We start from the raw sequence: 57,671 nt of genomic DNA, 5'->3' as shown, positions 1-57,671 counted from the left end.
GACCACTCGACTTTCTGATTTACCTGATTCAAAAAAATGGCTTCGACTTATTACAAGTCGATATTGCCCCGATTGCATCCCAATATTTGTCTTATATGGATGCAATGAAATCGCTAGATATTGAATTAACCGCAGACTATATGGTGATGGCAGCCCTATTGGCCGATTTAAAATCGCGTCTATTATTGCCAAAACCTAAATCGACCGCGGCACATGAACAAGATCCTAAACAAGAATTGATTGACCGTTTAGAAACCTATTTGCGCATCAAACAAGCTGCAGAAAGATTAGGTCAAATGTCAGTGTTGGATCGAGATACTTTCGATACCAATGTCAGTTTAGGAACGATTGTCGAAACCAATGATGGCTATGACATTCAATTACTTCGTGATGCCATACTCTGTGTCTTTAATCGACCAGAACCGGTTACCCACCAAATTTTACAAGAGCCTGTCTTACTCGAAGAACGTATTGCTTATATTGAAACTAAGCTAGAGTCAGGTGAAGTATTAGACTTTGCGGACTTACTCAAACCAAGCCAAGGCCGCATGGGTGTTGTCGTGACATTTATGGCCGTGTTGGAACTGACACGCCAACAAAAAGTCCAAATTGTCGCTTCAGGTGTAGAAGCACCGCTTGCAATTCAGGGAGCACGTGCATGAACACTGAACTTAAACAAATGACTGCGGTGTCTTCAGAAGATAATCTGCATGAAATTTTGATGCAGCTTGAAGCCATTATTTTTGCCAGTGAAGCGGCAGTGAGTATTGCCCGTTTAAAAGAGGCTTTCCAAGACCGTTTCAGTAAAACTGAATTACGCCAATATTTGCAGCAGCTTTCAATGCTGCAACACGGCAGATCAATTGAACTTGTTGAAACCGCTCAAGGTTTCCGTTTTCAAGTACGTGCAAAATATCGTAATATTATTGCACAGACCTGGCCTGAACGACCAACTCGTTTATCGCCATCCTTGCTCGAAACTCTTTCTGTCATTGCTTACCATCAACCGGTAACCCGCGCAGATATTGAGCAAATCCGCGGGGTGACCAACAATAGTCAAATTTTACGTACGTTATTTGACTGGAACTGGATTAAAGAATCTGGTTTTCGTGAACTCCCAGGACGACCCGCGTTGTTAGTTACAACGCCTCAATTTTTAAATGCTTTTGGTCTAACCTCATTGGGCCAATTGCCTCCCCTGCAGGATGCCAAGGAAGCTTTTATGGCCCTCGATGCGAATGCACCGAAGTCATAAATAGGTGAACTGTTGATGATAATTTCTAAGGTTATGCTGTCATGAGTGAAAAATTGCAAAAGGTGCTCGCACGCGTTGGTTTGGGTTCTCGCCGTTATATGGAAGAAGTCATTGCCGCTGGTCGTGTGAGCGTAAATGGGCAAATTGCCCAAGTGGGTGAACGTATTGAACCAGGTGATGAGCTTCGCATCGATGGTCGTAAAGTTCAGTTCCAAATTGAAGACGAAATTCGTCGCCGTGTGTTGATTTACTATAAACCAGAAGGCGAAATTTGTTCACGCAATGACCCTGAAAACCGTCCAACGGTATTTGAACAATTACCTCAAATTACCGGCGATCGTTGGGTAATGGTAGGTCGTCTAGATATTAACTCTACAGGTCTATTGCTGTTCACGAATGACGGTGAACTGGCGAACCGTTTAATGCACCCTTCTAGCGAAATCGAACGTGAATATGCCGTTCGTGTCATGGGTGAAGTCACTCCTCAATTAAAAAACAACATGTTACAAGGTGTTGTTTTAGATGATGGCCCTGCAAAATTTGAGTCATTCTCTGAAATTGGTGGTGACGGTATTAACCGTTGGTATCAAGTGGTCGTAAAAGAAGGTCGTAACCGCGAAGTTCGTCGTATTTTCGAGTCTCAAGGCTTAAAAGTGAGCCGTCTTTTACGTACACGTTATGGTTCAGTAATTCTGCCACGCGAACTGCGTACTGGTCGCTGGATCGAGCTAGATAAACAAGATATCGACAATTTAACCAAGTCAGTTGAACTTAAACCACGTCAAGGTACTGGCCTATTTGGTATGGCAAAACGTCGTACTGAACGTATGCAAGACAAACCAATGGCAGCACGTCGTGGTGGTTACTTACGCCAACAACGTCGTGACAGTGACGAAAACCAGCTACAACAAAGCAATGGTTATCAAGACAATCGTGGCGAACGTCGTACTGGTCGTACTGAAGGTGGTTTCCAAGGCAATGGATTTAACCGTTCAGAGCGTCGCAACGAAGGGTTCAACAATAACCGTAATGATCGCAACAGTGAAAACTTCGGTAACCGTGAACGTCGTAACGACAATTTTGGCAATCGTGAGCGTCGTAATGACTCTGTGCCAAGTCGTGCATTTAGCGGAAACAACAAAGGCTTTAAGAAATTTTAATTTCTTAAGTATAAAAAAACCGCTCATTTGAGCGGTTTTTGTTTCTTTATACAGATGGAATTACAGGAACATCAATCCATAACGCCTCTGGAAAGTGTTTGGCTAAATATGCTTTTAAATATTCAGCAGTATCTTTGGAAATCAATGCATCTTGCGATTCATCATTTAAATTATAAGCCAGTGTATAAAGTGCCAAGCCACGACTTTTTAGTGCTTCCAAACTTAAAATCGTATGGTTAATGCTGCCCAAACGACCTGATGTCACCAAAATAACGGGATATTTTTTCTCTACAACATAGTCGATGGTTAAAAGATCCGTGGTTAATGGCACCATCAACCCACCTGCACCTTCGAGTAAAACGTTGTCATATTTTTCAGTTAAACGTTTTGTCGCGTATTCGATTTTAGCAAAATCAATGTCACGTCCATCGATTTTGGTGGCGAGATGTGGCGACGCAGGATAACTAAATATTTCAGGCATCGTGAGTTTGGTTTCATCTTCGACCAACAACCCCGTGCCCATAATTTGACGATGTTGTTCTATATCCTCAGAAATATCGACATTGCCTGTTTGGATCAACTTTTGCGTGATCGTTCGCGCCCCTTGTTCATTCCATATTTTAGCCAAATAGCCTGTGGTATATGTTTTACCGATGCCTGTATCGATCCCACTAATGAAATAAACTTGCCCTGTCATGGCATTCTCCGTGCAATACAAAAAATCGGATGATAGGTCAGTGCATAACGCATCTGCCCAGTTTCATCACGCAAAGAAAACTGTTGATATGCTGAATAAAAATCAAAGAGTGATTGTTTCGTCCAACGAAAATGTGAGGCTGTCGCAGTCACACCTGTCGCTTTTAAATGCTGCAAAACCTGCTTTGGATGATCAAAATATAAAGCCGCTGTCTGCTCTGAAAGATGCAGAATTTCAAAACCTTTTTGACTTAATATGACTTGAAGCATGTCAATATCGAGGTAATCCAAACCCTGCCCGGTCAAAGCTTTTATTTCCTGTAAATTCTGCTGCCCAAAGGTCGAAAAACAAAAATATGCCTCTGGATTTAAACCTTGAAAGGCTTTTTCTACAATGCCTGCAAAGTTTCCTACCCATTGCAAAGCCGAACTGGATGCGATCAAGTCTATATGCTGTGGAAATTCAAGTTGTTCGATATCTCCTAGCCAGTACTGAATCTGTGGACTTGACTGAAAATGTTGTTGAATTTCTGCATACAGATCATTTAAAACCAAATGATTGATTTGCATATTTTCCAGCATTAAATTGCTTAAATTCCCCGAGCCACATCCAATTTCAAAAACCGTTTCTACAGGGTGATTTTGCAACTTTGGACAATACTCCTGCATCAACTCAAATAAATGTTGAGCAATCTCTTTTTGTGCTACGGCATGTTCAGCATAGCTGTGCCCTGCCTGAGCAAAGCGTAACGCCACTTGGGATTTATCAATCTCAAAATTATTCACAAGTCACTCACAACAATTTAGTCAACTGATCCAAATCAGTTTGTGTAATCTGAGCAGTGAGTGAAATGCGTAAGCGCGAACTATGCTGCGGCACAGTGGGTGGACGTACAGGCATGATATAAAAACCTGCCGCTTGCAAAGCTTGAGCCTTGGCAACTGTTTTATTCGACTCGCCAATAATGACAGGCACAATATGTGATGTAGATGGACAATCAAAACCTTTGGCTTGCACAGCTTGTTGCAAATTTTGACTGATTTGCTGTAAATGGTGACGCTCTGCTTTTAAATTTAAAACATTCTTGAAAATAAAATCTGTCCACGCCATACAGATCGGGGGCTGTGCGGTACTAAAAATCAACGGTCGCATCGAGTTAATCAAATAGTCACGAATAATCGCATGACAGATGAGATACCCCCCTATTGAAGCCAGTGCTTTACCAAATGTCCCGACTAAAAGATCAATATCATCAATCACTTGATATTGTTCAGCACAGCCTAAACCACGCTCACCGCGTACACCGATTGCATGCGCCTCATCGACATACAACATCACTTTGGGAAATTGTTTTTTGATCCGTACCAGTTCAGCCAAATCGGTTTCATCACCATCCATACTGAAAATCGATTCAGTCACCACAATGATCCGCTCAAAAGCCTCATCTTCATGATATTTGCATAAAAGCTGAGAAAGATGCGCCAAATCATTATGGCGATAACGTACATATTTCGCACTCGATAATCGGATGCCATCAATCATACTGGCATGAATCAGCTTATCCGCCAATATCAAGGTTTTACTGTCTGCCAGTGCAGGTAAAATCCCGATATTCATGTGATAGCCGCTATTAAATAACAGTGCTGATCGGCCATGAAAGGCATCACTTAATGTTGATTCAAGTTGTTCATATTCAGGAAAGTTTCCCGTCAGTAACCGCGAAGAGGATGAACTCATCCAACGCTGTGCGTTCGGGGTTTCATCAAAAAACTGTTCACGTAGATGTAGGTTTGAAGCCAGACCTAAATAGTCATTTGACGCTAAATTCAACATATTGTGATCGTGAATACTGATGCAATGATCGTGCTGAAGATTAGAAGTGAACTGACGTAAGTTGCCTTGCTGTTTCAGTTGATCAAGTTGATCTGAAAAATGGCTAAGCAGATTCATACCGACTGCCCCATGTTTTTCACCACCTCAACCATGTGTTCTAGCAAAATTTTTAATTCATACTCAGAAATAATATAGGGTGGCATCACATAAACCAGTTTCCCAAATGGACGAATCCAAATACCACGACGAACAAACTCCTGTTGTAGCGTTTTCATATCTACATTGAAGGTCAATTCCACCACACCAATAGCACCAAGTATTCGCACATCTTTGACATGTTCAAGCGATGAAAGTGTTGGTAAATGAAACTTCAATTGAGTTTCGATACGTCGAATATTGGCTTGCCAATCTTGAGAAAGTAGCAGTTCGGTACTTTTTACAGCCACAGCGCAAGCCAAAGGATTTGCCATAAAGGTTGGGCCATGCATAAACACGCCGGCTTCGCCTTGGCTAATCGTATTCGCGACTTTCTGCGTAGTCAGGGTTGCAGACAAGGTCATATAACCGCCTGTCAGTCCTTTACCAATACACATAATATCTGGCTCAACTGCGACCCATTCCCAAGCAAAGAGTTTTCCTGTACGCCCGAAACCTGTCGCAATCTCATCGAAGATCAGCAAGATATTGTATTTTTCGCAGAGTAATTTAGCTTGACGCAAATATTCAGGATGGTAGAAACGCATGCCTCCTGCACCTTGCACAATCGGCTCCAAAATCAACGCTGCAATACTTTCATGCTGCGCAGCCAAAGTTTGTTCAAGCTCTAAAATGTCGCCAGGATTCCACACCTCATCAAAGGCCGTTTGCGGTGCGGCAACAAAAATTCGATTGGGTAAACTGGAACCAAATATTTGATGCATGCCAGTCACAGGGTCACAAACCGACATGGCATTCCATGTATCTCCGTGATAGCCAGAACGTGGAGTGACAAAATTGGTTTTATTCGGTTGATGCAAAGACGCCCAATACTGCACTGCCATTTTCAAGGCTACTTCGACAGCAACCGAACCTGAATCAGCAAAGAAGATTTTATCTAAACTGGGCGGTGTGATTTTTAACAGTAATTTAGCCAGTTGAATCGCGGGATCATGTGTCAATCCACCAAACATGATATGAGACATCTGTTGCAGTTGATCGGTCACTGCCTGATTTAGCTCGGGATGGTTATAACCATGAATTGCACACCACCATGAAGACATACCATCAATCAATTGACGACCATCTTCAAGCTCAATCATTACCCCTTGCGCACGTTTCACTTTAAACGTTGGAAGGGGCTGAGTCATCGATGTATAGGGATGCCAAATATGCTGCTGATCAAATTGTAGATCGGTTAAATTGGCCATCCCTCACTCCATGTATCAGGCTTAAACATCAATGAGGCAAGATGTTAAACCCACTGCAAGGAAAAATAAATTGCCATAAAGCCCAGCTAGTCAGAGATTTGTTCTATTTTCTTTAAATATTGGCAGATTTTGCAACTTATAACTTTAGATTGAAACAATGGAAAGCCATGTGAGCCAGAAACCAATTCTGTATCCAAAAACTTTACGGCTAAATTACTCAATAATCGCTCAACTTTGTAACTAACCAAATAATCTTGCTTAGCAAACAAATGGTATTGATGACCAGTGTAATTTTTCAAGATACTGACATTATTAAGCTTCCCCAAACAGTTCAATCCTGCTCGAAGCACATCTAAATTTTGCGCTTGAATCAAACTTTGCAAGGTGATGAAATCTTGCTTAGTGCTATCAGTACCCTGACAAACCATATAACCAAACTTCTTTAAGGTAGAAATCGCATCCTGCTCGAAAGATTGTTTGAAGCTTTGAAAACTCGCTTGATCCATCGCAGCAGGCCACTGTTCATCAGCTACAAAACTTGGATTTGAGCCTAATGTGATCAGCACTTTCTGTTGTTGATATTTTTTTTGAATTTCATCTACCAAAATCGTCGCCAATTGACCACCAAGGGACCAGCCAATAATCACATCAAATTGCTGCGCCAATTCAACTTTCTGTTCCAGCACTGCTGGATTTAAGGCATCAAAAATATTCCATAATTGGACCTGATAACCTTGGGTGATCAATGCCTGCTGTAAAGGAGCAAGTAATTTACGACCTCCGCCCCATCCAGTAATAAGTAAAATCTGTTGTTTCAATGCAAACTCTAAAATTAAACGATTCCAAATAGTATAAAAGTTCAGAGCACGTTTGATAGTGGCATTTCAGCACATCAACCGATTTGCCAAAAGACATTCGAAATCTACTTCAATAAATATAAAATCAGCTAGCCTACAGCGCTTTAAAATTTGCTAAGATCAGATAAAGAACAATATAAACTGATGCTCTATGAAAGTTTCTTCATTGCTAAAAATCTGTTTCATGACATGTGCTTTAATAGCAACTACCCAAATCACAGTTGCTGAAACATCCATACTCAGCACCAATCAAAACAAACAAAAACAATGGGTAGGCACACCCGCACCCAACTTTAAATTGCAAGATCAAAATGAAAAATGGCACGAACTGAAGCAATATCAAGGGAAATGGCTTGTTCTATATTTTTACCCCAAAGACAATTCACCGGGTTGCACAGAAGAAGCCAATCAATTTAAAACCCTATATCCACAATTTTTAAAAAGTAATGCGGTTGTTTTGGGCGCAAGCTTAGATGATGTTGCATCACATCAAAAGTTCTCTAAAGCACTTGGACTTCCCTTTCCAATTCTTGCCGACCAACAGCACAAACTGGCGACTCAGCTAGGTATTGTACGAAACTTAGGGATTTTGAAAGTTGCCAAACGTGAAACCTTTCTTATTGATCCGAAAGGCATTATTGTGTATCACTACACCAGCGTGAATGCACAGACACATGCGGCGAAGGTCTTGGCCGATATCAAAAAACTACAACAATAGTTTTCATGGTCCAATAAAAAACCCAGCAGAAGCTGGGTTTATTTTGATATTTTTTAAATTACATTTGAGACTGAATATAATTTGGTAGGCCAATCAGTTCGATCAAACGCATTTGCTTTTCAAGCCAGTAGGTATGATCTTCTTCAGTATCTGACATTTGCTGACGGAGCATATCACGGGTCACATAGTCACCCTTTTCTTCACACAATTTTACGCCTTGAGCAAGTTTCTCACGAACATGATATTCAAGCGCCAAATCCGCTTTTAAACAAGTCACAACGTCTGTACCGACTTCAATATCATCACGATTCATATTCGGCGTTCCTTCAAGGAACAATACGCGACGAATCAATGCATCTGCATGTGAGCCTTCTTCTTGGCTTTCATGATCGATACGTTCAAAGATTTTACTTAAGCCCCAATCTTCATACATACGGGAATGAATTAAGTATTGATCACGAGCAGCCAGTTCGCCACCGATCAGCATATTTAAGTAGTCTACGACTTCTGGATTGCCACGCATTTTCTTCACTCCATACCCTTTTCAAATATTATGGACAAGTTTCAAAATGAATGCAAAATATAATTTTTGTAAGCTTATGATTTATATAAAATTTAAATGATAAACATACGCATTTGCAGTTCAATTCCGCGCATTTTTCACATATAAAAGAAGCCCTTGCAGAATATTCAAGGCATTTAGAACACGTAATAATCAAAAATCGCTGTATGCTGTTTTTTGTAACAATTAACAATGCGTCTTGTTTAGCAAAAATATCTCCAGATTGATTCAATACACTGTGCTTATCGCTATGGGAAACTTTATATTGATGCTCTATGCATTGCTGTCAAAGACAAGGCGAAAATCTCCAAAGAAGACAGACTTAAGCTGAAGTCCAACGTGCATTCTTCCACGCTTGCTGGTGCCTTGAATCTAAAAAAGTCCAAGCGACAAAACGGCTTTCTTTTTGTCCCTGCGTCATTTTAATGGTTTTCACATCCACTGCACCGCTCTTCGCTAAGGCCTTTAAAAGCACTGGCAATGTTGTTTTCTTGGAAACCAGCGTACTAAACCAAAGACATTGTTCAGCAAACTGGATGCTCTCTTGTACCATTTGGCAGACAAATCGCTCTTCGCCGCCATCACACCAGAGTTCGTTCTTTTGACCGCCAAAGTTTAATACCACCTTGCTCCGATCAACTGGCTTGCCCAGTTTTCTTAATTTTTGCGTTGCTGTCGCGTTGGCTTCATCTTGCGAGGCATGAAATGGTGGATTACACATGGTCAAATCAAAACGATCTGAAGGTTTAATCACACCATTAAAAATATTGCTCACTTTTTTTTGCAATCGAATCTGAATGCCTTTACGCAGATTCGGATTTGCCTCCACAATAAATTGAGCACTTTTAACCGATGCAGCATGTATGTCTGAGCCGACAAATTTCCAGCCATAGCTGCGATGACCAATAATCGGATAAATACAGTTCGCACCCACCCCAATATCTAAGACTTGAACGGTGTGTCCTGTTAGAATCTGCCCTTTGTTGTTGGCACTTAACAAGTCAGCCAAATAGTGAATATAGTCCGCTCGCCCCGGAATAGGCGGGCAAAGAAAATCTTTGGGAATATCCCAATATTGAATGCCATAAAAATGCTTGAGCAATGCTTTATTCAGCATTTTCACAGCGTGTGGATCAGAAAAATCTACCGATAAATCATTATATTTATTTGGGCTGACAAAAGGTGCAAGTTCCGGACAACTCTTAATGAGTTGAGGAAAATCGTAACGACTGCGATGCAGATTTCGTGCATGTAATTCCGATTTTTGCTGCGGAAAAGATTTCTTTGCTTGCGCCATGTGTATGCCAATATTCAACGGGAGAACAGAATCAACTGATAAGGCAGGATCTATACCTGCAAATTAATCGATATTGTACGTGAATTTGACCATCAATGACGCCCCAATCCTTTTATTTGTCTATCTGCAAAATTAATAACAACTAAGATATTTATGCTTATTTTATCTAGACATTTTTGTTTGCTATATCATTAAACAAAACCGCGGAACATTGATTGAATAATAGTCGCGAAACATGAAGAATCAACAAAAAAAACCAATCAGTGTTGATTGGGCTTTTTATATAAGTATAAGATATTGATTTATATGAAATAAAAAATAGAATTTCGTATAAGGTGTATTATGTTAATTTTAAGATGCAGAGGGTTTAGGGCGTAATTGTTTAACCCACTCATTCGGTACACCATTAAAATGATCTCTTAAACGATCTTCTACATGCTCAGGATCCCATACAGCAGCACGTTCCAAATCTTTTACTTCTTCATATGTTGCTGGAATATCGATACCTTCAGTTCCATCTTCATAATAAATAGAAATTGAATGATCAAACATATCTTGCTTAAAGAAGTAAACCTTCTGTTTTAAATCGTCATTTAATTCTACATTCCCAATAATATGCCATTTCTCGGATTTAAATGCGTAATTCATGACAGGTACTTTAAACAAAATCGAATGTGATGTTATGAAATTAACATTCAATTCTAAATTTTTCGTCTGTAAATTGTAGAACCCTGCCAATGGAGATTTTAAAACTATGCCATAGCCATAGCTTAGATTCCCCAAATTAATTGCAATCACATCACCTTCTTTAATTCTCTTACGTTTTGTTCTTTGTTCCATAATTTCTGATCTACTTACCAAAATCTCAAATACATTCCTGCAAATAATAAGGTTCTGTCACATTAAGAAACTAGCTTAATTTACTATTGAGCTTTACAGAAGCTAATAGAAATAAACTATTTAACATAATGGCTGTTATACGAAATGAAGATGTAACTCCAAAATAGAAATGTCTGGTTTCTCCAAAGTAAAAATGTCCGCTTTTAGAATATGCACTTCTGCAATTTCCTTAGCGGACGGTTTGATATGTTGGTGTCTATGTCGGATAAAGAACTTAAACGATTGTCGGTCTTGCAGGAAATCTGCGATCAACGTATAACTCAATCCCAGGCTGCTCAGCTACTTCATATTTCAGAACGTCAGATCAGACGCTTACTGCAGAAATACAAAGCCCAAGGTCCAGTTGCATTAGCCCATGCCGGTCGTGGCCAAATCAGCAATTCTAAACTTCCTGAAGAACTCAGACTTAAGTGTCTCAATATTGTTTCAGATCAACTTTATGGTTTCGGACCCACTTTAGCGCATGAAAAGCTCACCACCGTGCATGGATTCGATCTTTCAGTAGAAACCCTGCGTTCCTGGATGATTGCAGCCGATTTATGGATCCCTCGCTGCAAGCGCCTGAAACGACCATATCAGCCTCGTTATAACCGAGATTGTTATGGTGAATTGATCCAAATTGATGGCTCACACCATGATTGGTTTGAAGGTCGAGCACCTAAATGCTGTCTGCTAGTATTCATCGATGATGCCACAGGAAAATTGCAGCATTTACGCTTCTGTGCGTCAGAGTCAGCCTTTGACTATATGATTTCGACACGTTTATATATCGAACAGCATGGTAAGCCATTGGCATTTTACAGTGACAAACATTCAGTTTTTAGGGTGAATCAAAGTAGCAAGAAAGACACCAAGATTACCCAGTTTGGACGTGTTCTGAGCACTCTCAATATCGATATCATTTTCGCTAACTCCCCTCAAGCCAAAGGTCGTGTAGAACGAGCGAATAGAACACTTCAGGATCGTCTGATTAAGGAGATGCGTTTAGAAGGCATCAGTTCAATTGCAGATGCCAATAAGTGGCTGCCGTGCTTTATTGAGCAATTTAATCGTAAATTCGCCAAGATGGCTTTTAATCCCAAGGATCTACATCGGCCTATCGCTGAAACAGCCGAAGAATTAGATGATGTTTTTACCTGGCGTGAACCCCGCAGGGTCACGAACAGCTTGACGATTACTTATGATAAATGCGTATATATCTTGGAAAACAGCGAAGAAAATCAAAGATTGGTCGGCAAGTATCTTGAGTTCCTGGAATATCCGGATGGTACTGTAGCCATTGAATATCAGGGAAGAAAAATCAATTACAGCATCTTTGATAAATTAAGTCAGCTCAACCAGAGAGAGATCGTTGAGAATAAACGTTTGGGTTCTGTGCTGGCACATATTCAACAACAGCATGAACAACTGGAACACCAAAACAAACGCAATCGTTCTCAAAAGATGCCACGTAGACAAGCACAGAAAACAGCGATTGAACAACGAAATCTGAATCCTGTGCTTGACTTGGAAATGTCCATATAGGACATTTCTATTTGGTTATTAGGTAGGACATTTCTACTTAGGAATAACAGAAGATGTTAGAACCCATTTAAAGTGTCTATATTCTCACCAATAAAAATGTCTAGTTTATGATGGTTTAACCATCATGGGCTGGATATAAAATATAGATGCTGATCACTATGTCTGATAAAGAAATTCAACGTCTTGCTGTACTGCAAGATGTTCGAGATCATCGTATTACCCAAGTCCGTGCTTCTGAAATCCTCAATCTTTCTACCCGCCAAATTACCCGATTATTACAGAAGCTAAAGCAAGACGGTGTTTCAGGCCTGATACATGCCAGTCGTGGTCAACCTGGCCATCGTCGCCATGATGAAGCCGTAAAGTCTGAATGCCTTTCCATTATTTCTGAACATCTGCTGGGCTTTGGCCCAACCTTGGCTCATGAGAAGCTGATGAGCATGTTTGGTCTGAATATTCCTGTGGAAACGGTTCGTCGCTGGATGACTGTCAATGAGCTCTGGATTCCGCGATCCAAGCGTCTGAAACGGCCATATCAGCCTCGATATAACCGGGATTGCTTCGGTGAGTTGATCCAGATTGATGGTTCATATCATGACTGGTTTGAAGGACGAGCCGCCAAATGCTGCTTGCTGGTTTATATCGATGATGCCACTGGAAAGCTGTTGCATCTGCGCTTTTGTGAGGCTGAAACAACCTTTGATTATATGCTTTCAACCCGAGCCTATATTGAACAATACGGCAAACCTCTAGCCTTTTATAGCGACAAGCATTCGGTATTCAGAGTTAATCAGAAATCCAGGCAAGACAGCCAGATTACGCAATTTGGGCGGATTCTGAATAATTTGAACATCGATATTATCTTTGCCAACTCACCCCAAGCCAAAGGTCGTGTGGAACGTGCCAACAGAACCCTTCAGGACCGTCTGATCAAAGAGATGCGCCTGGAAGGCATCGGGGTTCGATTGCAGAGGCCAATATATGGTTACCCTGCTTTATTGAGCAGTTCAATCAGAAGTTCGCCAAATGTGCGCGAAACTCAAAGAACCTGCATCGGCCATTAACCGAATCTGATCTTGAACTGGATGATATTTTTAACTGGCAGGAACCGCGTAAGGTCACCAAGAATCTGACCCTGACCTATGACAAGTGTATTTATATGCTTGAACCGACAGAGCTGAATCATAAGCTTGTTGGGCAATACATTTCATTTCTGGAGTACCCGGATGGTACTGTGGCAATCATGCATGAAGGACGGAAGATCAACTATAGCGTCTTCAATAAACTGGCTGGACTACAGCAGAATGATGGGGTTGAGAATAAAAGATTAGGTTCGGTCCTGGCCCATATCCAGCAGCAACATGAGGAATTGGAGAAACAGAATAAACGTTCCCGTCTCAAGAAAAGTATGCCGAGTCGTAAAGCTCAGAAAGTTGTTATTGAACAAAGAAATTTAAATCCTGTGCTTGACTCTTGTAGTTAAAAACAGGACATTTTAAATGGTTTATCGCATAGACATTTTAATTGGTGAATAACAGAAGAAGCCTAGACCTAATATCTAGGCTTTAAATTAAAGCGCACAAGTTAGATATGACTCTTTGTCCATTTTTCTGTGAGATTTTGCATCCATACTCATAAGAATATACATCTATCCAACATTCATCCCATATTTACGTTTTTAAGATCAATAAAAAAGTTCTTTTACAGCATTCTCTGCTGAATTTAGTGCGCATTAAACCCAATCATCAACATATATTTTTTCAAATCAATCAAAGACAAAACTAAATATTCTCAATATGATAAAAAAATGCGTCTATTAAAGTTGAAGAATATGAATAGCAAGACAACAAGACAGATACTCGTCACAGGCGCGACAGGCTATATTGCCAGTTGGGTCATTAAAAACTTACTTGAATTAGGGCACACGGTACATGCCACAGTTCGTGATCTGAATAAAACATCAGGATTTGTACATCTCGAAAAAATTGCAGCTGATACAACTGGCACTTTAAAACTGTTCCAAGCCAATTTATTAGATGAGGGTGCATTTGATTCAGCCATGCAAGGTTGTGACATTGTGATCCACATGGCATCCCCTTTTGTAGTGACCAACTATAAAGACGCAATAAAAGACATTATTGAGCCGGCTATTTTAGGCACTGAAAATGTACTCAACAGTGTCAATATAACAGAATCTGTACAACGTGTTGTCGTGACTTCAAGCATCGCATCAACCTATGGTGATGCCATTGATATTCTACAGACCGAGCATAATGAATTTGATGAATCGCATTGGAATACCTCCAGTACAGAAACCCATCAGCCTTATCCATATTCAAAAGTGATGGCAGAGCGCAAAGCGTGGGAAATGCAAAAAGCACAAAACCGTTGGGATCTGGTCTGTATTAATCCAGCACTGGTCATGGGGCCATCTTTAACAGCGTCAACACAGTCAGGAAGCGTTGAAGTACTACAACAGTTTGCCAATGGTATGACTTTGGCCGGTGTTCCACCAATGTGGAATGGAATTGTCGATGTTCGCGATGTTGCCGATGCGCACGTACAAGCCGCTCTCAATCCCGCAGCGAGCGGACGTTATATTATTAGTGGCGGCACACTAAGCCTATTAGACATGGGCAAATTATTACGCGCACATTTTGGGAATAAATTTCCATTTCCGCGCAATACCTTACCGAAGTTTGCCTTTAAGGCATTTGGCCCTCTTGCTGGCTTCCCACGTAAATTTGTTGAACTCAATATGGGCTACCCAATTTACTTTAATGCAGATAAGAGCAAGAAAGAATTAGGGATCGAATACCGCAATATTCAAAACAGTGTGGTTGAGCATTTCCAACAACTCCTCGATGACGGTGTGGTGAAGCAATATATTCCGTGAATAACTCATCAACAAAAAAGCCACCTTAAATAGGTGCTTTTTATATTAAAAAAATTAAACTAACTTAGAAATCAAAAGTCACGCCGACTTTATAGGTACGTGGACCACCCACTAAGGCATAACCTGAGTTGAATGTACCTTCCCAATATTTCTCATCAGTCACGTTAGCAATATTGGCTAAGAATGTAGTATTTACACCACCCAAATTGGTTTTATAACGCGCACCTAAATCTAAGATTGTATAGTCTGGTAGTTTAAGACTATTAGTTTCATTTAAATATTGTTCACTCACATAATTTGCACGCGCATTCACATTTAATCCATCTACATAAGGTACTGCATAATCTAAGCCAAGCGTTGCGGTAAAGTCAGGAATACCATATACCGAATTACCTTGATTAGTTACACCCTTTTTCACCGCTGCTTTGGTATATTCAGCATCGATATAAGCCAAACTACCCATCAGATTTAGACCTGTATAAATCTCTCCTGAAAATGCCCATTCCACGCCACGTGAACGTGTTTCTGCATCATCTGTGGTAATTTGATTGATTGTACTATTGGGTTGACCATCAGAATATGAAGATACCATGGTCGATGGTTTTTCAATTTGATAAAGGGCAAATGTATTCAACCAAGAACCTGCTTGATATTTTGCACCCAATTCATATTGTTTGGTTTGGAATGGCGCAAAGGTGACATTATTGTTGGCATCTGCAACGTTATTCACCGTTACACCTTCAGAAAGACCTTCAACATAGTTTGCATAAATAGAAAGATTCTCACCAAATGGTTTAACCACAACACCTAAGCTTGGCGAAATTTTATCATCTTGATAGCCAGTCTTTCTTTGTAAATTCTTGGTATCGATATCCTGATAGCGTGCACCAACAATCAGCTGCAATTTATCATTTAACATTGAAATCTGATCAGATACCGTATAGCTGGTATATTTATTATCTAAATTCGGTTTAACCATTGGGTACGCTGAAGGCATCCCTACAGTCGTGTTGGGATCATACAAATTAGTTGAATCAATATTCTCTTGCGTCGCTTTCACATGTTGATCTGTTTCTTTGGTCAAATAATCAGCTCGGACATTTATAGCATGTTTTATAGCACCCGTATTAAACTTATAATGAATACCTGTATTTGCTGATGTAATCGACTCAGATGACCCTGTACGATAGTACTGTGAAGTAGCATGACCATCAGCTTGCCCTACGATAAGACGCGTACCAAAAATGTGTCCGCTATAGGCCTTTTCAATATGCCCTACACCCGCATACACATTTAAATCAGGCGTGAATGCATATTCACCACTTAATCCTACAAACTCACTGTCAGTATGACCTTCTAAATTCCTAAAGTAATTGGTATCTCCTTTAGGTGCATCCAGCACACCATTATAGGTATGCTTATGCGCATCTGCCACGCCGAACGCCACCATCGCAGGTGATCCACCATTACGATCATCACGTACCGCAAAAGCATCAAAATTCAGTTTCAATTTATCCGTTATATAGTCTGCAGCAATTGCACCTGATGCATGTTTATCTTCCATGCCTTCAATAATGTGCTCACCTTGACCATAAGCACCATTCACACGTAAGCCAAACTCTTTTTCAACACCAAAACGACGAGATACATCAAAGCCCGATTGGTAAAACCCACCTTCTTCCATTGAAGCTGAAACTTGAGTTTTTTCTTTATCAGCACGCTTAGTTTTAGCAATGACCACACCACCGACCCCACCAGCAGGCGACATACCGGCAACCAGGGCATTCGGGCCTTTCAATACAGTAACCGAATCTAAAAATTCAGTTGGTACACGCCCATAAGGTGCCATACCATACATACCATTCAATGCAATATCATCATGATTGATGTCAAAGCCACGAATATTAAAGTTTTCGTTTAAATGGCCTTGGTTGGTTGTGATACGAACACTCGCATCATTTCTCAGCACTTCACCCACGGTGTTCGCTTGCTGTTCTTCAATTAACTTTTCACTATATGCAGCAACGCTAAATGGCGTATCAACAATTTTTTTATTTCCCAGTGCACCAAGGTCTGTCTGCGCTTTCAATTTTCCATTTGCAAGCTGCTTTTCAGCTGGTACCTCAACTTCAATCGTTTCAAGCACGGTTCGCTCTGCTGCATTTACTACTGCAGATGTGCCCACCCCTAAGATCGCGATTGAAATCGCACGGACTAAATGAGTTTTTGGAAAATTGATCATTGTTGAACGCTTAATTTGTTTGAATAAGAATCATTATTATATTTAGAATAATTCTTAACTGCATCATGAATCCCGATGAATATATTTTTTTAATGAAAAATATAAATATTCATTTTTTATAAATTGTAGATAAAATAAATGTAAATATTTGTTTTTAATTAATATTATAAAAAATTAAATCAAAAACTGTGTATGTTCAATTAAAGCTCTCAGGCAAATAAATGATTAATTAATATACAAATAGTTTGAATTTTTACATGGTTAATTGCCACATGAATAGATAAATCCTTTTACATCCAACGATTATTTAAAAGTAAATAACGCTTTTGCGTTAGTGCCTTTTAGCCAAATTTAAATCTCCTTTTTTAAATTTTTAACAAAAAAAAGCGACTCAAAAGAGCCGCTTTTTTCTAACCGAAGTTAAACTCAAATTATTGAGCTTGACCAGGTTGAGCCACTACAGTACGGCTACCAGAAATCGTAGCGAATACGCGACGGTTCATAGCACGGCCTTCTTTAGTGTTGTTGTCAGCGATCGGTTGATCCCACGCGAAACCTTGAGTAGATAAACGAGCTGGGTCAACGTTGTATTCGTTAACAAGTGAAGATTTAACAGAGTTAGCACGAGCTAGTGATAAACGTTCGTTTAGAGCACGTGGACCAGTGTTATCTGTGTGACCTTCGATGTTAGCTGTAGCATTAGGGTATTCACCTAATTTTTCAGCAACTTTAGCGATTTCAGGTTTGTATTGATCTTTGATGTTAGATTTGTTTGTATCAAAGAACACACGAAGTTCCATGTTAAGATCTTCAGTCAACTCTTGAGGAGCTGGAGCAACTGGAGCAACTGGAGTTACAGGAGCAACTTCAACTACAGGAGCAGCAGGTTTCAAGTGACCGCCAAGAACTACGTTAAGACCAGCCAAAGCTGTGTAGTTCCAGAAATCTTCATCGATGTTGTAAGTAGCACGAGCTTCAGTACGTAGAGATAAAGCATCGTTTAAGCGCCAGAAAGCACCAAGACCTGCATTACCTAAAGTACCTTCTTCAGTAGTACCACGGTCAGTGCCAGCACCACGAGCATTTACGTCGTCAAATTTGTATTTGTAGTGACCAGCACCTAACAATACATATGGCTTAACTTTGCTGTCATAGTTTTTAGTGATCAAATCAGAAGTAGCATAGAAGTTACCGTTGATTTGAGTTTGTTTGTATTCGCCGAAATCAACGTCTACATCACCTTTCACTTGGTTATATTCAGCTTCGAAACCTAACCATGGAGTTAATTCAACACCAAGTGCTGCACCAACAAACAAGTCGTCTTGTAGCTCAGGGCTATCAGTTAAGTTGCCACGGCTGTTGTTGTGTTGAGAATCTTGGAAAGTGTAACCAAGCATTAATGGAGTAACAGTTACGCCTGCGTTTGCAGCTGCTAAAGGAGCAGCTACGAGCATTGCTAATGCAATACGACTCATTTTCATGGATTTATCCTCCAGAGATAACAATTGTTGTTCAAGCTCAAGCCGAAAAATTGGCTATCCTGAGATAGGCTTTCTTATACCCCAGTTTTTTTTTTTAAGCTATTCACGCTGAATCATACAAACACTTTTTTCTTTTTCCAAGTGCTTGATTAATCTAATCAAGTAAATTATTGACAAAATTACTTACAATTTCCGTTGTAATTCGGTAAATTTTTACTCAATTTTGAGCAGTGAATCGCCTATTGTCACTTGCTATTTTCATTTTAACAGCTTTATCTAAAATTGAGTAATAAAATTCTATACTCAAAATTAATATCGCCATTAAAAACACATACAACACTAAATATATAAAAATAATATTAAATTTTGGATTAAATCAATGTCTTACAACAAAGAAACTGGCTTTACTTTATTTGAACTTTTAGTCTCAATCGCGATTATGGTCATTATCGTGACGATAGCTTTACCACATTTCAACAATTTAATGGCGCAGCGAGAAGCGAACAATATCAAATCGACTATTCAGAATCACAATGCATTCGCACGGGCTCAGGCCACAATTTATCACTCCAATATTGTGATTTGTCCTAGTCTTGACTTTAAACTTTGCCAACCTAACAACTGGAACAGTGGACTGATCATATTTATTGACAGTAATAAAAACCGTCAAGTCGATGCAAATGAAAAAATATTACGACAAGACAAACTCAACTTAAAATATGGCGATCTGTCTTGGCGTGGGACTTTACACATTCCGAGCCTAACCTTTCAGGCTAGCTCCGGTTTACCCAATGGTTCAAATGGCAGTTTCTACTACTGTTCGAAATCAACGCTTCAACCGATCCGAGCAGTCTTAAGTCGAATGGGACATTTACGATTTGAAAACCCAATCAGCTGCTAATTTGAGAACCGGTGAGTCCAAAGCAGCCTTTTAAATTTGCTTTATTCCTGTTCAATTTTACTTATACTGCTGACGTATTCAAAAATTAATGTATAAGAAAATGGAGACATGTAATGACTGATATCGTCATCGTGAATGGTGCCCGTACAGCAATGGGTGGTTTTCAAGGGAGTTTAGCCGCTGTCACTGCACCAGAATTAGGCGCAGTTACGATTAAAGCAGCCATCGAACGCGCGGGTATACAACCGACAGATGTTGAAGAAGTCATTATGGGCTGTGTGCTTCCGGCTGGTCTGAAACAAGGTCCTGCCCGTCAAGCGATGCGTAAAGCCGGTCTTCCAGATTCAACTGGTGCCGTAACCATCAATAAGCTGTGTGGTTCAGGTATGAAGGCCGTGATGCAAGCGGCAGATATGATTAAGGCAGGTTCGGCTCAAGTCGTGGTTGCAGGTGGTATGGAGTCAATGACCAATGCCCCTTATGTTTTAACCAAAGCACGAGCTGGCTACCGTATGGGCCACGGTGACGTTAAAGATCATATGTTCTTAGATGGTTTAGAAGATGCAGAAACGGGCCGACTCATGGGTTCTTTTGCGCAGGATATGGCAAACACAAAAGGCTATACACGTGAACAAATGGATGACTTCGCCATTCGCTCGCTTAAACGTGCTCAAACTGCAATTACTGAGGGTTATTTTGCTGACGAAATCGTGCCTGTCACTGTTTCGAGTCGTAAAGGCGATGTGATTATCGATAAAGATGAACAGCCTTTTAACGCTAATATCGAAAAAATTCCAACACTGCGCCCTGCTTTTGCTAAAGATGGAACCATTACCGCTGCCAATGCCAGTTCTATTTCTGATGGTGCGTCTGCTTTAGTATTAACATCAGCAGAACAAGCATCAGCAAAGGGCTTAAATCCGCTCGCGAAAATTGTGGCTTATGCATCAAATTCACAGCATCCTTCAGAATTTACTATTGCACCTGTAGGCGCAATTCAAAAAGTTCTAGATAAATCGGGTTGGAATGTTGCTGATGTCGATTTATGGGAAATTAATGAAGCTTTTGCCATGGTCACGATGTGCCCTATTGATGAATTTAAATTAGATGCTGAAAAAGTAAATATCAACGGGGGTGCTTGTGCGCTTGGACATCCTGTTGGTTCTACAGGTTCACGCATTATCTTAACGCTGATCCATGCATTAAAACGTACAGGCGGTAAACGTGGTATTGCAGCGCTGTGTATTGGCGGTGGTGAAGCGACTGCTGTGGCGATTGAATTGCTTTAATGCTCTGTAGACTCCCTTCGCAAAGGGCGATTTAGAGGGAATATTCTTTAATCCTCCCCTAACCCCTTCTTTATTAAAGGAGGGAGACTGAAAATCCCTCTGTAAGAGGGATTTTTTATGCTTACATTTTAGACATAAATTGTTCACATACAGCTCAGCCAAGGCTCTTAAAATAAATGTCGACATAATAAAAATGGATGACCACCATGCAGCTCAATCACTACTTGAATTTTCAAGGCAATACCGAGGCAGCCTTTAATTTTTATCGTTCTGTATTTGGTGGAGAGTTCCTCAATGTGATGCGTTATGGTGAAATGCCTGCTGAGGAAGGCATTTCACTATCCGATGCAGAACTGCAAAAGATTATGCATATTTCCCTACCGATCAATGAATTTACCGTGCTGATGGCCTCAGATGTCAACGAACAATTTTGTGCACAAACCAACCAAACCTTTACCGTAGGCAGCAATGATTATATTTCGATTAATTTAGACAGCAGTGAACAAGCTGAAGCCAAACGATTGTTTGATGCATTGTCCAAAGGAGGCTCTATAGAAATGCCTATCGAAAAGACCTTTTGGGGTGCACTCTATGGCGCATTTACCGATCAGTTCGGTATTAAATGGATGGTCAATTGCCAGCTTGAAAACGAATAATCACTCATTAAAAGTATTTCGATCAATAAAAAAAGCCTCCGAACGGAGGCTTTTTAATCAATCATGGCACTTAAGCACCAGTTTGATAATGCGCTTGCGGCACTGCAGTTGAAGCTTGATATGGATTGGTAAAATCATCTAAGCCAGCAGCAGCTTCAGCAATATCTTTACCTTCTTTCACCACAAAAGTATCGAAACCTGAACGCTTCATGTAGTTCAACACATCTTTGAATACATCACCTGTTGCACGTAGCTCGCCTTGAAAACCTTGGCGACGTAACAATGCAGCAAATGAGTAACCTCGACCATCGTTAAAACCGGCAAATTCGATGAAAATAGCATCTAACTGGTCAAGCGGGAATTCATTGGTTTCAGGTGAAGCATCAACCGTGACGAAAAGTGCTTTTTTACCAGACACATTCGCAAGTTGATCTAACTGCTCAACTGTTAAAACCACGTCACCTTGTGGCAACACACCATCTTCACCAATGACTTGGTAAGTATTGTCTGCAATCGAGCCATCTTTAGAGAGGACTTGTAGTGCTGTATTAAGCATATGCACGCTCCTTAAATGGTTGGATGCCAACACGGCGGTAAGTATCAATAAACTCTTCGCCTTCTGCACGAAGGTCTAGATAAGTATTTAAGATTTCTTCAATGATGTCTGGTACAACTTCGGCTGCAAATGATGGGCCTAAGATGTCACCAATTGATGCATCATGGTCGGCATTACCACCCAAAGTGATTTGATAGAACTCAGCACCCTTTTTATCTACACCTAAAATACCGATATTACCGACATGGTGGTGACCACACGCATTCATACAACCAGAGATGTTCAGATCCAATTTACCTAAATTGTAAATGGTATCTAAGTCATCAAAACGACGTGTAATGGCTTCAGAAATTGGAATCGATTTCGCATTTGCTAATGAACAGAAATCACCACCTGGGCAGCAAATGATATCGGTTAAGAACCCAATATGCGCACGTGCAAGATTGTGTTGATCAAGGATTTTCCATAGATCAAACAAATCTTTTTGCGGTACATCCACAAGCGCAATGTTTTGCTCATGTGTGGTACGGAACTCACCAAAGGTATATTTGTCAGCCAAGTCAGCAATCAGGTTCATTTCTTCAACAGTCATATCGCCCGGTGCAATACCCGCACGTTTCAAAGAAATCGTAACGATGCGGTAACCTTTGACTTTATGTGCATTGGTGTTGATGTTGAACCATTGTTTAAATTTCGGCTCTGCGGCAAATTGCTCTGTGAAATCTTCATCTGCATAATCTTGGTAATCAAATGGTGTGAAGTTTTCATCCATTTTCGCCAAGGTATCAGCATCAATTTTTAATGTTTTGATGGTATGTGCAAATTCAGCTTCCACTTTCTCTGCAAATACTTCTGGTGTTAATGCTTTCACCAAAATTTTGATACGCGCTTTATATTTGTTATCACGACGACCGTGTAAGTTGTATACACGAAGTACCGCTTCTAAATAAGCAATTAAATCTTCACGTGGCAAGAAGTCACGAATAAAGCTACCAATCACTGGGGTACGGCCTAAACCACCACCAACTTTGATTTTATAACCAATCTCGCCTGCTTCATTTTTCACGATATACACACCGATATCATGGAAAGACGTTGCCGCACGATCAGTTTCTTCCAGTGCTGAAACTGCAATCTTGAACTTACGTGGCAAGAAAGCGAATTCTGGGTGGAAAGTTGACCATTGACGAATCAATTCACACGTTGGACGTGGGTCAGCAATTTCACCTGCAACCACACCTGCATATTGGTCAGTAGTTGTGTTACGAATACAGTTACCCGAAGTTTGAATCGCATGCATTTGAACAGATGCGAGCTCTTGTAACATATCAGGCACATTTTCTAGTGCAGGCCAGTTAAACTGAATGTTTTGACGAGTAGATACGTGCGCATAACCACGGTCATAGTCCTGAGCCAATGACGCAATTTTACGTAATTGTTTAGAATTCATCAGGCCATAAGGTACTGCAATACGTAGCATCGGTGCATAACGCTGTACATAAAGGCCGTTTTGAAGACGCAGTGGACGGTATTCATCTTCCGTCAATTTACCTGCTAAATAACGTTCCGTTTGATCACGGAACTGTGCAACACGTTCATTAACCAGTTGCTGGTCAAAATCAGTATATAAATACATGGCGTACAGCTAGTAATTTCTATTATAACAATGCACAGCATAACGAGATTTTATCTATCAAGAAAATGCGTTTTTTACATATTTAATAGCGATTTTATTGATAAGACTGTCGCAATTTCACTGATATAGCGGATTCCGGTCATTTACTTTTTATTTATTAATATATTGAATTATTTCTCCATTACTTAGCATAAATTTACATAAAGAATTTAAGCCAATAAAAAGCCCGATAAATCGGGCTTTTTATTTAGCGATGTAAAATCACTTATTTTTTATCTGGTAAAGCATACGCAACAAGGTAATCACCTAGTTTCGTACCAAATGAACCATGACCACCAGCCATGATCACAACATATTGTTTACCATTTGCTTCATAAGTCATTGGAGTCGCTTGACCACCTGCGGGTAGACGACCTTCCCACAAAGTATCACCATTCGTTACATTGATTGCACGGATATAGTTATCTTGTGTTGCGCCTACAAACATGACATTACCAGCAGTCGAGATTGATCCACCAAGACCCGGTACACCAATTTTCACAGCAGGTAATTGGAACAATTTCGGTAAACTGTCACGAATTGTACCAATACGTTTTTTCCAGACCACTTCATGTGTATTTAAATCTACACCCGCAGTAAAGCCCCATGAAGGTTGTTTACAAGGTAAGCCAAGTGGTGACAAGAATGCTTTGATTTCCACCCCATAAGGTACGCCATACATCGGTTGCACGCCTTGTTCAGTACCCGCACCTTTCGCAGTTTGCTCACGGTTTGGATCTGTAGGAATCAACTTAGTCACAAATGGCAAGCCAATTGGGTTCATCACAGCAACTTGACGGTCTTGGTTCACCGACATACCACCCCATTCAAATACCCCAAGGTTACCTGGGAATACCAATGTGCCATTTTCAGAAGGTGGTGTATAAATACCGTCGTAGTTTAATGATTTGAAATACACACGACACATCAACTGGTCAAACATAGTGGCACCCCACATTTGTTTATCAGTCAATTTATCTTTTGGTGCTAAATCAAAATCAGAGAATGGTTGAGTTGCAGAATAATACTCACCTTTAGTTTGTGGACCACGTTTTACAGTTTGTGGAACCGCTTTTTCAGTGATTGGCACAATCGCTTTACCGGTACGACGGTCAAGGACGAATGCATTACCTGTTTTGGTTAAGACATAGATCGCAGGAACAGTATTACCTGATTTATCTTTGATATCTGCCAATGAAGGTTGAGATGGTACATCCATATCCCACAAATCATGATGCGTGGTTTGGAAGTTCCAGATCAATTTACCAGTCGAAGCATTAATCGCAAGCATTGAATTTGCATAGCGCTCATCTAATGGCGTACGGTGACCACCGAAGATATCCGGAGTACCCACACCTGTTGGAACATAGACGATATCTAATTTTTCATCATATGCTAAAGGTGCCCATGCATTTGGAGACGCAACAGAGAAGGTTTTTCCTTCGCCCGGCATAGCATTCGGGTCTTGCGCCCCTGTATCAAAGATCCACAATAATTCACCAGTATTAACATCATAACCACGGATGACACCAGATGGCTCTTTAGTCGAGAAGTTATCAGTTGTTGAACCGCCAATCACAATGGTTGTGCCAGTAACCACTGGAGGTGAAGTTGGGATATAACCGCCCGGATACGGATAAGGCATATCTTTTTGTAGATCGACTTCGCCATTATGACCAAAATCACTACATGCTTTACCTGTGTCAGCATTGACTGCAACCAATCGACCATCATTTACAGGCAAGATCACTTTGCGCGGACATTCAGTAGAAGTCGAGCGTTTGTTCTCTAAGCTTTTTGCAAACTGAGTGGTATTTGCAGCGTCAAAATAAGACACACCACGACATGTTAAATGTTGATAGGTATTGTCCGCTTTAAGTTTAGGATCGAATGCCCATTTTTGTTTACCTGTCGCAGGATCAAGTGCAATTAAACGTTGGTGAGTTGTACACATAAACATGTCATTGCCGACTTTAATCGGAGTGACTTGGTTTGTGGTTTCACCTGAGTCATTTTCTGTTGGTAACTCACCTGTACGGAAAGTCCACGCTACTTCTAAATCTTTAACGTTGTCGCTATTGATTTGGGTGAGTGGAGAATAACGTACACCACCTTGTGTACGACCATAGGCAGGCCAATCTTCAGGAGCAATACCCTCAATCGCTTTGGCTGTTTGAGGTTGTGCATTTTTAATTTCACCGTGAATTTCTTGCGGATCATTAAAAATTGAATAGATCATCACGATAATCGCAATCACCAGTGTGCCTGATAATGTAATTTTCGCAGTTTTGCCATTTTCCATACCGCGTGTCACGGCAGGAATCAGTAACCAAAGGCCCAATAAGCCTAAAATATCAAAACGCGGTGCAAGTGCCCAAAAGTCAGAACCTGCCTCCCAAAGTCCCCAAATCACTGTACCCAGCATCAACGCTGCATAAATGTATAAAGAACTGTTTTGAATTTTTCTTAAGTATATTGCTGAAGCCAGCATTAACAGGCCGGCGATAATGTAGTACCAAGAACCGCCAAGGACTGCCAGCCAGATACCACCAATCAATAGAACTAAGGCGAAAATTGCCATCACAACGACGGTAAATGTTCGCATCCCAGTTCCAGTAGATGGGTTGCTCATGTTGACCACCTCTATTGTCGAATGTTGTATTTGGTGCGTGAAACACATTCAACACACCACCGTTTTTATGTCGCAAAGAGAAGTTGTTACAAAAACAATTCAAGGGGATATATCGTAATTTTTCTCAGAATTACCGAATTGCTTTTATAAGAACTCTAATTTGACATCAATTAAAATGCTGTTTGAAATTTGATACCGCCGACCCACGCATTCTCACCATTTTTGTAAGCACCGACGTGACGGATATATTGAATATTAGGACGAATAGTTAGCCAGTTTGCCGCATGAATACCGTAGTAAATTTCTGCGTCATACTCTTCACTTTGTAGACCGCGTGCATCAACGCTGTTATTGGCAATATTAGCGTCATTCACATCATCATTCATGCTGATACGACCTAAGCCAATCGCGATTTCATCCTGAGGACGTGCATCGAATGCACCTTTGTAGACCAAGCCAATGTTTTGCATATCACTCACATTATTGGTGTCTGAGTCATGCACGGTGATATTCACAAAACCGCTTAAGCCACGTGAAGCATCGTCTTTGTGTGCTGTCAGTTGTTGTTTCGCCACAATCCAACCACCTTGATGGTGATCTTTTTCATTTACTGGGCTATCAATGACATCGGCATCAGCGGTACTGTAGTAGTAACCTGCACGGTATTCACCCGGTAGCTTTTGTGTCCCCACTTTTGGAGTCCACACCACTTCAGCAGGAATAATCGCACCTTTAGAACCATCAGTACTCAAGTTCCAACCTTTACCACGTTTTAGATTTTCAGGGTTGTATTCATAAACCCCGACTTGTGCGTAGAGTTCAGGCTGAATGTTATATTTCACGCGAGCAGCCCATTGGCTGACTGGCCAGTTGTACCATTGGTCACCGACCCAGTTACCCACTTGTGAACCACAAAGTGCTAAGTTTTGAAAGTCACAGTCAAAGCTGTTGAAATCTTCACCTTCACCAAAACGACCGACTTTAATATCTAATTTTTGGTCTAAGAATTTTTTCTTGATCCAAAAATCAGTCAAACGCCAAGTTTGACCACGACCCCACACTTCTTGTGTTGCACTTAAATGACCATTTAATGCATCTGAAGTTTGAGACAATGAACGACCATTACGTTCAGTGATATTGATTTGTGCTTCGGTATCTTTCCAACCCGCAATTTTTTCTAAATCGAGATGTGCCCCGATCGCGAATTGGTCCGCATATTCAGTGCCATGACTTGAAGCATGCTTTGCATCTAACAAAGTAGCTAATTCGCCACCATAACTAAAACTAAAATCGTAACCTTTCTGTTGAAGCGCTGTTCGTTGACCGTTCCAATCACCGAACATCCATGGGCTTTCAGAACTGAAAGCATCTGCAGTAGTTGCCGCTTGGGTTGCTGAACCCGCAAGCATTATTCCGAGGCTAAGATATAAAGATCCAAGTTTACTCACAGCTATTTTCATTTGGAGACCTATATACCAATTGTGTTAATAGTTCATATAATACTCTCACATTTGTATAATTTATTTATTTTTTTGTTAACAACTCTCAATATTTACATAGATGTTTATCTAATTAAGAGATTTTAAAGGTTTTATTGCTTAACTTATCACCTTTTTTTATACCATTCATAACCAATTATCCGCACCTAAAGTTTTACCCACATGGGTATAAATCAATGCTGATCTAGAAAATTTAATCGGACATGCCAGTTGAGTTTGTGTCATTGTGTCGCCTTCTTGTAGCGGAACTTCAACACACCAATGCCGCTCTTGGGCCAATTGTGAATTTAGAGCTTCGTCCAAACTTAAAACTGGTTCCACACAGACATCTTGAGAGGCAAAAATCTTTTTCCACTCAGCCCATGTTTTGGTTAGTATTTTTCGGGCAATTGCATGCTTAATTTCAGTCTGGTCTTGCGGATCAAATGACATGCCTTGCGTCGCTAAAGCGGGTAAATCGAGAATTTGCGCCAATCCATGTAAAAACTGTGGCTCCAAACCACCTATAGACAGATAACGACCATCTTGGGTTCGATAATAGTCATAGAAACTTCCGCCATTCAGATGTGCCGTCTCTGCCGCGGTTACCGCATTGGCAGCCAATACTCCTGCTGCAGCCATATTGTTCAATGCTACGGCACAATCGGTCATGGAAATATCAATATATTGTCCTAAACCGCTACGGTAACGCTCAATCACCGCAGCTAAGATGCCAGTAATCGCATGCATTGATCCGCCTGCGACATCGGCAATTTGAATCCCCATCGGTGGCGGGCCACTATCTTGGCGTCCGCTATGACCTGAAATGCCCGATAAAGCCAAGTAATTGATGTCATGCCCTGCACGGTCTTTGTAATGTCCGGTTTGACCATAACCCGTAATCGAGCAGTAAATAAGTCGCGGATTAATTTCGGCTAAAACTGCATAATCCAAACCCAAGCGTTGCATGACACCTGGACGAAATTGTTCCACCACAATATCAAAATCTGAAATTTTGGCTTTGATCAATTCAATACTTTTCGGATCTTTTAAATCTAATGCGATGGATTGTTTATTGCGATTTAAATAACTATGCGCTGTGGCTTGCCCATTGGCATAAGGTGGCATCAAACGAACCAGATCAGGACGCGTCGGTGACTCAATATGCACAACTTCCGCACCCATGTCAGCCAAATACAAGGTCGCAAATGGCCCTGGGAGTAATGTCGAAAAGTCGAGTACTTTCAATCCTTTTAAAGCAGCTTCCATGGATATTTTTCTCTAATTGTGTAGATTTTTTATCCATGGTAGAAATATAAAATGATTAAAACAATGTCATGTTCAGCCATTTACCTTGATAGTTTCGGCAATTTACCATGTAAAAATGGTAAAACCGCTGTTGTAAATTGCCATGATTTCTTTTTTTAGCGTCATTTAGGTCAAACATTTGTGAACATTAAAGAGACTGAAGGATTAAACATGAGTCGTGATACGATCAGTATCCATTTCGTCAACGCAGCCTTAACTGGTGTGAAACGTCTCGGCATGGATGTCGAAACTTTATTGTCTCATGTTGGCATTGAGGCTGAACTTCTACGCCAACCCAAAGCGCGTATTTCACCTGAACAATACACACGTTTTATTAAAATGTTGTGGATGGTGACCCAAGACGAACACGTCGGTTTTGATATTCAGCCGCGCCGCTTGGGTACTTTTGCCATTATGTGCCAATTGATTATTCATGCAAAAACCCTCGGTGATGCACTCGAATTGTCTTCGCAGTTCTACAAACTGTTTGGTGACGAATGGTCGGTGACACTAGAACGTGATAAGCACGAAGCACGTTTAGTTCCTCAAATTCCAAAATCTATGGACCCAGACCATTTCATTACAGAAAGTATGCTGATGATTTGGCATGGTCTCGCTTCTTGGTTGATTGAACGTCGTCTGCCTTTAGAGCGTGTTCACTTCGGTTATGAACGTCCTGAACATGCTGACGAATATGATGCCTTGTTTTTTGCACCTGTCATGCAGTTTGATACACCACGAACTGAAATTACATTTGCAGCGGATTATTTAGATTTACCCATTCGTCAAAACGAAGAAACGCTTGAAGAATTCTTAAAAGCGGCTCCTGCACAGTTATTGGTTAAATTTAAAAATACCAATTCATTAACATCTCGTATCCGAGATGTGCTGAAGAGTCAAATTGGCGAAGAAATGCCAACCTTGAACGATGTTGCTTCAATGCTGTATCTATCTCCGCAAACACTACGTCGTCGTTTAGCCGCTGAAGGTAAGAGCTACCAAGGTGTAAAAGATGCTTTACGTCGAGATGCTGCAATTCACTTATTGCTTAATCCAGACTTAACGCTTGAAGATGTTGCACAGCAAGTCGGCTTTAGTGAAACCAGTACTTTCCACCGTGCATTTAAAAAGTGGACCGGTGTAACACCAGGCCTATATCGCCAATTACATGGTTATCATTAAGCAATATTCAAAAATAGCATTCTCTAAAACCTGATCTCGATCAGGTTTTTTTATTTCGGAAAATCTGCACGTTGTTTTTGACAAAGCAATGGATCGACGGGCGTGATCACGCGTTTGCCATCCTGTATCCGATACATTTCTGCCTTGGTCACATGATCATTTCGATCATACTCACAGGCTAAACCGCCCGTCCCCTCATCTGAGGGATGAATGCGATAGATCATATAAATATAAAAACCGATCATGCATACAAAACCTAAGCAGCCTACTAGTACTAGCCAAGCTAGACCTTTCAACACTCGCTTCACATTTTTATGCATAAGCAGATCTTCAATATGTACTGAATCGATAGCAACTGATCTTAACCGATCCTCGCTTTCAATGTGCAGGTTGATTTTTATCTTATTCAGCAGCAAGCGTTGACCAAAAATATCAAACGACTCGCCCGTTCTCATCATTGCACTAGGTTGATTAATCCGTACACTCAAAAAACCAATAAAAATTTATAGATCATAGGGACAGGATTATGAGCGAGGCTTACATCATTGATGCCATTCGCACACCGCGCGGCAAAGGAAAAAAAGACGGTTCACTACATGCCGTTAAACCGATTAGCCTACTGACCGGTTTATTGAACGAATTACAAAACCGACATCAATTTGACACCGCTGCAGTTGACGACATTGTACTGGGCTGCGTGACCCCCATTGGTGACCAAGGTGCAGACATTGCAAAAACCGCAGCCATTGCAGCAGGTTGGGACAATGATGTGGCAGGCGTACAAATCAACCGTTTTTGTGCATCAGGTTTGGAAGCCGTAAATATGGCTGCACAAAAGGTGCGTTCTGGCTGGGAAGATCTGGTGGTTGCAGGCGGTGTAGAGTCGATGTCTCGTGTGCCGATGGGCAGTGACGGCGGCCCTTGGGCGCTCGATCCTGAAACCAATATGGCTTGTGATTTTATACCACAAGGCATTGGGGCAGATTTAATTGCCACCATTGACGGTTATAGCCGAGCAGATGTGGATGCCTTTGCAGCCAACTCTCAGCAAAAAGCCGCCGCAGCGCAAGCCAATGGTTACTTTGACCAATCTGTCGTTCCAGTTAAAGACAAAGCAGGCGTCACTGTTTTAGCCAAAGATGAATTTATTAAACCAACGACCACAGCAGAAGGCTTAGGCAAACTCAACCCAAGTTTTGCCATGATGGGTCAAATGGGCTTTGATGCCATCGCCTTACAAAAATATCCTGAAGTCGGCGCAGTCAACCATGTACACCATGCAGGGAACTCATCGGGCATCGTTGATGGTGCTGCCGTAGTATTGCTTGCCTCTGAAAAAGCGATCAAAGAACAAGGCCTAAAACCGCGTGCCAAAGTGCTTGCCACTGCATTGGTGGGTGCAGACCCAACCATTATGCTGACTGGCCCTGCACCTGCTGCACGTAAAGCCTTAGCTAAAGCTGGCTTAACCATTGATGATATTGACCTATTTGAAGTGAACGAAGCTTTTGCAGCAGTCGTGATGCGTTTTATTACCGAACTCAAGGTGGACCCTGCCAAAGTCAATGTGAATGGCGGTGCAATTGCATTAGGACATCCGCTGGGTGCAACAGGCGCCATGATTTTAGGCACCCTGATGGATGAACTGGAACGCCAAGGTAAAAAGCGCGGTTTAGCGACCTTGTGTGTGGGCGGTGGTATGGGCATCGCAACGATTATTGAGTTGGTATAAGGAGACTAAAATGAGTGCAATTCAATTTGAAAAAAATGCCGATAATATCGTCATTTTAACTTTAGATTCTCCAAACCAATCTGCCAACACCATGAATGCAGACTTCCGTACGGCACTGGCTGAAACGGTAGACAAACTGCAAGCAGATGAAAATATTGCAGGGATTATTTTCCGTTCCGCAAAAAAAACCTTCTTTGCAGGCGGTGATTTAGACGAACTGATTCAAGCTACACCTGAGCATGCAACTGAATTCTTCAATATGATTGAAGAAATGAAAGCCAAACTGCGTTATATCGAAACACGCGGCATTCCTGTTGTTGCAGCCTTAAATGGCACAGCGCTGGGCGGTGGTTGGGAGTTAGCACTCGGTTGTCATTATCGAATCGCACTGAATGATGCTAAGGCGAAATTTGGCTTACCAGAAGTAACTTTAGGCTTACTACCGGGCGGTGGCGGTATTGTACGTATGGTCCGTTTATTGGGTCTGCAAAATGTATTTCCACTCTTAATGGAAGGCAAACAAATTGGTGTCGAAAAAGCCAAATCATTAGGGCTGATTCAAGACACTGCAGATAGCCTTGAAGAATTGATGGACAAAGCCATTGCGTGGGTCAAAGCCAATCCAAAATCACAGCAGCCCTATGATGTAAAAGGCTATAAAATTCCGGGCGGCACACCATCGACTCCAGCGGTGGCGCAAATGCTCGCCATTGCCCCTGCTATGCTGCGTGACAAAACCAAGGGCTGTTACCCTGCGCCTGAAGCCATTATGTCAGCTGCGGTTGAAGGCGCTCAGGTCGATGTTGATACGGCGCTCACGATTGAATCACGTTACTTTACTTACCTTGCAACCGGTCAAATTTCTAAAAATATGATCGGCACCTTCTGGCATGGTCTAAATGCTATCAAATCAGGTGCAAGCCGTCCAAAAGACGTCGCGAAATGGCAAGCCACCAAAGTTGGTATTTTAGGCGCAGGCATGATGGGTGCAGGCATTGCTTATGCCACAGCATCAAAAGGCATTGCAGTTGTACTTAAAGATATCTCTATAGAAGCTGCTGAAAAAGGCAAAGCCTATAGCCAAAAACTGCTGGATAAAAAAGTATCTCAAGGTCGTTTAAGTGCAGAAAAACGTGATCAAGTTTTAGGACTGATTCATGCCACTGCAGATGCTGCCGAATTACAAGGCTGCGACTTGATCATTGAAGCGGTATTTGAAAATGTCGAATTGAAAGCCAAAGTGACTCAAGAAGCAGAAAGTTACTTGGCAGCCAATGGCGTAATGGCATCCAATACTTCAACCTTGCCAATTTCAGGCTTAGCCAATGCATCTCAAGATCAAGCTAAATTTATCGGTCTACATTTCTTTAGCCCTGTCGACAAAATGCAATTGGTCGAAATTATTAAAGGTAAAAACACATCAGCAGACACTTTGGCTAAAGCCTTTGACTTTGTGCAGCAAATTGGCAAAACGCCAATTGTGGTGAATGACAGCCGCGGCTTCTTTACCAGCCGTGTCTTTGGCACCTTTGTGCAAGAAGGTTTACGTCTATTGGCTGAAGGCGTACACCCTGCCCGCATTGAAATGGCAGCTCTGAAAGCTGGCATGCCTGTAGGCCCATTGGCGATTCAAGATGAAGTGTCTTTAACACTCTCTGAGCATGTTGCGGCCGAGACACGTAAAGCCTTGCAAGCCGAAGGCAAAGACCTACCACGTTCAGGTACGGATGAGGTGATTCAGACAATGATTCATGAGTTCGGACGTAAAGGTAAAGCTGCCGGCGCAGGTTTTTATGAATATCCTGAAGGCGGTAAAAAGCACCTCTGGGATGGCTTGAGCAAATGGCAGAATGATAATGCTATTTCTGAACAGGAAATGATAGACCGCTTCCTGTTTGTACAGTCACTTGATACCTTACGCTGCCTAGAAGAAGGTGTTTTGCAGTCGACAGTCGATGGCAATGTCGGTTCAATCTTCGGGATTGGTTTTGCCCCTTGGACAGGTGGTGCACTTCAATTTTTAAATCAATATGGTTTGGAAAAAGCGTTACTTCGTGCCAATACACTAGAAGCAAAATATGGCGAACGCTTCAAAGCACCGCAATTGCTGAAAGACAAAGTGGCGAAAGCTGAGCAGATTTAATTATTCATTTTGAGCATGCAAATTTTGCTGTTCAATCACATCAAAAGGAGCTTCGGCTCCTTTTATTTTTCCTTCGCATTCGCGTGTTTGCAAACAAGTCTAGATTTTACGCGAACTCTCATCTGTTTTATGTTATAAAGTAACAAGTTTTTTGATTTCTTTTTATCCGATTGAGTAGCTTGTTATGACTGATCATACTTCTCCTGAAAAATCACCGTGGGGCTGGAAGGCACTGATTATCTTCTGTATTTTAGGTGCGCTATTCATGGGTATTTTCTGGCTTGCTGTGACCAATGAACCAGACTATATGCCGAGCCAACAGAAAAAAGACAATACTCAACAGCATGCATTTAAAAATGCCCCTGTGATGTCAGAAGAAGCCTTGAAAAAGGCGCAAGCTGATCAAGCAGCTCGTGAAGCTTCTGCGCCGACTGCAGCAGATATGCAGATGACTGAAGAACAACATGCACATATGGATGACATGAGCCCTGAACCTACTGCATCGAATGATCATGGCCACTAAGCTTTGACCCAATCTATGCAAAAAAAACGCTTAAAATATTAAGCGTTTTTTTATTTATAAACTTCGAATTTTAGGTATTTAAGCTAAGGTCATATACATATCTTGATGCGGAATACCACAATCTAAATATTCATCACCTTCAACAGCAAAACCCAACGCTGCATAAAAAGGGATAGCATGCACTTGTGAAGATAGTTTTAAATATTCACGTTGCTCTAATTTCGCTTGTTCGATAATCGCTTGCATCAAGATTTTACCAATACCCTGACCGCGATAGGCCTTTAAAACAGCAACACGACCTATACTGTTATTTTTCAACAAACGTGCAGTTGCAATAGCTTTCATCCCATCATGAACAATAAAATGCAGTGAAATCGCATCTTCTGCATCCCATTCATCTTCGGACGATATCTGCTGTTCTAAAATAAAGACCTGTTCACGTATCGGCCGAGCTGCAGATGCCAGTTGCTCCCACGGACCAAATTGAATATTTAACTGCTGCATCCCTTCATCCTTTAGCATTTACAGCCAATATCTTGCTGGTCCCATTGATCATTCAACAATAATTCTAACGAATGCTTTTGAATGCCATACATGTCTTTTAAAGCTTGGATCTGCGCCAATACCGCTTGATCAGGTTCGACATAGTCTGCACGTTTGGTTGCCAAGATCATTTTATTTTTACTGGTATGTTCAAGTGCCACAAATTCAAAGACTTTGGTTTCATAACCATATGCTTTCAATAAAAGTGCACGAATCGTGTCAGTAAGCATTTCTGCTTGCTGGCCTGCATGAATACCAAATTGCAACATCGGTGCAAGTACTTGCGGCGCTTTCAATTGCGGACGCAGTTCTTTATGACAACACGGCGCACACATGATCATTTGCGCATTTAATCGAATACCGGTATGAATCGCAAAGTCCGTTGCCACATCACAGGCGTGCAGCGCAATCATGACATCTAAGCGCTCAGGCGCATAGGTACGAACATCGCCTTGGAAAAAATCCAGTTGGCTGAAATTCGACTGCTGAGCAACGCTTTGGCAAAATTCCACCATTTTTGGATTCAGCTCAACCCCAGTCACTTTAGGCACTTGCTGGTGTTTTGCTAAATAATCATATAATGCAAAAGTTAGATATCCCTTGCCTGAACCAAAATCTACAACATGTAGAGATTGATCAGTCTCTTTAATCTGACTTAAAGCGCCTGAAAAAATTTCTACAAATTTATTAATTTGTTTCCATTTACGCGCCATGCTCGGAATAATTTGTGCTTTGGCATCCGTAATACCGAGTGGTTGTAAGAAATAACTGTTTTGATCGACATAGCGATGTTTTGCTCGATCATGCCCTTGCTGCTCCGTATGATTTTTCCCAAAAGCAGGCTGCTTTTTGCTAATGCTTAGCATCACTTTCTTTTTATTTTTTTTGAGCTGAATTTCTTCATCCAAGGTCATCAGGTTGGCTTGCTTACAACAGCTTAATAAACTTTCGACTTGTTGATTTGCAGATGCGATTGGATAGTTTTTGGTGATGTCTTGGGTTTTGTAACGATATAAACAGCTAAGAAATGACTCACCTTGCAGCGAAATGACTCGTAAGGTCATTTTTTCTAATTGGTCTAATTCACCTTTATACTGACTCAAGATCATGCGATCAAAACGCTGTGTTTCAATGGCTTGCTGAAAGGCTGCTAAAAATTGCTGCTCTTGCGTAGAGGGAGAAGCCAATGATGACATAATATAAACCTAGATAAATTTGCAAAACAATTTTAAATCTTCTTACACCAAAAGCAAAATTGAATTACTATACACTTGTATATTTAAATTATTATAAAAGATACGTTATGAATGCTCCCCACCTTTTAACTTATGACCCAGCTGAAGAAAGACTGAATTTCTATACCCATGCTTTCGGTGCAGCGTTGTCTGTCATTGCAGGTATCCTATTGATTTTAAAAGGATCATACCTTCAAACTGGACAATGGCTTGCGCTTTGGGTGTATGCATTCAGTATGCTGTTATTGTTTTCAGCCTCGAGTCTATATCACTTCGCAGAATCTCCTGAGCGCCGTGGTTGGTACAAAAAACTCGACCATACCGCAATCTATTATTTAATTGCAGGTACTTACACCCCGTTTCTGGCAATCGCACTGCCTACCGCAAAAGCGCATTATTTACTCATTGCACTGTGGGTCATTGCTGCAATTGGAACACTATTCAAATTAATATTCATTCATCGTTTTCAAAAGATTTCGTTGATTGCATATTTGGTGATGGGATGGCTTGCAGTACTGGTAATGGATGATATGCAACGCTTTTTATCTGATCAAGCTTTAACCTACCTGATCATTGGCGGGCTATCTTATACAATCGGTGCATTGTTTTATGCCTTAAAAAAGGTAAGATATACACACGCTATCTGGCATATTTTTGTATTGATAGGTGCAGGATCACATTTCCTGTCGATTTATCTCTACGTGATATAACCCACTGACACTGCATTCTTTAGTGACCCTAATTCCGCAGTTCGTAAGTTGGTATTTCGTATTTTTTTAAGAAATTACGCCTTTTTTAAAAAGATTACGCTTTTAAAACTAAGTTCAATTATTTTTAGTAAGTGTAAGGTCCACCATGGCGTCTTCAAGTGCTGCTGCCACTGAACAGCAACCAACAAATTCAAAATTCCGCGTACTTACAGCAAGTCTTGTAGGTACCACAATCGAGTTCTTCGATTTCTACATCTATGCAACTGCGGCTGTAATTATCTTCCCGCATCTGTTCTTCCCTGCAAGTACAGATCCAACAACTGCAACAATTCAATCTTTAGCAACGTTTGCGATTGCCTTTATTGCTCGCCCGATTGGCGCAGCATTCTTTGGCCATTTAGGTGACCGTATCGGTCGTAAAGCCACATTAGTTGCCGCTCTCCTCACCATGGGGATTTCGACAGTATGTATCGGCTTGCTTCCAACCTATGCTCAAATTGGTATCGCTGCTCCGCTCATGCTTGCACTTTGTCGCTTAGGTCAAGGTCTGGGTTTAGGTGGTGAATGGTCAGGTGCCGTGCTACTTGCAACTGAAAATGCGCCAGAAGGCAAACGTGCTTGGTATGGTATGTTCCCTCAATTAGGTGCGCCAATCGGCTTTATTCTTGCAACAGGCTCATTCTTGACCTTAGGTCACTTCATGTCTGAAGCTGAGTTTATGCAATGGGGTTGGCGTATTCCATTCATTGCAAGTGCGCTATTGGTTATTGTCGGTCTGTGGATTCGTTTAAAACTACATGAAACACCAGCATTCCAAAAAGTTTTGGATAAGCAAAAAGAAGTAAATATTCCGTTCAAAGAAGTGATCACTAAGCACTGGGGAATGTTAATTCTCGGTACGATTGCTGCGATTTGTACATTCGTTGTGTTCTACTTAACCACAGTATTCGCTTTACAATGGGGTACAACTCAGCTTGGTTACACACGTGAAGAATTTTTAAAACTTCAACTGGTTGCCACACTTTGTTTCGCTGCCTTCATTCCACTTTCTGCTGTATTTGCTGAAAAATTTGGTCGTAAAACGACTTCGATTGCGGTATGTGTTGTATCTGCATTGTTTGGCTTAGTCTTCTCAAGCATGCTTGAGTCTGGCAGTACTGCGATGGTGTTCTTATTCCTATGTATCGGTCTTGCGATCATGGGTTTAACCTATGGTCCAATTGGTACGGTATTGTCTGAAATCTTCCCAACGTCTGTACGTTACACAGGTTCAGCTTTAACCTTTAACATGGCTGGTATTTTTGGTGCATCTTTCGCGCCATTGATCGCAACTAAACTTGCAACTGGCTATGGTTTATATGCAGTAGGTTACTATCTAACTGCAGCATCAATCCTTTCATTGATCGCGTTCTTAATGATTCGCGAAACCAAAAATGATGATGTGAATAATCAGGTTTAATCTGCACATAATAAAAAAGCCAGCGCCTATTGCTGGCTTTTTTATGTCTCAAATTGAGTCAATGACCTGATTAGCTACTCTATAGTTGACATCATTTCGATTTTATTCATGAATGCAGCTTAGATCCAACTGAGCAATACACATCATCTGTTCCAATACACGGTCATTCACTTAATTTCAAACAGCAAATGAATGGCACGATTCAATTTTATTAACCAAACAAGGCCTGTAGCTCTACATCAAGAGGTACAGTCACCAAACCGTTTAGCGATAATGAACGGTAGTTTTTGATTAAACCAACTCGATAATATCAATGGTCGGTGGCACAAGAAAACGGAAAGGTACCCCAACCATGCCCGTACCAACAGTGACAAAGACATCTGCATTGTCATGCTGATATAGCCCTTTTTTATGACCTAAAATCGACACTTTTTTCATTACATAATCGGTCAACCATGGCAATTCCACTTGTCCACCATGTGTATGACCCGACAACATCAATGGTCGTCCTGGCAGTTTAGGTACCATATCAACGGTATCTGGATTATGCGACAAAATGATCCAAGGTTTATCTTGTGGCAATTCTGGCAAATAGCGCATATCGGCTTTACCAGCCCATAAGTCCCCAACGCCTAATAAGCGAAACTCATTAAACTCAACCACCTGCCCTTCGATATCCACCACATGATTACTTTCTAATGCATGCTTTAACAACTCTTGAATAGGCGGACCGGGATATTGCTCATCATGATTACCATTCACCGAATAAATCGGAGCAATAATTTTTTTTAGTACGGCCAGCTCTTCAGCTAACTTATTTTCTGGCTCGTAAGTCCAATCCCCTGCAACCACGACCAAATCAGGATTTTGTGCATTGATTTTATCGACGATCATTTTTAACTGACGTTCATGGCCCGAAAATAAACCAATGTGTAAATCACCAATTAAGGCAATGCGTACAGGCTTTAATAATTGTCGTGTTTCATGCAATTGATATTGACATTTTTTCACCTGAATCATGTGCGGCTCGATAAATCGGGCATAGCACAAAAGCCCCGTAACAGCACCGACAAAAATTGCTTCATGTAGTGAATAATAGCCACTCCAGCCTGCATAAAAGCTAAAGAAGAATAAAGGGATAAGTAAATACGAGAGATAAAACGCCAACAAATGTACGAAGGCTTTAAACGGATGAATCGTTTCCGTGCGCGACTGGCTTAACCAAGCTTGGGATATTGCCCAAACGCCCAGCACAGCCAGCCCGATATAAAAATACATCACTACGGAATCTAATTCCCACATACATTTGCTCTACAATTTGCCTAACGAGAAAACTCGGTCACTATATTTATCTTTTCACAGCTGACACTTATACTCAAATCAAATTTTTTAGTATGTCTAACAGTATGAACTCAGCTACACTGAAACAGCAAAATTTGTCCTTCATACATAACCACACTAAGGTGGTTTTGCTGAGTTGTAGCCTTGTTTTGACTTTATCTGCATGTAGTACCTTGCCTAAACAGCAAACTCAACCTGTGGAATATGCCTTTAATACTCCCACTGACGATACTAGCCTTGCTAAAATTGTGCTGCCGTTACGGGAACAAAATCCTAACTTAACTGGTTATCATGTTCTATATGACCCATTAGAAGCCTTAGCGGCTCGAATCGAACTGATCAATAAAGCCGAAAAAAGTTTAGATCTACAATACTATATTTGGGATAACGACAAAATTGGTGCTTTGGCCCTGCATGCCATGATCAAAGCTGCAGATCGTGGGGTGAAAATTCGTTTATTGGTCGATGACAACAATGCCAAAAAAATGGAAGGCATTTATATGGCACTCGACCAACATGCCAATATTGATGTCAAACTGTATAACCCGTACCGCTTCCGACATTTCCGCCCTGTCGATATGGTACTGGATCTAAAACGCATCAACCGTCGTATGCACAACAAAAGCTTTATTGCAGACAATCAAATCGCATTGATTGGTGGTCGCAATATGAGTAACCAATACTATAACGTCAGTGATAATTATCAATTTTCCGATGTTGACGTCATGCTGGTCGGTGCGGCATCCGATGAAATCATCCATTCTTTTGACGAATATTGGAATGATGATTATGCCTTTCCAGTACGTCAATTGGTCAATCCACGCCACTATAGTTTGCGCTTTGACAGTCTCAAACAACAACTCGATGACTATAACCAAGAAGCCACTGTGGTCAATTATTTGGACTTAGCTAACCGTTCACATGCCTTTGATGACTGGCTCAACAATAAAATCCAATTTGACTGGGTCAAAGCCGAAGTGGTCAAAGATTCCCCGAGCAAAATCAAATCTAAAGCCAAAAAAGAAGAGCACCTCAACTTTCAGCTCCTCAACCGTTTAGATAAACCGGAACAAAGTGTCGATATCGTTTCAGCCTACTTTGTCCCCGAAAAAAAAGGGGCTGAACGCCTAAAAGACCTTCGTGCAGATGGCGTAAAAGTCAGAGTCTTGACCAACTCATTCCAGGCCAATGACGTACCATTAGTTCATGCTTTTTATAGCAAATATCGCCAAGATCTCTTGGAACACGACGTTCAACTCTATGAATTTCTCTCTAGACCTGATGCAGAAAACCTCAACACCAATACCAAAGAGTTGGCGGAAAAATCTAAAGTTAGTCTAAAAGGTTTAAGCCGTTCGAGTCTGCATGCCAAACTGATGGCAATTGATGAAAAACAAGTCTTTATCGGCTCATTTAACTTTGATCCACGTTCAGCATATTTAAATACTGAAATTGGAGTATTACTGAATAGCCCACGCTTAGCCAAAGCGGTCCACTACACCATGGATGAAAATTTAAGTAAATATGCCTATAAGTTAGTGCTCAATGCAGACCAACAGATCAATTGGAAAATTAAGCTGTCAAATGGTCAAACGCGTATTTATCCACGTGAACCGAAAATCAAGTGGTGGCAAAAAGCAGGGGTGAAATTTATCTCTTGGTTGCCGCTCGAAGGCTTTATGTAAGGATTGTGCTGCAAAGGCATCCCCCTTGCAGCATGTATCACTAATTCATTAAGCTTCAACTGGAACTGGCGCTTTAAGGACTTTGGCTTGAAGTTCTGCCAATCCCTGATTCATTTTTTGCTGCACTTCTTGTGTCAGACTGTCAACAGTATGACCTGCCGAATCAATTGCGGGCAATGTCATCAGATGCGCTGTGACTTTCGGCATTTCTAAGACATTTTTGACATGTCGATCAAAGCTAATGTCTCCGACATAGGGCGCAATATTATCGAGTTCACCGTCCTGATTCACATAGCAAATTAAGCAAATTTGGACTGGACGTTCGGCTTCAATTGCCGCACCTAAAATACGACCATGAATTTTTTTAATTTTGCTGCCATCTGAAGTGGTGGCTTCTGGGAAAAAGAGTACCGGCGTATCTTGTTTTAAGAAGCCCGTAATTTGTTCTTTAATTTTAATCGAGTCGCCAGAGCCACGCTTAATAAATAAGGTGCCACCGCCTTTCGCCAAATTACCCAGCACTGGCCATTTTTCAATCTCAGCTTTCGCCAAAAAGAAAACACGTACGCCAGAACCCAAAACTGCCACATCTAACCATGAAATATGATTACTTACCCAAAGGGCTGGTTGACGTGGAATTTCGCCATGCACTTTGACTTCAAGATTAAATACTTTGCATAACTTGCGACAAAAATACTGCACATAGCGGGTATTTTGCGGGTTATTCGGGTCTTTATACAATTGATGACGATAAACCAAATAAAAACCCTGCGTCACGGCAACAGCTGCTGCACCGACTTTTTTACAATACAAATAAAATTTTGAAAACACATTAATTTGCGGTGTATTGACGATTTGAGGTTGATTCATAAACGGTTCACTAAAAGGACACGGTGCCACAATTTGGCGTAAATTTTCATCATCATATACCGAAGACAGTTTTTTTGCATTGATCATAAAAACCGAAGTCGAAGATAATATTTTCCCATTTTAATCGTTTTTAAAAATCAAATATTATTTTTATATCGGTTTTAAAGGTTAAAATTATGAATCATTCATATTCAGACAATCCCCCTATTTCTTCATGGCAAGCGTTAAAAGCCATTGCTGGTTTTTCATTGATATATGTGAGTGTGCTTTTCTTATTGGCGCTGAGCTTTCGAAGCTTTCTCTAATTGAATAGCACGACATACAGAACTTAGCCATTAATCCCTCACTTAGATTAACCCTCGCACTGCATTTTCGCCTAAAATGAATCTTTAAACAGGAGTGTGTGCTGAGTGGAAAATTTAAATCAACATCAAGCGAGCGGTGAACGCGTAATTTTAGTCAGTGTGGCAGTACAAATGCTTGCAGACCTTGATGCCGAAGAATTCCACTTACTTGCTCAATCTGCAGGTGCCAATATTTTGCAACATGTGCATGCTCAGCGTATTAAGCCTGATGCCAAATTATTTATCGGCTCAGGGAAAGCTGAAGAAATTGCAGAAGTAGTCGCAGAATATGAAGCCGAATTGGTCATCTTTGACCATGCTCTCACCCCTGCCCAAGCACGTAATCTTGAACGCATCATGCGTTGTCGTGTGGTCGATCGTACAGAATTAATTTTAGATATTTTTGCCCAACGCGCACGTACCTATGAAGGTAAATTGCAAGTTGAATTGGCCCAATTACAACATATGGCTTCACGACTGATTCGTAGTCGTGGCGATCTCGATAGCCAAAAAGGCGGGATCGGCCTACGTGGACCAGGTGAAACGCTGCTGGAAACTGACCGTCGTCTACTCAAGCTACGTATGGGGCAACTCAAAGCGAAACTTGAGAAAGTCCGCCAAACACGTATGCAAGGTCGTGTGGCACGTCAAAAAGCTGCTGTTCCGACCGTGTCATTGGTGGGTTATACCAATGCGGGTAAATCGACCTTATTTAATAATTTAGCGAAAAGCGATGTCTATGCAGCTGACCAACTGTTTGCGACACTTGATCCGACCTTACGCCGCCTACATTGGGATGGTATCGGCAACTTAGTGCTCGCCGATACCGTAGGTTTTGTGCGTAATTTATCGCACTCACTGGTCGAGTCGTTTAAAGCCACCTTAGAAGAAACGTTGGAGGCGACCTTATTGTTACATGTCATTGACTCCAGCAGCCCTGACATGATGGAACAAATCGAGGCTGTCGAAAAAGTATTGAAAGAAATTGGTGTAGATGTTCCGATTCTGCGCGTTTATAACAAAATTGATGTCAGTGGCGAAGATCCTAAAATCATCTATGGCAAGCCGCATCAGCCGGAACGTGTTTATGTCTCAGCACATAGTGGTAAAGGTCTTCCCTTATTACGCCAAGCGGTTCAAGAATGCTTAATGGGACAGATTCAAAGCTTTGAAGTCCGTCTAAAACCGGCTTATGGCAAATTAAGAACACAACTGTATGCGCTCAATGTGATCCAAAATGAAAGTTATGATGAACAAGGCAACTTAATTTTGCATGTCATCATTGCCCCGCATAAGTTAGAACAACTGATTAAACAGGCGCATTTACCCATCGAAGAAATTTTGGGAACGCGTGCGCAACAATTTCAACGTCCACTTGAAGAATTTGAAATTAAAGACTAAATCGGTTAAAACTTGATTAGTATAATTTTAACGAAAGACAAAAATGGACTGGATCAAGCGCATCGACTGGAAAGCCTGGATAGGCACTATTGCATTAATTATTATTTTCCGTGAAGGCGCGGTCTGGGTCATGAAGCAATTCAATCACCCAGAATTAGGCAATCTAGTCGGTTTGATTGCCCTCTTGATCGTGCTTTCATTTTGGAGAAAATTCAACAAAATTCCAGCCAGTTTGGTCGATACCAATAATAAAATCATGAAAGAAAGTGCCTTTGCCTTCTTACCCATTAGTGCAGGCTCATTGCTAATGATGATGCATTTAGGCGATGAAATTCCGATGTTTTTGATTGTTCTCTTTGTCAGCACCCTCATACCGCTGTGGGTCTACGCAAAAATGTCTAAGAAATGGCTATAGGAGAATCAACATGCTTTCAATCATCTCTGGATTCATCATTACCCTGATCGCCTATCTTGTCGCAAAACCTATTAATAAAAAATTACCGCAAATCCCCGTGATTGTGATTGGGATGTTTTTCGTCATTGGTATGCTCTATCTTTTTGGCATTTCCTATGAAAGTTATATGGCACAGGTCAATCCACTGTTCAATAACTTACTCGGCTATGTCACAGTGGCCTTGGCTATTCCTTTAGCAGCGATGCGCTACGATGACTTGCCTTTAAAAGCCGTGGGCGGGATTTTAGTCTTTGCCAGTATCAGTGCCGCTGCCCTCCCTATGGGTCTGGCTTATTTGCTGCATTTGTCAGATCCAACCATTATGGCTTTTGCTACACGGGCAGTGACCACCCCTATTGCCATCAACATTGCCACGCTGCTGCATTCCCCGATTCCTTTGGTGATTTTGATTGTGATTTTATCAGGGGTGATTGGCGCAGCATTTTCACCCATCATACTCAAAAATATTCATGATGAACGTGCATCAGGACTCGCCTTAGGACTTGCTGCACATGCGATTGGCACAGCTCAAGCTTGGCAGCGCGGCAGCATTGCTGGGCGCTATGCGGCATTTGGCATGGCGGTAAATGCAGTATTCACAGCAATCTGGTTGCCAACTTTCATACTCTATCTACAAAATATGTGACTGAGCAATCACTTTTAAATGATTGTTTTGTATAAAAAATAAACTTAATATAAATTCTAGGGTACACCACAACACATTGAACGATGTGCTGTGGATGTTACATTTTTGGTAAAGGCACTTTTGTGCAACATGTCAACTTTCCCGAATAAAATGTAAATATTTATGCTTAGAGTAGTTGCTCTAAGTTCAGATATTACCTAGTATGATCAATAAACCCTCACAAAGTGTATTGATAAAGGATTATTAATATGATCGAAAAAAGTTTGAAATGGGCTGCATTATTCGGTGCTGTAGTAACAAGCTCTGCACTTTATGCTCAAGATCTTACAGGGACTTGGCAACAAATTGACGATAAAACCGGTTCGCCTAAAGCACTGATCGAAATTCGAAAAGATGCCAAAGACACCTATACCGGCAAAATTGTGAAAGTGACGCCACGTCCGGGTTATACACCAAAGGAAAAATGTGTGAATTGCCCTGCACCTTATACCAACCAGCCTATTTTAGGGATGGATGTATTTAAGGGGCTGAAACTTGAAAGTGAAAATACCTACTCTCAAGGAAAAATTATTGATCCTTTAGCAGGCAAAATTTACAGCTTAAAAGGCAAAATTTCTGCCAATGGTAAGCGCTTACATTTACGTGGATATCTGGGGATTTCCGCGATTGGTCGTACACAGACATGGATTCGCGCTGAATAAATTTTGAATTTATTCAGTTAATTGATTTGATATAGGTGAACCACCTACAGGGAATATCTGATGAAAAAATTAAAAGTGAGCCTCTTATTCTTAGCTGCTGTAATGAGTGGTTCAGCTTTTGCTCAAGACCTTTCAGGGACTTGGCAACAAATTGATGATAAAACTGGTTCACAAAAAGCCATTATTGAAATCCGTAAAGAAAGTAATGGCACATTCGTGGGTAAAATCATCAAAGTGACGCCGCGTCCGGGCTATACGCCACGTGACACCTGTGTAAACTGCCCTGCACCTTATAAAAACAAACCGATTTTAGGCCTTGATGTGTTAACTGGTTTAAAACATGTTGAAGGGACCAATAATTACGACAAAGGCCGTATTATTGACCCACTTTCTGGCAAAATTTACGACACAAAAGTTCGCTTAAATGCCAGCGGAAAACGTCTCACGCTGCGTGGCTATATGGGTGTTTCAGCACTCGGTCGTAGTCAAACTTGGATTCGCCAAGAGTAAGCTCAGTGTTATAAAAACCGCCAACATGGCGGTTTTTTTATGCCTAAGATATTCAAATTATTTTAAAAATAAAGTTGACTATTCTCGTAAACTTTCTAACATACGTGCTCATAAATCACGCTTCTAGGGGAAAAGCGATTATGTTTAAAAAAATATTATTCAGCCTTTGCACATTCGGATTGATGAATGGTGCATTTGCAAATGACATTGCTGGCACGTGGCAACAAATTGACGATAAAACAGGAGCGGCCAAAGCGATTATTTCGATTCACAAAGAATCCAATAATACCTATACCGGTAAAATTATTAAAATTACGCCACGCCCGGGCTATACACCGCAAAAAAACTGCAATAAGTGCCCTGCACCTTATACCAACCAACCGATTCTCGGCATGGAAATTGTTAAAGGTTTAAAGCAAATTAATAATACAAATAATTATGAAAAAGGTCGTATTATCGACCCTCTTTCTGGCAAAGTTTATGATGCTAAAGTGCGCTTAAACAGCACAGGAAAACGTATTTCGATCCGTGCAAGTATTGGCGTTTCAGTCTTAGGTCGTAACCAAACTTGGATTCGTTTAGACTAATCCTCACACCAATAAAAAGCCGCATCAATGCGGCTTTTTTATTTTTAAATACTTACATTACAGGATTATCGACAGCAAACATGTGCTGATCTTCTAAACGATAGGCCATCAACTGATTGCCCCAGACACATCCGCCATCCACATTTTGGATTTTTGCTGAAATGCTTTTTCCTTGTAAAGCAGCCCAATGACCAAAAAGAATTTGATGGGTCTGAGCTGCTTGTGACTCAAACTCAAACCATGGCTTAAAACCCTTCGGCATAGGGTCATCGAGTGAATCTTTAAAACTAAACTCTAAACGGCCTTCTGCATCGGTTAAGCGCATGCGGGTCAAATAGTTGGTAATACAGCGTAAGCGCGCATGACCAGACAAATCATCCGTCCATAGGTTCGGCTCTTTACCGTACATCACTTGAAGAAACGCATCAACCACATCAAAGTCGTCATGACCAATCACCGCTTCCACCTCTTTTGCCAAGTCTGCGGTTTGCTGCGCAGTCCAATTCAAAGGAATGCCTGCATGGGTCAAAATGGTTTGCTCATTCGGAAATAGACACAGCGGCTGCTTGCGCAACCAATCGATCAAATCATCACTTTCTAAAGCGTGAATCACATCATCGATATTGTCTTTAGGATTGATATCCTTAATACCACGAGCGCATGCCAGCAAAGTCAGATCATGATTGCCCAGTACCGTCGCCGCAACTTCACTATCCACTAATTTTTTGATGAACCGCAAAGCGCCTACCGAGTTTTCACCCCGTGCGACGAGATCACCGGCAAACCATATAAAATCTTGGTCTGCATCAAACTTGATCTCTTTCAGTAAAGCTTTTAATGCTTCAAAACAGCCTTGAACATCACCAATGACATAGTTATAGCGAATATTGCGAGTCATAATTATTTAAGCCACCATTTGATCTGCTAATGCGACAAATTCTGCAAGTGTTAGGGTTTCTGGACGCGCCATTGGATCAACCCCTGCATTTTCAAAACCATCTTCAACCAGCATGCCTTTTAAGCTGTTGCGTAACGTCTTACGGCGTTGAGTAAAGACATGTGAAACCAAACGCGCAAGCGCTTTTTCATCTTTCGCCACAATCGGTTTAACGGCATAAGGCTCTAAACGGAATACCGCAGAGGTGACTTTTGGCGGCGGATTAAACGAACCCGGCGGCACTTCAAATAAAAACGTCGGTTTACAGAAGTATTGGATCATCACCGATAAACGGCCGTATTCTTTAGTATTCGGTGAAGCGGTAATACGGTCCACGACTTCTTTTTGCAGCATAAAGTGCATGTCTTTGACTTTGTCGCCAAACTCCAAGAGATGGAACAGCAGCGGTGTCGAGATGTTATACGGCAAGTTGCCAACCACACGCAGTGGACGGCCTTCGGCAAACAGCTCGGTAAAGTCATATTTCAGCGCGTCGGTTTCAACAATGGTCAAGCGCTCGGGATGCGGCACACGGCCCGGCAAACCTGCGGCTAAGTCACGGTCCAGCTCAACCACAGTTAAAGCATCGCATTCACCAATTAAAGGCGATGTAAGCGCAGCAAGACCGGGACCAATTTCGACAATATTGTCACCAGTACGCGGATTTACCGAACGTACAATTTTGGCAATAACACGTTGATCATGTAAGAAATTCTGTCCAAACCGCTTACGCGTGTGATGCCCTTCATCTTTTGGGTTTAGGGCATTAATTTGATACATAAAATTCTCCGCATAGGTTTATTACAACGATTACTGACTTGATTCAAATTCACTCAAGCGAGCAAAAATTTCTTCGGACTTGGTCACATTATCCCGAGCCGCGTTAATTACACTGAGCAATGGCTCTCTTTGTTGCAACAAAGCCATTGTTTCAGATTTCATCATTTCTTCAGTTTCAGCCTGAATGGAGAGCAAACTTTCACGCATTTCAGCATTGTTTACGCGCTCTACACCCAGTTCGGGATTACCATTCAGTTGAGCCTTCAAATAAATATTGAAAGTTTCAAAATCTGCTAAAAAGTCATCTAAATCGTCTGGATGAATAGAATTCACATCAGTTAACTTCAGCAAAGAACTCAACATTCGTCCCGCAATATAGACTTGATTTTTGGCAATCATTGCTTGAATAGCTGAATTGTTTACTCTAGTCATCATATCAGCCAGAATGTTATATTCAGCTTGAATACCCGGAATGGTTTCACTTACAAGAAGTTGAGATTCATATAGCGCACTCAGGCTATTTTGATGCTGTACAAGCAGATCAATATTAGCATTGATTGCCTGTCCATCTTGAAGCATTTTATCAGCACCATCACGATTCGCATATTTTTTATGCACCGCAGTCAGCGCTTGATTAAATTTTTGCTGATTATGTTTAAAGCCATCCACGCAGCCGGTGATGCAAAACGTATAAATCCTTCCGTCTGTTTTGGAATTTGCAACGATAATACTTTTAATTCACAAGAATGATGATCTGTAGCGAGCGTTGAGCATGCTGACAGCATCAACGCTAACGCAATCCCAAAAAATGGGCGAATGATCGATTTCGCCCTAAGCATCTTGTTATTTTCCTGTTTTATTTTTGATAATTTTTTACTATTATTCATATAAAATTCAAACCTTTATTATTAAGTTTCGTTATTTTTCGCACGTGCTAATTCTAAAGCCAAATCAACCGCCACCTGTAAACTCGAACTTTTAGCAAGACCAGTTCCAGCCAGTGACAGTGCTGTGCCGTGATCCACTGAAGTCCGAATAAACGGCAAGCCCAAAGTGATATTGATGGCTTCGCCAAAGCCCTGCGACTTTAACACAGGCAAGCCCTGATCGTGATACATCGCCAAAACTGCATCGGCATCTTTTAAATTTTCAGGGGTAAATAAGGTATCGGCAGGTAAGCTCAGGCTCATATTCACTCCTTGAGCGCGATAACGCTCAAGCACCGGATTGATCACTTCAATCTCCTCCATGCCCAAATAGCCATCTTCACCCGCATGTGGGTTTAGACCGCAGACTAAAATATGCGGATGATCTTTTTTAAATTTAGTTTTTAAATCATGAATTACAATATCAATGACTTGATGCAAACGTTCTTGAGTAATGGCATCGGCTACATCACGAAGCGGTAAATGTGTAGTTGCCAATGCGACACGGAGCGTTTTGGTCGCAAGCATCATCACGACACGATCAACGCCTGCAAATTCTTGATAAAACTCCGTATGTCCGCTGAAATGGATACCGGCATCATTGATAATCGACTTTTGCACAGGTGCAGTTGCAACACCTACACTTTTGCCAGACATCGCATAATCTGCAGAACGACGTAATTGTTCCAACACATAGGCTGCATTATTCACATCTAACTGACCTGCAATAACAGGTGTTGTTACAGGTACATGTTCCACATAAAGCTGACCTAGAGCTGCCGAACCCTCCTGCCCAACATAGTCAATCAGTTCAACTTCGAGCTTTAACTGTTGAGCACGCTTGAGCAGCAAATCTTTATCAATAAGAACCACAAGTGGCCTTTCATCTATTCGATTGGCTAAGCTCAAACAAATATCAGGTCCGATACCTGCGGGTTCACCGCTCGTGATATATAAAGGCAGCATGGGTCTATCCTGTGTGTGCAATAGCATTATTATACTGTGTGATGCACATGACAGACCTAATTTTATTGATTAAAAATATCGGACTAAAACTCAAAAATAAGCGCGTTGTGCGACATTGTATGGAATGAAATCGAAAGCAAAACCTGAAATGCCAATGATCCAAATCAATGCAATAAGAATTACAATGCCGCGCTGAACGGCTGACACATGTTGCGGGTACTTCGTTATCAGCCAAAAAGACATACCACCCAGAAGCAATAATCCAATCAACAGATAAACCAATAAATAACTAAGGAAAAATAAAGTGAGCATCATTAACAAAACGATGATCGCACCATCCGCCCCGTGCAAATACACCAAATACAAAAAAGTTGGGCTTAAAACCAAGGCGCTACATAAGCCCATTAATTGCAACCATTGCCGCCAAAATGAGGGTTCAGATGTGTTTTTTAACAGATTAGAATTCAACATGATTTACTTTCATCCGCTTTTTTTATAATTTCTGGATTATCTGCTGTTTATTGCTGAAGAAATATACTACAATACAGCGCTTGAAATTTTATATTTTCATTTGTGATTCTTCACGTATTCGTATAGAATCGCGTCTCCTTTTGTTTGGACAGCTTCCATAGTCCAAACCAACTATAATAGGTAGTGGTTTAATGAAAACTCTCAGCGCTAAGCCAGCTGAAGTTCAACACGACTGGTACGTTGTTGATGCTTCTGGCAAAACTTTAGGTCGCCTTGCGACTGAAATCGCTCGTCGTTTACGCGGTAAGCACAAAACTTCTTATACTCCTCACGTTGACACTGGTGACTACATCGTTGTTATCAATGCTGAGCAAGTTCAAGTGACTGGTAAAAAATCACTTGATAAGAAATATTATCGCCACACTGGTTTCCCTGGTGGTATTCGTGAAACTAATTTCGAAAAATTAGTTGCTCACAAACCAGAAGAAATCTTCGAACGTGCTGTAAAAGGCATGTTGCCAAAAGGTCCTCTTGGTTATGCAATGATCAAGAAAATGAAAGTGTACGCTGGTACTGAGCATCCACATACTGCTCAACAGCCACAAGTTTTGGACATCTAAGGGATACAGCACATGGCTACTAACTATGGTACAGGTCGCCGTAAGACCGCAACTGCACGTGTTTTCCTATCAGCTGGTACTGGTAAACTCGTAATCAACAACCGTTCTTTAGAACAATATTTCGGTCGTGAAACTGCTCGTATGGTTGTTAATCAACCACTTGAGCTTTTAGAAGCTACTGAGAAATATGACCTTTACATCACTGTTGCTGGTGGTGGTATCGGTGGTCAAGCAGGCGCTATCCGTCACGGTATTACTCGTGCATTGATTGCTTCTGACGAAACTCTTAAACCTGCTCTTCGTCAAGCTGGTTTCGTTACTCGTGATGCTCGTGAAGTTGAACGTAAGAAACTTGGTTTACGTAAAGCTCGTAAACGTCCTCAATTCTCTAAACGTTAATTCGTTTACCGAATCGGACAAAAAACCTTGGCTTATGCCAAGTTTTTTATGTCTTAATTTTTATGAAGATGATGCAAATAGAATAACGATCCGATAAACAAAAAGACTAAAACTCGCAATTAAGCATATAACCGACAGTGTTAGTGTAATTGTACAAATGGTCATTTTGCTTTTTTGTTCTAGGCTATCATCCTCTGCTCCATAATCAGAGGCATAACCTCCAGCGAGTGCCGTATAAAAGCCAACGCCCATAAAAATAACTGCAGCGAAAAATAATATTTTTTGTACAAGTGCAATGGTTATCATGCGGTGACGATCAGGTAAATGAATGACATGAAAAGCTATCAGATAAAATCAAATAAAACAAAACTGTAATTTTCACTGTAGCTGCATTGATATTGCTAAAGTCTCCGTGATTTTACTGTCTAATTTTAGTATCCTATCTTATTCATTTCTCAACGTCTCGGATTATGTCAGTCGAAAATGCACCTCTCCAAGGAATTACGCTTTACAGTCATGCGGATGACTTTCGCTCACACTGGATACGCTATGTACTTGCAGAGAAGCAAATCAAACATAATTTAATTATTGCTGATGATGAAGACGAAGATCTTGCGAGTTTAAATCCCTACAATCAACTTCCGATGATGATTGAAAATGGCCTAAAACTCTATAACAGCAGTATTATTGCCGAATATCTGGATGACCGATATCGTCAAAATAAACTGTATGCAGATGCACCCATGCCTCGTGCAGAGCAACGTCAATATGTATGGCGCTTCGAACAAGATTGGTTAAGACTTGCCGATATTATGCTTCGCCATCCCGATACCCTCGATGAAAAAGCCAAGCAAAAAGCACAAAAACAATTACGTGATACACTCATTTCACTAACCCCCTTGTTTCAGCATTATCCTTATTTTATGTCTGAACAATTTAGCATGTTAGACTGTATGCTCGCACCTGTATTTCTGCGCCTAAAAGCCATGGGGATTGAGCTTCCCAAACAGCAATGCCGCCCTATATTTCTCTATTGCCAACGCATCTTTAGCCGTCCTGCATTTATCAAATCGATGACATTGCAGGAAAAAAATCGCTATAGCGAGCTTTTAGCAAAAAATTAATTTCCCGTAAATATTCGAGTAAGCATTATGTCTGAACAAGAACTACAACTCACTCCAACGCGTCCATACTTAACACGGGCACTTTATGAATGGATTTGTGACAATCAACTTACACCGTACCTACTTGTCGATGCGACACAGAATGGTACGATGGTGCCAGTTCAATATATCCAAGATGGCCAAATTGTCCTGAATATCGCACCTCATGCAACGCATGCGCTACACATGAGCAATGAGACGATTACTTTCTCTGCACGCTTTGGTGGCGTTTCGCAAAACCTCTATATCCCCTTTTCTGCTGTTCTAGGTATCTATGCACGTGAAAATGGTCAAGGCATGTTCTTCGATCCTCAAGAATATGAAGGTATTCAGAATGATCAAAATGCTTTAAAATCAAACGACCAAGAACAACAAGAGCAGCCGAAGAAAAAACCAGGTTTAAGGTTGCTCGATTAAAGAATAAGGAAGCGAATAATGGCTTTTGATTTAGTACAATATTTTGTCGAACAAATAGAATCTCAAAAGCCTACGCTTTTAAGTCATTTAAATCGTGAAGAAAAACGTCAACATATACGTGAAATTAATGCATTAACTTTAGGTGAATTGATTCATCAGCTCCGCAATAATACTCAAAAGGTTTATCAAGAAATTACTCATCCTGATGAACTCTATATTCAAGAAGTTTCACGCCATCTGACCACCAATCCATCGAATGCATCAATATTAGAACGCTCTGAACTTGAACACCTAACAACTGAAATTTTTCATTTACAATTAAATGAATTAAAGCAACTTCATGATACCGGCTCACACTCACCACAAAGCATTCAAGAATTACTCAATGGACAAATTGAACACCTTTCTGGTCAAGCGGATGATTGGGTTTGGTCAACAAACAACCTAACAGAGCTTCTTGGTTCTAAACCAAATCTGCAAGAAGAGATATCATTAGAAGCATCAATGAAGGAGTTCAATCAAATGGTTAATCAACAACATACTCAAGAAGATGTGACAACTGAAGTACAAGTTCCAACTTGGTCAAAAATTGTAGAGCCTATTGTTGCAGTGGTGATTTTATGGATTTTGGCATCTGCAGCTTGTAATATTTTTTCTTAAGTAGCTTCATTTGTCTAAATCAATGACCTGCTTTTTAAGCAGGTTTTTTTAAATTGAATATTCTAAATTACACGCCTTTAGATCACTTTTTGTTTTCTTTATGTAAATCGGTCAGCTTTATTCTGCAAAAATTGGTTTTTGTCACACCATTTACAAAATATTACATTTGAATTTTTGGTAAAATTTATATCAAAAATGAAGTCCGAATACACATAAAAAAATATATACAGTAAATTAAATCACATTTTTTAAATCCAAAAACTTAACGCTATATTTAGAAAATATTATCCTTTTAAAGCAAAAAATTAATTTTATTGCAATGCCCCTTACGCTTCCTATAATTAAATTATGTAGTTAAAAACGCTAGTTTAATTACCTAAATATCTACAAATAATAATCATGTATAACCTAAAAGAGGGGCATAAAAATGGCTAAAGTTTCATTAGAATCACTCACAACAATCGACGGTTTTTATGCAGCGGCACTGGTAGACGGTGAAAGTGGCCTAGCTATGGCGACACAAGGCGGTGGAGATATTGATTTAGAATTAGCAGCTGCTGGAAATACTGAAGTGGTTCGCTCCAAAAGACGTGTTGCTCAGTCACTCAATTTAGATGATCACATTGTCGATATTTTAATTACCTTAGGAAAGCAGTATCACTTAATTCGTCCACTGGAAAATAATGAATCCGTATTCTTATATTTAGTACTTGATCGTGCCAAAGCAAACCTAGCCATGGCTCGACACGAATTAAAAACTTATGAAAAAAGTTTAGATTTTGCTTAATTTCACCCAACCCTCCTATACCAATAAGAGGGTTTTTTATTCCCAAAATGTTTTACAGATTTGAATAAAATTAGTCGAGGAACACCATGAATAAGCAATATATCAATATCGGCATTGCTGGATTAAGTATTCATGATTCAGATCAACTCAAACATCAGCTTTACGCAATTTTTCCACAGCACTTTAATATCCAATGGAAAAGTGCATCTGATATGAATCTCGATTGCTTATTTATTCATGAGCGTTTTTTTGACACCGAAGGAATTCAAAAAATATTAACGCGCCGCGCTTTACCTTGGCTCAAGATCTCGAAAGACAACCAACAATCAGGGCGTGTCAGAAACAATACGCTGTTCCTTCCCGTGGACGACAATCAAGAGCTCAATCAATGGATTGATAAACATCTCGTCAACCATAATGACCTTAACGAATCCATTGAGCATGCTCAACATGATCAAATCCAGAGCTTTAGCGATTTTAATTTGGAGGATGATTACTTCAAAAAAATGTATGCAGAAGATAATCATGAAAAATTACACCTATATGATGATCTAGGCACAATAGCGGTAATCGATACCGCGCAAAATATAGCTTGGCTCAACCTCGAGCGTCAACTTCAACACACAGATGCTAGTTTTAAATATGATTTCGCATCAATTGAAGATATGACCCATGTAAGTCGAAAACACCCCGTCATCCTTCAAGACTGGATATGGAATCTATTTTGGCAAACTCCGAATTTTTACCAAACAGTTCCTGAAGATGGTCATTTTCGAATTTTAAGCTGGCCAAAACCTGCTGAACATTTATCTCATAAACAAATTTTTCAACTTTCTGCATGTTTTATCCAGGGTGCAAAGATATCAACTATTGCAGAACAGTATGATATTCCCCTCAGCACTGTTCGACAGTTCATTGCTGCGAATATGGCATCACTGAATATAAAAAAAATAAATCTTTGGGATAAACACTACACACCACCCGAAAAGCATGAACCAACAGAAGAAAAGAACTTTGTACAAAACTTCTTTCGTAAGTTACGCCGTAAATTTGGATTTTAGAATAGGACATCAAACATGATTCTTCAGCAATATAAAATTGTCTTTGCTGGTTCTATGGGTGCTGGAAAAACTGAAGCGATCCGTTCACTTTCGGATATCCCTGTTTTACTTACTGAAGCGCTTAACACTGACCAAACCAGCCATCAAAAACTCGAAACCACAGTGGGTATCGACTACGGAGAAGTGACCTTAGAAGATGGTTTAAAAATAGGTTTATATGGTACCCCTGGACAAAGTCGTTTTGATTTTATTTGGCCTGTGATTTGTCAAGGCGCAATCGGTGCAATTATTTTGATTGATCATAATGTTAATGATCCCCTAAGTGAACTCGAAAGCTATTTAGAAACCTTCCAAAACTATACAGATAACATAGCCATTGGAATTACCCATACAGATGAAATCACCAGTTCGACAAATACCGCTATCTATAAGGATTGGCTAATTAGTCAGGACTTATATTCGCCCCTATTCTTTATCGACTGTCGCAAAAAATCTGACGTTTTACTGCTTCTTGAAGCTTTAATTACCTCAATCGAAGTAAATCACTATATCAGTGCATAAGGAGCAAAACATGTTTAATGTCACAAAACGCACCGCTTCGAATGAGTTAATACAACATGCCCGTGAACAAATAAATAATATTATTAACAATGCACGAGGCGTTCATTTCATCATGGTGTGTTCAACAGATGGATTTGAGCTAACAAGTGTTTACAAACGTGGGCAATATAACAATAGCAAGTTAGCTGCGGTTAGCAGCTCTATCCTTGCAATGGTGTCAGCATTTATTAAAGAAATTCATTTGGTCGGTTGTCAAAATATAACCTTAGATGCCGAAAATGGAAAAGCGATACTCACATCTGTTGCTGCACAAAATCATCCCATGATTATTGTAGCATTGACAGATAAGGACATTTTATTAGGCCAAGTCTTATATATGCTTAAAGCTGCAACGCAATCAATTATTTCAGCGGATCAATAAACTTTATAGAAATATTGAAGACTATTAACTTTATATTTGAGGCAGAAATATTCATTTATTCGTCACTTTAACTTATTCATTTTCCTATTCTATTCTTCTTTTTTTCTTTTCCC

Annotated in this window: 58 protein-coding genes and 1 pseudogene (1 of these 59 running past the window's edge); 32 read left to right on the top strand and 27 right to left on the bottom strand. The window is 40.7% G+C overall.

The window, feature by feature from the left end:
• The 3 genes in view from AVJ20_RS09455 to rluB are tightly spaced (at most 41 nt apart) and all read left to right on the top strand, a layout consistent with a single transcriptional unit that may run on beyond the window.
• A protein-coding gene (locus tag AVJ20_RS09455) for a segregation and condensation protein A (RefSeq protein ID WP_078190062.1) crosses the window boundary here: on the top strand, window positions 1-662 show its 3' portion. It extends 133 nt beyond the left edge of the window; 662 of the gene's 795 nt are visible here — the last part of the coding sequence; its start codon lies beyond the left edge, outside the window; the stop codon is at window positions 660-662.
• The gene (gene scpB, locus AVJ20_RS09450) at window positions 659-1,255 is read left to right on the top strand and encodes an SMC-Scp complex subunit ScpB (RefSeq protein ID WP_078190063.1); all 597 of its coding nucleotides are present in this window, start codon (window positions 659-661) and stop codon (window positions 1,253-1,255) included. Before AVJ20_RS09455 ends, scpB begins: the two co-directional genes overlap by 4 nt.
• 41 nt (window positions 1,256-1,296) lie before the next feature.
• Window positions 1,297-2,415 (top strand): 23S rRNA pseudouridine(2605) synthase RluB, encoded by a 1,119-nt coding sequence (gene rluB / locus AVJ20_RS09445; RefSeq protein WP_111885028.1) that lies wholly within the window; start codon window positions 1,297-1,299, stop codon window positions 2,413-2,415.
• A gap of 46 nt (window positions 2,416-2,461) precedes the next feature.
• Here rluB and bioD read toward each other — a convergent pair whose 3' ends face one another.
• From bioD to AVJ20_RS09420, 5 genes are all read right to left on the bottom strand, one after another.
• Complete coding sequence (gene bioD, locus AVJ20_RS09440) at window positions 2,462-3,112, bottom strand: dethiobiotin synthase (protein ID WP_111885027.1); 651 nt, start codon at window positions 3,110-3,112, stop codon at window positions 2,462-2,464.
• Window positions 3,109-3,897: a malonyl-ACP O-methyltransferase BioC gene (gene bioC / locus AVJ20_RS09435; protein ID WP_111885026.1), complete on the bottom strand. Its 789-nt coding sequence runs from the start codon at window positions 3,895-3,897 to the stop codon at window positions 3,109-3,111. The genes bioD and bioC overlap by 4 nt, the downstream gene beginning before the upstream one ends.
• Before the next feature lie 7 nt (window positions 3,898-3,904).
• Entirely contained in the window at window positions 3,905-5,062 is a 1,158-nt protein-coding gene (locus tag AVJ20_RS09430; RefSeq protein WP_111885025.1) for an 8-amino-7-oxononanoate synthase, read from the bottom strand.
• Window positions 5,059-6,351: an adenosylmethionine--8-amino-7-oxononanoate transaminase gene (gene bioA / locus AVJ20_RS09425; protein ID WP_111885024.1), complete on the bottom strand. Its 1,293-nt coding sequence runs from the start codon at window positions 6,349-6,351 to the stop codon at window positions 5,059-5,061. The genes AVJ20_RS09430 and bioA overlap by 4 nt, the downstream gene beginning before the upstream one ends.
• A gap of 86 nt (window positions 6,352-6,437) precedes the next feature.
• Entirely contained in the window at window positions 6,438-7,169 is a 732-nt protein-coding gene (locus AVJ20_RS09420; RefSeq protein ID WP_111885023.1) for a hydrolase, read from the bottom strand.
• Between the two features lie 223 nt (window positions 7,170-7,392).
• Between AVJ20_RS09420 and AVJ20_RS09415 the strand changes: the two genes are divergently transcribed.
• The gene (locus AVJ20_RS09415) at window positions 7,393-7,926 is read left to right on the top strand and encodes a peroxiredoxin (protein WP_416240543.1); all 534 of its coding nucleotides are present in this window, start codon (window positions 7,393-7,395) and stop codon (window positions 7,924-7,926) included.
• Window positions 7,927-7,984: 58 nt separating this feature from the next.
• Here AVJ20_RS09415 and ftn read toward each other — a convergent pair whose 3' ends face one another.
• The 3 genes from ftn to AVJ20_RS09400 all read right to left on the bottom strand — a co-directional run bounded on the left by ftn (window position 7,985) and on the right by AVJ20_RS09400 (window position 10,625).
• The gene (gene ftn, locus AVJ20_RS09410) at window positions 7,985-8,449 is read right to left on the bottom strand and encodes a heteropolymeric bacterioferritin subunit Ftn (protein ID WP_067762676.1); all 465 of its coding nucleotides are present in this window, start codon (window positions 8,447-8,449) and stop codon (window positions 7,985-7,987) included.
• Window positions 8,450-8,810: 361 nt separating this feature from the next.
• Window positions 8,811-9,785 carry a 23S rRNA (adenine(1618)-N(6))-methyltransferase RlmF gene (gene rlmF, locus AVJ20_RS09405; RefSeq protein ID WP_111885021.1) on the bottom strand — a complete coding sequence of 325 codons (975 nt, stop codon included), beginning with the start codon at window positions 9,783-9,785 and terminating at the stop codon, window positions 8,811-8,813.
• A 351-nt stretch (window positions 9,786-10,136) separates the two neighbouring features.
• Entirely contained in the window at window positions 10,137-10,625 is a 489-nt protein-coding gene (locus AVJ20_RS09400) for an immunity 26/phosphotriesterase HocA family protein (protein WP_078194246.1), read from the bottom strand.
• Between the two features lie 258 nt (window positions 10,626-10,883).
• Here AVJ20_RS09400 and AVJ20_RS09390 point away from each other — a divergent pair, with 258 nt between their 5' ends.
• The 3 genes and pseudogenes from AVJ20_RS09390 (at window position 10,884) to AVJ20_RS09375 (ending at window position 15,105) form a co-directional block, all read left to right on the top strand.
• On the top strand, window positions 10,884-12,209 hold the full coding sequence (locus tag AVJ20_RS09390) for an ISNCY family transposase (RefSeq protein WP_111885019.1): 1,326 nt from the start codon (window positions 10,884-10,886) through the stop codon (window positions 12,207-12,209).
• A gap of 146 nt (window positions 12,210-12,355) precedes the next feature.
• Window positions 12,356-13,692: pseudogene (locus AVJ20_RS09380) on the top strand (ISNCY family transposase).
• 348 nt (window positions 13,693-14,040) lie between these two features.
• A complete protein-coding gene (locus tag AVJ20_RS09375; RefSeq protein WP_111885018.1) occupies window positions 14,041-15,105 on the top strand; it encodes an SDR family oxidoreductase in 1,065 nt (354 codons plus the stop codon).
• Between the two features lie 64 nt (window positions 15,106-15,169).
• Here AVJ20_RS09375 and AVJ20_RS09370 read toward each other — a convergent pair whose 3' ends face one another.
• Window positions 15,170-17,347, bottom strand: coding sequence for a TonB-dependent receptor (locus tag AVJ20_RS09370; RefSeq protein WP_111885017.1), 2,178 nt, complete (start codon window positions 17,345-17,347; stop codon window positions 15,170-15,172).
• 431 nt (window positions 17,348-17,778) lie between these two features.
• Window positions 17,779-18,828, bottom strand: a complete 1,050-nt coding sequence (omp38, locus tag AVJ20_RS09365; protein WP_111885016.1) for an outer membrane protein Omp38 — start codon at window positions 18,826-18,828, stop codon at window positions 17,779-17,781.
• Between the two features lie 379 nt (window positions 18,829-19,207).
• Here omp38 and AVJ20_RS09360 point away from each other — a divergent pair, with 379 nt between their 5' ends.
• The 3 genes from AVJ20_RS09360 (at window position 19,208) to AVJ20_RS09350 (ending at window position 21,674) form a co-directional block, all read left to right on the top strand.
• Window positions 19,208-19,729 (top strand): GspH/FimT family pseudopilin, encoded by a 522-nt coding sequence (locus tag AVJ20_RS09360; protein WP_111885015.1) that lies wholly within the window; start codon window positions 19,208-19,210, stop codon window positions 19,727-19,729.
• A 113-nt stretch (window positions 19,730-19,842) separates the two neighbouring features.
• Window positions 19,843-21,018, top strand: a complete 1,176-nt coding sequence (locus AVJ20_RS09355) for a thiolase family protein (RefSeq protein WP_111885014.1) — start codon at window positions 19,843-19,845, stop codon at window positions 21,016-21,018.
• Window positions 21,019-21,224: 206 nt separating this feature from the next.
• The gene (locus tag AVJ20_RS09350; protein WP_111885013.1) at window positions 21,225-21,674 is read left to right on the top strand and encodes a VOC family protein; all 450 of its coding nucleotides are present in this window, start codon (window positions 21,225-21,227) and stop codon (window positions 21,672-21,674) included.
• Between the two features lie 70 nt (window positions 21,675-21,744).
• Here the strand turns inward: AVJ20_RS09350 and AVJ20_RS09345 are convergent, their stop codons facing one another.
• From AVJ20_RS09345 to AVJ20_RS09325, 5 genes are all read right to left on the bottom strand, one after another.
• Window positions 21,745-22,230 carry a DUF934 domain-containing protein gene (locus AVJ20_RS09345; RefSeq protein ID WP_078194254.1) on the bottom strand — a complete coding sequence of 162 codons (486 nt, stop codon included), beginning with the start codon at window positions 22,228-22,230 and terminating at the stop codon, window positions 21,745-21,747.
• Window positions 22,223-23,866 carry a nitrite/sulfite reductase gene (locus AVJ20_RS09340; protein ID WP_111885012.1) on the bottom strand — a complete coding sequence of 548 codons (1,644 nt, stop codon included), beginning with the start codon at window positions 23,864-23,866 and terminating at the stop codon, window positions 22,223-22,225. Before AVJ20_RS09340 ends, AVJ20_RS09345 begins: the two co-directional genes overlap by 8 nt.
• A gap of 265 nt (window positions 23,867-24,131) precedes the next feature.
• A complete protein-coding gene (locus AVJ20_RS09335) occupies window positions 24,132-26,537 on the bottom strand; it encodes a glucose/quinate/shikimate family membrane-bound PQQ-dependent dehydrogenase (RefSeq protein WP_111885011.1) in 2,406 nt (801 codons plus the stop codon).
• A gap of 170 nt (window positions 26,538-26,707) precedes the next feature.
• Window positions 26,708-27,946, bottom strand: coding sequence for a carbohydrate porin (locus tag AVJ20_RS09330; RefSeq protein WP_228157192.1), 1,239 nt, complete (start codon window positions 27,944-27,946; stop codon window positions 26,708-26,710).
• A 216-nt stretch (window positions 27,947-28,162) separates the two neighbouring features.
• Complete coding sequence (locus tag AVJ20_RS09325) at window positions 28,163-29,284, bottom strand: CaiB/BaiF CoA transferase family protein (protein ID WP_111885009.1); 1,122 nt, start codon at window positions 29,282-29,284, stop codon at window positions 28,163-28,165.
• Window positions 29,285-29,494: 210 nt separating this feature from the next.
• On the opposite strand from AVJ20_RS09325, the gene AVJ20_RS09320 reads away from it, so the two are divergent.
• Window positions 29,495-30,505 (top strand): AraC family transcriptional regulator, encoded by a 1,011-nt coding sequence (locus AVJ20_RS09320; RefSeq protein WP_078190094.1) that lies wholly within the window; start codon window positions 29,495-29,497, stop codon window positions 30,503-30,505.
• A 50-nt stretch (window positions 30,506-30,555) separates the two neighbouring features.
• Here AVJ20_RS09320 and AVJ20_RS09315 read toward each other — a convergent pair whose 3' ends face one another.
• Window positions 30,556-30,825, bottom strand: coding sequence for a hypothetical protein (locus AVJ20_RS09315; RefSeq protein WP_111885037.1), 270 nt, complete (start codon window positions 30,823-30,825; stop codon window positions 30,556-30,558).
• Window positions 30,826-31,031: 206 nt separating this feature from the next.
• Between AVJ20_RS09315 and AVJ20_RS09310 the strand changes: the two genes are divergently transcribed.
• From AVJ20_RS09310 to AVJ20_RS09300, 3 genes are all read left to right on the top strand, one after another.
• Window positions 31,032-32,237, top strand: a complete 1,206-nt coding sequence (locus tag AVJ20_RS09310) for an acetyl-CoA C-acetyltransferase (RefSeq protein WP_111885008.1) — start codon at window positions 31,032-31,034, stop codon at window positions 32,235-32,237.
• Between the two features lie 10 nt (window positions 32,238-32,247).
• On the top strand, window positions 32,248-34,380 hold the full coding sequence (locus AVJ20_RS09305; RefSeq protein ID WP_111885007.1) for a 3-hydroxyacyl-CoA dehydrogenase NAD-binding domain-containing protein: 2,133 nt from the start codon (window positions 32,248-32,250) through the stop codon (window positions 34,378-34,380).
• Window positions 34,381-34,564: 184 nt separating this feature from the next.
• Window positions 34,565-34,903 (top strand): hypothetical protein, encoded by a 339-nt coding sequence (locus tag AVJ20_RS09300; protein WP_078194261.1) that lies wholly within the window; start codon window positions 34,565-34,567, stop codon window positions 34,901-34,903.
• Between the two features lie 78 nt (window positions 34,904-34,981).
• Here AVJ20_RS09300 and AVJ20_RS09295 read toward each other — a convergent pair whose 3' ends face one another.
• Window positions 34,982-35,407, bottom strand: a complete 426-nt coding sequence (locus AVJ20_RS09295; protein ID WP_228157191.1) for a GNAT family N-acetyltransferase — start codon at window positions 35,405-35,407, stop codon at window positions 34,982-34,984.
• Window positions 35,408-35,418: 11 nt separating this feature from the next.
• Window positions 35,419-36,642, bottom strand: coding sequence for a class I SAM-dependent methyltransferase (locus AVJ20_RS09290; RefSeq protein WP_111885005.1), 1,224 nt, complete (start codon window positions 36,640-36,642; stop codon window positions 35,419-35,421).
• Window positions 36,643-36,749: 107 nt separating this feature from the next.
• On the opposite strand from AVJ20_RS09290, the gene trhA reads away from it, so the two are divergent.
• Together trhA and AVJ20_RS09280 are read left to right on the top strand one after the other, a co-directional pair.
• A complete protein-coding gene (trhA, locus tag AVJ20_RS09285) occupies window positions 36,750-37,391 on the top strand; it encodes a PAQR family membrane homeostasis protein TrhA (protein WP_111885004.1) in 642 nt (213 codons plus the stop codon).
• 145 nt (window positions 37,392-37,536) lie between these two features.
• Window positions 37,537-38,850, top strand: a complete 1,314-nt coding sequence (locus tag AVJ20_RS09280; RefSeq protein ID WP_111885003.1) for an MFS transporter — start codon at window positions 37,537-37,539, stop codon at window positions 38,848-38,850.
• 291 nt (window positions 38,851-39,141) lie between these two features.
• Here AVJ20_RS09280 and AVJ20_RS09275 read toward each other — a convergent pair whose 3' ends face one another.
• Window positions 39,142-40,152: a metallophosphoesterase gene (locus AVJ20_RS09275; RefSeq protein ID WP_078190102.1), complete on the bottom strand. Its 1,011-nt coding sequence runs from the start codon at window positions 40,150-40,152 to the stop codon at window positions 39,142-39,144.
• A gap of 104 nt (window positions 40,153-40,256) precedes the next feature.
• Between AVJ20_RS09275 and AVJ20_RS09270 the strand changes: the two genes are divergently transcribed.
• Window positions 40,257-41,876 carry a phospholipase D family protein gene (locus AVJ20_RS09270; RefSeq protein WP_322872482.1) on the top strand — a complete coding sequence of 540 codons (1,620 nt, stop codon included), beginning with the start codon at window positions 40,257-40,259 and terminating at the stop codon, window positions 41,874-41,876.
• Window positions 41,877-41,924: 48 nt separating this feature from the next.
• Here the strand turns inward: AVJ20_RS09270 and AVJ20_RS09265 are convergent, their stop codons facing one another.
• Window positions 41,925-42,746, bottom strand: coding sequence for a lysophospholipid acyltransferase family protein (locus AVJ20_RS09265; protein ID WP_111885036.1), 822 nt, complete (start codon window positions 42,744-42,746; stop codon window positions 41,925-41,927).
• A 410-nt stretch (window positions 42,747-43,156) separates the two neighbouring features.
• On the opposite strand from AVJ20_RS09265, the gene hflX reads away from it, so the two are divergent.
• From hflX to AVJ20_RS09235, 6 genes are all read left to right on the top strand, one after another.
• Window positions 43,157-44,491 (top strand): ribosome rescue GTPase HflX, encoded by a 1,335-nt coding sequence (hflX, locus tag AVJ20_RS09260; protein WP_111885001.1) that lies wholly within the window; start codon window positions 43,157-43,159, stop codon window positions 44,489-44,491.
• A 43-nt stretch (window positions 44,492-44,534) separates the two neighbouring features.
• Window positions 44,535-44,906 (top strand): hypothetical protein, encoded by a 372-nt coding sequence (locus tag AVJ20_RS09255; RefSeq protein ID WP_078194269.1) that lies wholly within the window; start codon window positions 44,535-44,537, stop codon window positions 44,904-44,906.
• Window positions 44,907-44,916: 10 nt separating this feature from the next.
• Window positions 44,917-45,591 (top strand): LrgB family protein, encoded by a 675-nt coding sequence (locus AVJ20_RS09250; RefSeq protein ID WP_111885000.1) that lies wholly within the window; start codon window positions 44,917-44,919, stop codon window positions 45,589-45,591.
• A 248-nt stretch (window positions 45,592-45,839) separates the two neighbouring features.
• The gene (locus tag AVJ20_RS09245; RefSeq protein WP_111884999.1) at window positions 45,840-46,292 is read left to right on the top strand and encodes a DUF2147 domain-containing protein; all 453 of its coding nucleotides are present in this window, start codon (window positions 45,840-45,842) and stop codon (window positions 46,290-46,292) included.
• Window positions 46,293-46,352: 60 nt separating this feature from the next.
• Complete coding sequence (locus AVJ20_RS09240; protein WP_078190108.1) at window positions 46,353-46,802, top strand: DUF2147 domain-containing protein; 450 nt, start codon at window positions 46,353-46,355, stop codon at window positions 46,800-46,802.
• A gap of 140 nt (window positions 46,803-46,942) precedes the next feature.
• A complete protein-coding gene (locus tag AVJ20_RS09235; RefSeq protein WP_078194271.1) occupies window positions 46,943-47,389 on the top strand; it encodes a DUF2147 domain-containing protein in 447 nt (148 codons plus the stop codon).
• A gap of 52 nt (window positions 47,390-47,441) precedes the next feature.
• Here AVJ20_RS09235 and AVJ20_RS09230 read toward each other — a convergent pair whose 3' ends face one another.
• The 6 genes from AVJ20_RS09230 to AVJ20_RS09210 all read right to left on the bottom strand — a co-directional run bounded on the left by AVJ20_RS09230 (window position 47,442) and on the right by AVJ20_RS09210 (window position 51,469).
• Window positions 47,442-48,287: a symmetrical bis(5'-nucleosyl)-tetraphosphatase gene (locus AVJ20_RS09230; RefSeq protein ID WP_078194272.1), complete on the bottom strand. Its 846-nt coding sequence runs from the start codon at window positions 48,285-48,287 to the stop codon at window positions 47,442-47,444.
• A 6-nt stretch (window positions 48,288-48,293) separates the two neighbouring features.
• Complete coding sequence (gene rsmA, locus AVJ20_RS09225) at window positions 48,294-49,106, bottom strand: 16S rRNA (adenine(1518)-N(6)/adenine(1519)-N(6))-dimethyltransferase RsmA (protein ID WP_078190111.1); 813 nt, start codon at window positions 49,104-49,106, stop codon at window positions 48,294-48,296.
• Window positions 49,107-49,136: 30 nt separating this feature from the next.
• On the bottom strand, window positions 49,137-49,775 hold the full coding sequence (locus tag AVJ20_RS09220) for a pilus assembly protein PilJ (RefSeq protein ID WP_111884998.1): 639 nt from the start codon (window positions 49,773-49,775) through the stop codon (window positions 49,137-49,139).
• Window positions 49,730-49,993, bottom strand: a complete 264-nt coding sequence (locus AVJ20_RS18350; RefSeq protein ID WP_162689755.1) for a hypothetical protein — start codon at window positions 49,991-49,993, stop codon at window positions 49,730-49,732. Before AVJ20_RS18350 ends, AVJ20_RS09220 begins: the two co-directional genes overlap by 46 nt.
• A 21-nt stretch (window positions 49,994-50,014) precedes the next feature.
• Window positions 50,015-50,998: a 4-hydroxythreonine-4-phosphate dehydrogenase PdxA gene (gene pdxA, locus AVJ20_RS09215; RefSeq protein ID WP_111884997.1), complete on the bottom strand. Its 984-nt coding sequence runs from the start codon at window positions 50,996-50,998 to the stop codon at window positions 50,015-50,017.
• A gap of 90 nt (window positions 50,999-51,088) precedes the next feature.
• Window positions 51,089-51,469, bottom strand: coding sequence for a hypothetical protein (locus tag AVJ20_RS09210; RefSeq protein WP_111884996.1), 381 nt, complete (start codon window positions 51,467-51,469; stop codon window positions 51,089-51,091).
• A 191-nt stretch (window positions 51,470-51,660) separates the two neighbouring features.
• Between AVJ20_RS09210 and rplM the strand changes: the two genes are divergently transcribed.
• Both rplM and rpsI read left to right on the top strand, forming a co-directional pair.
• Window positions 51,661-52,089, top strand: coding sequence for a 50S ribosomal protein L13 (gene rplM / locus AVJ20_RS09205; RefSeq protein ID WP_004722943.1), 429 nt, complete (start codon window positions 51,661-51,663; stop codon window positions 52,087-52,089).
• A gap of 12 nt (window positions 52,090-52,101) precedes the next feature.
• A complete protein-coding gene (rpsI, locus tag AVJ20_RS09200) occupies window positions 52,102-52,488 on the top strand; it encodes a 30S ribosomal protein S9 (protein WP_078190115.1) in 387 nt (128 codons plus the stop codon).
• Window positions 52,489-52,548: 60 nt separating this feature from the next.
• Here the strand turns inward: rpsI and AVJ20_RS09195 are convergent, their stop codons facing one another.
• On the bottom strand, window positions 52,549-52,794 hold the full coding sequence (locus AVJ20_RS09195) for a hypothetical protein (protein WP_111884995.1): 246 nt from the start codon (window positions 52,792-52,794) through the stop codon (window positions 52,549-52,551).
• A gap of 164 nt (window positions 52,795-52,958) precedes the next feature.
• Between AVJ20_RS09195 and AVJ20_RS09190 the strand changes: the two genes are divergently transcribed.
• The 7 genes from AVJ20_RS09190 to AVJ20_RS09160 all read left to right on the top strand — a co-directional run bounded on the left by AVJ20_RS09190 (window position 52,959) and on the right by AVJ20_RS09160 (window position 57,558).
• Entirely contained in the window at window positions 52,959-53,612 is a 654-nt protein-coding gene (locus AVJ20_RS09190; RefSeq protein WP_111884994.1) for a glutathione S-transferase N-terminal domain-containing protein, read from the top strand.
• Window positions 53,613-53,639: 27 nt separating this feature from the next.
• Window positions 53,640-54,068, top strand: coding sequence for a ClpXP protease specificity-enhancing factor (locus AVJ20_RS09185; protein WP_078194278.1), 429 nt, complete (start codon window positions 53,640-53,642; stop codon window positions 54,066-54,068).
• Between the two features lie 18 nt (window positions 54,069-54,086).
• The gene (locus tag AVJ20_RS09180; protein ID WP_111884993.1) at window positions 54,087-54,728 is read left to right on the top strand and encodes a hypothetical protein; all 642 of its coding nucleotides are present in this window, start codon (window positions 54,087-54,089) and stop codon (window positions 54,726-54,728) included.
• Between the two features lie 427 nt (window positions 54,729-55,155).
• Entirely contained in the window at window positions 55,156-55,515 is a 360-nt protein-coding gene (locus AVJ20_RS09175; protein WP_111884992.1) for a roadblock/LC7 domain-containing protein, read from the top strand.
• An 86-nt stretch (window positions 55,516-55,601) separates the two neighbouring features.
• The gene (locus AVJ20_RS09170; protein WP_111884991.1) at window positions 55,602-56,576 is read left to right on the top strand and encodes a hypothetical protein; all 975 of its coding nucleotides are present in this window, start codon (window positions 55,602-55,604) and stop codon (window positions 56,574-56,576) included.
• Between the two features lie 15 nt (window positions 56,577-56,591).
• The gene (locus AVJ20_RS09165; RefSeq protein ID WP_111884990.1) at window positions 56,592-57,137 is read left to right on the top strand and encodes a GTP-binding protein; all 546 of its coding nucleotides are present in this window, start codon (window positions 56,592-56,594) and stop codon (window positions 57,135-57,137) included.
• Window positions 57,138-57,147: 10 nt separating this feature from the next.
• A complete protein-coding gene (locus AVJ20_RS09160; protein ID WP_111884989.1) occupies window positions 57,148-57,558 on the top strand; it encodes a roadblock/LC7 domain-containing protein in 411 nt (136 codons plus the stop codon).
• Window positions 57,559-57,671: the final 113 nt, after the last annotated feature.

It is taken from the genome of Acinetobacter sp. CFCC 11171, from assembly GCF_003268405.1.
In the GTDB taxonomy this organism is placed as follows: Bacteria; Pseudomonadota; Gammaproteobacteria; order Pseudomonadales; family Moraxellaceae; genus Acinetobacter; species Acinetobacter amyesii.
Note: the sequence above shows the minus strand (reverse complement) of the source record. Positions and strands in the feature narration are given on the sequence as shown.

What these genes read in the sequence shown, in the direction of transcription:
- AVJ20_RS18350 (WP_162689755.1), bottom strand. Translation starts at nt 49,993, where the DNA reads ATGAATAATAGTAAAAAATTATCAAAAATAAAACAGGAAAATAACAAG.
- AVJ20_RS09295 (WP_228157191.1), bottom strand. Translation starts at nt 35,407, where the DNA reads ATGCAGCAGTTAAATATTCAATTTGGTCCGTGGGAGCAACTGGCATCT.
- trhA (WP_111885004.1), top strand. Translation starts at nt 36,750, where the DNA reads ATGAATGCTCCCCACCTTTTAACTTATGACCCAGCTGAAGAAAGACTG.
- AVJ20_RS09300 (WP_078194261.1), top strand. Translation starts at nt 34,565, where the DNA reads ATGACTGATCATACTTCTCCTGAAAAATCACCGTGGGGCTGGAAGGCA.
- AVJ20_RS09400 (WP_078194246.1), bottom strand. Translation starts at nt 10,625, where the DNA reads ATGGAACAAAGAACAAAACGTAAGAGAATTAAAGAAGGTGATGTGATT.
- AVJ20_RS09240 (WP_078190108.1), top strand. Translation starts at nt 46,353, where the DNA reads ATGAAAAAATTAAAAGTGAGCCTCTTATTCTTAGCTGCTGTAATGAGT.
- AVJ20_RS09305 (WP_111885007.1), top strand. Translation starts at nt 32,248, where the DNA reads ATGAGTGCAATTCAATTTGAAAAAAATGCCGATAATATCGTCATTTTA.
- AVJ20_RS09190 (WP_111884994.1), top strand. Translation starts at nt 52,959, where the DNA reads ATGTCAGTCGAAAATGCACCTCTCCAAGGAATTACGCTTTACAGTCAT.
- rluB (WP_111885028.1), top strand. Translation starts at nt 1,297, where the DNA reads ATGAGTGAAAAATTGCAAAAGGTGCTCGCACGCGTTGGTTTGGGTTCT.
- AVJ20_RS09340 (WP_111885012.1), bottom strand. Translation starts at nt 23,866, where the DNA reads ATGTATTTATATACTGATTTTGACCAGCAACTGGTTAATGAACGTGTT.
- AVJ20_RS09315 (WP_111885037.1), bottom strand. Translation starts at nt 30,825, where the DNA reads ATGCATAAAAATGTGAAGCGAGTGTTGAAAGGTCTAGCTTGGCTAGTA.
- rplM (WP_004722943.1), top strand. Translation starts at nt 51,661, where the DNA reads ATGAAAACTCTCAGCGCTAAGCCAGCTGAAGTTCAACACGACTGGTAC.
- AVJ20_RS09245 (WP_111884999.1), top strand. Translation starts at nt 45,840, where the DNA reads ATGATCGAAAAAAGTTTGAAATGGGCTGCATTATTCGGTGCTGTAGTA.
- scpB (WP_078190063.1), top strand. Translation starts at nt 659, where the DNA reads ATGAACACTGAACTTAAACAAATGACTGCGGTGTCTTCAGAAGATAAT.
- AVJ20_RS09185 (WP_078194278.1), top strand. Translation starts at nt 53,640, where the DNA reads ATGTCTGAACAAGAACTACAACTCACTCCAACGCGTCCATACTTAACA.
- AVJ20_RS09175 (WP_111884992.1), top strand. Translation starts at nt 55,156, where the DNA reads ATGGCTAAAGTTTCATTAGAATCACTCACAACAATCGACGGTTTTTAT.
- rlmF (WP_111885021.1), bottom strand. Translation starts at nt 9,785, where the DNA reads ATGGCGCAAGCAAAGAAATCTTTTCCGCAGCAAAAATCGGAATTACAT.
- ftn (WP_067762676.1), bottom strand. Translation starts at nt 8,449, where the DNA reads ATGCGTGGCAATCCAGAAGTCGTAGACTACTTAAATATGCTGATCGGT.
- rpsI (WP_078190115.1), top strand. Translation starts at nt 52,102, where the DNA reads ATGGCTACTAACTATGGTACAGGTCGCCGTAAGACCGCAACTGCACGT.
- bioA (WP_111885024.1), bottom strand. Translation starts at nt 6,351, where the DNA reads ATGGCCAATTTAACCGATCTACAATTTGATCAGCAGCATATTTGGCAT.
- AVJ20_RS09330 (WP_228157192.1), bottom strand. Translation starts at nt 27,946, where the DNA reads ATGCTTGCGGGTTCAGCAACCCAAGCGGCAACTACTGCAGATGCTTTC.
- AVJ20_RS09325 (WP_111885009.1), bottom strand. Translation starts at nt 29,284, where the DNA reads ATGGAAGCTGCTTTAAAAGGATTGAAAGTACTCGACTTTTCGACATTA.
- AVJ20_RS09165 (WP_111884990.1), top strand. Translation starts at nt 56,592, where the DNA reads ATGATTCTTCAGCAATATAAAATTGTCTTTGCTGGTTCTATGGGTGCT.
- AVJ20_RS09335 (WP_111885011.1), bottom strand. Translation starts at nt 26,537, where the DNA reads ATGAGCAACCCATCTACTGGAACTGGGATGCGAACATTTACCGTCGTT.
- AVJ20_RS09255 (WP_078194269.1), top strand. Translation starts at nt 44,535, where the DNA reads ATGGACTGGATCAAGCGCATCGACTGGAAAGCCTGGATAGGCACTATT.
- AVJ20_RS09170 (WP_111884991.1), top strand. Translation starts at nt 55,602, where the DNA reads ATGAATAAGCAATATATCAATATCGGCATTGCTGGATTAAGTATTCAT.
- AVJ20_RS09210 (WP_111884996.1), bottom strand. Translation starts at nt 51,469, where the DNA reads ATGTTGAATTCTAATCTGTTAAAAAACACATCTGAACCCTCATTTTGG.
- pdxA (WP_111884997.1), bottom strand. Translation starts at nt 50,998, where the DNA reads ATGCTGCCTTTATATATCACGAGCGGTGAACCCGCAGGTATCGGACCT.
- AVJ20_RS09345 (WP_078194254.1), bottom strand. Translation starts at nt 22,230, where the DNA reads ATGCTTAATACAGCACTACAAGTCCTCTCTAAAGATGGCTCGATTGCA.
- AVJ20_RS09195 (WP_111884995.1), bottom strand. Translation starts at nt 52,794, where the DNA reads ATGATAACCATTGCACTTGTACAAAAAATATTATTTTTCGCTGCAGTT.
- AVJ20_RS09275 (WP_078190102.1), bottom strand. Translation starts at nt 40,152, where the DNA reads ATGTGGGAATTAGATTCCGTAGTGATGTATTTTTATATCGGGCTGGCT.
- AVJ20_RS09230 (WP_078194272.1), bottom strand. Translation starts at nt 48,287, where the DNA reads ATGACTCGCAATATTCGCTATAACTATGTCATTGGTGATGTTCAAGGC.
- AVJ20_RS09180 (WP_111884993.1), top strand. Translation starts at nt 54,087, where the DNA reads ATGGCTTTTGATTTAGTACAATATTTTGTCGAACAAATAGAATCTCAA.
- AVJ20_RS09370 (WP_111885017.1), bottom strand. Translation starts at nt 17,347, where the DNA reads ATGATCAATTTTCCAAAAACTCATTTAGTCCGTGCGATTTCAATCGCG.
- AVJ20_RS09360 (WP_111885015.1), top strand. Translation starts at nt 19,208, where the DNA reads ATGTCTTACAACAAAGAAACTGGCTTTACTTTATTTGAACTTTTAGTC.
- AVJ20_RS09320 (WP_078190094.1), top strand. Translation starts at nt 29,495, where the DNA reads ATGAGTCGTGATACGATCAGTATCCATTTCGTCAACGCAGCCTTAACT.
- AVJ20_RS09355 (WP_111885014.1), top strand. Translation starts at nt 19,843, where the DNA reads ATGACTGATATCGTCATCGTGAATGGTGCCCGTACAGCAATGGGTGGT.
- AVJ20_RS09390 (WP_111885019.1), top strand. Translation starts at nt 10,884, where the DNA reads ATGTCGGATAAAGAACTTAAACGATTGTCGGTCTTGCAGGAAATCTGC.
- AVJ20_RS09290 (WP_111885005.1), bottom strand. Translation starts at nt 36,642, where the DNA reads ATGTCATCATTGGCTTCTCCCTCTACGCAAGAGCAGCAATTTTTAGCA.
- bioD (WP_111885027.1), bottom strand. Translation starts at nt 3,112, where the DNA reads ATGACAGGGCAAGTTTATTTCATTAGTGGGATCGATACAGGCATCGGT.
- AVJ20_RS09265 (WP_111885036.1), bottom strand. Translation starts at nt 42,746, where the DNA reads ATGAATCAACCTCAAATCGTCAATACACCGCAAATTAATGTGTTTTCA.
- rsmA (WP_078190111.1), bottom strand. Translation starts at nt 49,106, where the DNA reads ATGTATCAAATTAATGCCCTAAACCCAAAAGATGAAGGGCATCACACG.
- AVJ20_RS09235 (WP_078194271.1), top strand. Translation starts at nt 46,943, where the DNA reads ATGTTTAAAAAAATATTATTCAGCCTTTGCACATTCGGATTGATGAAT.
- AVJ20_RS09250 (WP_111885000.1), top strand. Translation starts at nt 44,917, where the DNA reads ATGCTTTCAATCATCTCTGGATTCATCATTACCCTGATCGCCTATCTT.
- AVJ20_RS09280 (WP_111885003.1), top strand. Translation starts at nt 37,537, where the DNA reads ATGGCGTCTTCAAGTGCTGCTGCCACTGAACAGCAACCAACAAATTCA.
- AVJ20_RS09375 (WP_111885018.1), top strand. Translation starts at nt 14,041, where the DNA reads ATGAATAGCAAGACAACAAGACAGATACTCGTCACAGGCGCGACAGGC.
- AVJ20_RS09310 (WP_111885008.1), top strand. Translation starts at nt 31,032, where the DNA reads ATGAGCGAGGCTTACATCATTGATGCCATTCGCACACCGCGCGGCAAA.
- omp38 (WP_111885016.1), bottom strand. Translation starts at nt 18,828, where the DNA reads ATGAAAATGAGTCGTATTGCATTAGCAATGCTCGTAGCTGCTCCTTTA.
- AVJ20_RS09270 (WP_322872482.1), top strand. Translation starts at nt 40,257, where the DNA reads ATGAACTCAGCTACACTGAAACAGCAAAATTTGTCCTTCATACATAAC.
- AVJ20_RS09415 (WP_416240543.1), top strand. Translation starts at nt 7,393, where the DNA reads ATGACATGTGCTTTAATAGCAACTACCCAAATCACAGTTGCTGAAACA.
- AVJ20_RS09350 (WP_111885013.1), top strand. Translation starts at nt 21,225, where the DNA reads ATGCAGCTCAATCACTACTTGAATTTTCAAGGCAATACCGAGGCAGCC.
- AVJ20_RS09160 (WP_111884989.1), top strand. Translation starts at nt 57,148, where the DNA reads ATGTTTAATGTCACAAAACGCACCGCTTCGAATGAGTTAATACAACAT.
- AVJ20_RS09430 (WP_111885025.1), bottom strand. Translation starts at nt 5,062, where the DNA reads ATGAATCTGCTTAGCCATTTTTCAGATCAACTTGATCAACTGAAACAG.